Origin of the sequence: Enterobacter sp. EC_50, from assembly GCF_019584525.1 — a bacterium.
GTDB lineage: Bacteria > Pseudomonadota > Gammaproteobacteria > Enterobacterales > Enterobacteriaceae > Enterobacter > Enterobacter roggenkampii.
On the sequence record NZ_VDAF01000006.1, the window covers coordinates 1 to 57671 of the forward strand.

The 57671-nt window shown below is 56.3% G+C and carries 52 protein-coding genes, 1 other RNA gene and 2 pseudogenes (1 of these 55 running past the window's edge); 31 read left to right on the forward strand and 24 right to left on the reverse strand.

All coding sequences use genetic code 11. The annotated features are described in order from the left end of the window. Window positions 1-476, reverse strand: a pseudogene (locus FHC48_RS06570) (IS30-like element IS30 family transposase); the annotation flags it as partial. Between the two features lie 66 nt (window positions 477-542). After that, a pseudogene (locus FHC48_RS06575) lies at window positions 543-788 on the reverse strand (transposase); the annotation flags it as partial. 370 nt (window positions 789-1158) lie between these two features. Here FHC48_RS06575 and FHC48_RS06580 point away from each other — a divergent pair. Further along, on the forward strand, window positions 1159-2328 hold the full coding sequence (locus FHC48_RS06580) for a DNA repair protein (RefSeq protein WP_059363476.1): 1170 nt from the start codon (window positions 1159-1161) through the stop codon (window positions 2326-2328). Here FHC48_RS06580 and FHC48_RS06585 read toward each other — a convergent pair whose 3' ends face one another. Further along, the gene (locus FHC48_RS06585) at window positions 2329-3093 is read right to left on the reverse strand and encodes a siderophore-interacting protein (RefSeq protein WP_059363478.1); all 765 of its coding nucleotides are present in this window, start codon (window positions 3091-3093) and stop codon (window positions 2329-2331) included. 146 nt (window positions 3094-3239) lie between these two features. On the opposite strand from FHC48_RS06585, the gene FHC48_RS06590 reads away from it, so the two are divergent. Further along, complete coding sequence (locus tag FHC48_RS06590; RefSeq protein WP_008503175.1) at window positions 3240-3734, forward strand: PadR family transcriptional regulator; 495 nt, start codon at window positions 3240-3242, stop codon at window positions 3732-3734. On the opposite strand, the gene FHC48_RS06595 is transcribed toward FHC48_RS06590, so the two are convergent. Together FHC48_RS06595 and FHC48_RS06600 are read right to left on the reverse strand one after the other, a co-directional pair. Further along, the gene (locus FHC48_RS06595; protein ID WP_045415257.1) at window positions 3731-5290 is read right to left on the reverse strand and encodes a methyl-accepting chemotaxis protein; all 1560 of its coding nucleotides are present in this window, start codon (window positions 5288-5290) and stop codon (window positions 3731-3733) included. The two genes, FHC48_RS06590 and FHC48_RS06595, sit on opposite strands and share 4 nt — an antisense overlap. A 337-nt stretch (window positions 5291-5627) precedes the next feature. Beyond that, on the reverse strand, window positions 5628-7148 hold the full coding sequence (locus tag FHC48_RS06600; RefSeq protein ID WP_059363480.1) for a PAS domain-containing methyl-accepting chemotaxis protein: 1521 nt from the start codon (window positions 7146-7148) through the stop codon (window positions 5628-5630). Window positions 7149-7584: 436 nt separating this feature from the next. Between FHC48_RS06600 and ygjG the strand changes: the two genes are divergently transcribed. From ygjG to FHC48_RS06650, 10 genes are all read left to right on the forward strand, one after another. Further along, a complete protein-coding gene (ygjG, locus tag FHC48_RS06605; protein ID WP_059363482.1) occupies window positions 7585-8964 on the forward strand; it encodes a putrescine aminotransferase in 1380 nt (459 codons plus the stop codon). 511 nt (window positions 8965-9475) lie between these two features. After that, window positions 9476-10018 (forward strand): fimbrial protein BcfA, encoded by a 543-nt coding sequence (locus FHC48_RS06610; RefSeq protein ID WP_008503171.1) that lies wholly within the window; start codon window positions 9476-9478, stop codon window positions 10016-10018. Between the two features lie 72 nt (window positions 10019-10090). Beyond that, window positions 10091-10624: a fimbrial protein gene (locus tag FHC48_RS06615; RefSeq protein WP_021242352.1), complete on the forward strand. Its 534-nt coding sequence runs from the start codon at window positions 10091-10093 to the stop codon at window positions 10622-10624. Between the two features lie 45 nt (window positions 10625-10669). Beyond that, the gene (locus FHC48_RS06620) at window positions 10670-11377 is read left to right on the forward strand and encodes a fimbria/pilus periplasmic chaperone (RefSeq protein WP_119312241.1); all 708 of its coding nucleotides are present in this window, start codon (window positions 10670-10672) and stop codon (window positions 11375-11377) included. A 77-nt stretch (window positions 11378-11454) separates the two neighbouring features. Beyond that, the gene (locus tag FHC48_RS06625) at window positions 11455-14082 is read left to right on the forward strand and encodes a fimbrial biogenesis usher protein (protein WP_059363487.1); all 2628 of its coding nucleotides are present in this window, start codon (window positions 11455-11457) and stop codon (window positions 14080-14082) included. Then, window positions 14083-15090: a fimbrial protein gene (locus tag FHC48_RS06630; protein ID WP_008503167.1), complete on the forward strand. Its 1008-nt coding sequence runs from the start codon at window positions 14083-14085 to the stop codon at window positions 15088-15090. A 10-nt stretch (window positions 15091-15100) separates the two neighbouring features. Then, window positions 15101-15646 (forward strand): fimbrial protein, encoded by a 546-nt coding sequence (locus FHC48_RS06635; protein ID WP_059363490.1) that lies wholly within the window; start codon window positions 15101-15103, stop codon window positions 15644-15646. Between the two features lie 9 nt (window positions 15647-15655). Next, window positions 15656-16186: a fimbrial protein gene (locus tag FHC48_RS06640; protein ID WP_023294617.1), complete on the forward strand. Its 531-nt coding sequence runs from the start codon at window positions 15656-15658 to the stop codon at window positions 16184-16186. Window positions 16187-16196: 10 nt separating this feature from the next. Then, on the forward strand, window positions 16197-16898 hold the full coding sequence (locus FHC48_RS06645) for a fimbria/pilus periplasmic chaperone (RefSeq protein WP_259281136.1): 702 nt from the start codon (window positions 16197-16199) through the stop codon (window positions 16896-16898). Window positions 16899-16907: 9 nt separating this feature from the next. Continuing rightward, complete coding sequence (locus FHC48_RS06650; protein ID WP_021242358.1) at window positions 16908-17195, forward strand: hypothetical protein; 288 nt, start codon at window positions 16908-16910, stop codon at window positions 17193-17195. A gap of 101 nt (window positions 17196-17296) precedes the next feature. Here FHC48_RS06650 and lsrG read toward each other — a convergent pair whose 3' ends face one another. The 6 genes from lsrG to lsrA are packed head-to-tail and all read right to left on the reverse strand — an operon-like array spanning window position 17297 to window position 22982. Further along, entirely contained in the window at window positions 17297-17590 is a 294-nt protein-coding gene (gene lsrG / locus FHC48_RS06655) for a (4S)-4-hydroxy-5-phosphonooxypentane-2,3-dione isomerase (protein WP_008503162.1), read from the reverse strand. Continuing rightward, the gene (gene lsrF / locus FHC48_RS06660; RefSeq protein ID WP_039024802.1) at window positions 17587-18474 is read right to left on the reverse strand and encodes a 3-hydroxy-5-phosphonooxypentane-2,4-dione thiolase; all 888 of its coding nucleotides are present in this window, start codon (window positions 18472-18474) and stop codon (window positions 17587-17589) included. Before lsrF ends, lsrG begins: the two co-directional genes overlap by 4 nt. A gap of 11 nt (window positions 18475-18485) precedes the next feature. Continuing rightward, the gene (gene lsrB / locus FHC48_RS06665; RefSeq protein ID WP_032653517.1) at window positions 18486-19487 is read right to left on the reverse strand and encodes an autoinducer 2 ABC transporter substrate-binding protein LsrB; all 1002 of its coding nucleotides are present in this window, start codon (window positions 19485-19487) and stop codon (window positions 18486-18488) included. A gap of 1 nt (window position 19488) precedes the next feature. Next, window positions 19489-20466 (reverse strand): autoinducer 2 ABC transporter permease LsrD, encoded by a 978-nt coding sequence (gene lsrD, locus FHC48_RS06670; RefSeq protein ID WP_021242360.1) that lies wholly within the window; start codon window positions 20464-20466, stop codon window positions 19489-19491. Beyond that, window positions 20467-21498, reverse strand: a complete 1032-nt coding sequence (gene lsrC, locus FHC48_RS06675) for an autoinducer 2 ABC transporter permease LsrC (RefSeq protein ID WP_023326139.1) — start codon at window positions 21496-21498, stop codon at window positions 20467-20469. After that, entirely contained in the window at window positions 21495-22982 is a 1488-nt protein-coding gene (lsrA, locus tag FHC48_RS06680; protein WP_059363492.1) for an autoinducer 2 ABC transporter ATP-binding protein LsrA, read from the reverse strand. The genes lsrC and lsrA overlap by 4 nt, the downstream gene beginning before the upstream one ends. Before the next feature lie 215 nt (window positions 22983-23197). On the opposite strand from lsrA, the gene lsrR reads away from it, so the two are divergent. From lsrR to FHC48_RS06695, 3 genes are all read left to right on the forward strand, one after another. Further along, window positions 23198-24169, forward strand: coding sequence for a transcriptional regulator LsrR (gene lsrR / locus FHC48_RS06685; protein ID WP_008503156.1), 972 nt, complete (start codon window positions 23198-23200; stop codon window positions 24167-24169). Window positions 24170-24201: 32 nt separating this feature from the next. Continuing rightward, window positions 24202-25782, forward strand: coding sequence for an autoinducer-2 kinase (gene lsrK, locus FHC48_RS06690; RefSeq protein WP_059363495.1), 1581 nt, complete (start codon window positions 24202-24204; stop codon window positions 25780-25782). 185 nt (window positions 25783-25967) lie between these two features. Further along, on the forward strand, window positions 25968-27989 hold the full coding sequence (locus FHC48_RS06695) for an NADPH-dependent 2,4-dienoyl-CoA reductase (protein ID WP_059363497.1): 2022 nt from the start codon (window positions 25968-25970) through the stop codon (window positions 27987-27989). A 90-nt stretch (window positions 27990-28079) separates the two neighbouring features. Here the strand turns inward: FHC48_RS06695 and rlmG are convergent, their stop codons facing one another. Continuing rightward, on the reverse strand, window positions 28080-29216 hold the full coding sequence (rlmG, locus tag FHC48_RS06700; protein ID WP_008503153.1) for a 23S rRNA (guanine(1835)-N(2))-methyltransferase RlmG: 1137 nt from the start codon (window positions 29214-29216) through the stop codon (window positions 28080-28082). Between the two features lie 83 nt (window positions 29217-29299). Between rlmG and FHC48_RS06705 the strand changes: the two genes are divergently transcribed. The 4 genes from FHC48_RS06705 (at window position 29300) to sstT (ending at window position 33586) form a co-directional block, all read left to right on the forward strand. Beyond that, a complete protein-coding gene (locus tag FHC48_RS06705) occupies window positions 29300-29803 on the forward strand; it encodes a YgjP-like metallopeptidase domain-containing protein (RefSeq protein WP_059363499.1) in 504 nt (167 codons plus the stop codon). A 70-nt stretch (window positions 29804-29873) separates the two neighbouring features. Then, window positions 29874-30872 (forward strand): Gfo/Idh/MocA family protein, encoded by a 999-nt coding sequence (locus FHC48_RS06710; protein ID WP_021242366.1) that lies wholly within the window; start codon window positions 29874-29876, stop codon window positions 30870-30872. A gap of 251 nt (window positions 30873-31123) precedes the next feature. Then, window positions 31124-32089, forward strand: coding sequence for a TerC family protein (locus FHC48_RS06715; RefSeq protein WP_021242367.1), 966 nt, complete (start codon window positions 31124-31126; stop codon window positions 32087-32089). Window positions 32090-32344: 255 nt separating this feature from the next. After that, window positions 32345-33586, forward strand: a complete 1242-nt coding sequence (gene sstT / locus FHC48_RS06720) for a serine/threonine transporter SstT (RefSeq protein WP_008503149.1) — start codon at window positions 32345-32347, stop codon at window positions 33584-33586. An 86-nt stretch (window positions 33587-33672) separates the two neighbouring features. Here the strand turns inward: sstT and FHC48_RS06725 are convergent, their stop codons facing one another. Together FHC48_RS06725 and uxaC are read right to left on the reverse strand one after the other, a co-directional pair. Beyond that, complete coding sequence (locus FHC48_RS06725) at window positions 33673-35160, reverse strand: UxaA family hydrolase (protein WP_059363503.1); 1488 nt, start codon at window positions 35158-35160, stop codon at window positions 33673-33675. Between the two features lie 17 nt (window positions 35161-35177). Continuing rightward, window positions 35178-36590, reverse strand: coding sequence for a glucuronate isomerase (gene uxaC, locus FHC48_RS06730; protein ID WP_032664504.1), 1413 nt, complete (start codon window positions 36588-36590; stop codon window positions 35178-35180). A gap of 474 nt (window positions 36591-37064) precedes the next feature. Between uxaC and FHC48_RS06735 the strand changes: the two genes are divergently transcribed. The 11 genes from FHC48_RS06735 to FHC48_RS06785 all read left to right on the forward strand — a co-directional run bounded on the left by FHC48_RS06735 (window position 37065) and on the right by FHC48_RS06785 (window position 44427). Then, on the forward strand, window positions 37065-38363 hold the full coding sequence (locus FHC48_RS06735; protein ID WP_008503146.1) for an MFS transporter: 1299 nt from the start codon (window positions 37065-37067) through the stop codon (window positions 38361-38363). A gap of 180 nt (window positions 38364-38543) precedes the next feature. Beyond that, a complete protein-coding gene (exuR, locus tag FHC48_RS06740; protein WP_059363504.1) occupies window positions 38544-39320 on the forward strand; it encodes a transcriptional regulator ExuR in 777 nt (258 codons plus the stop codon). 344 nt (window positions 39321-39664) lie between these two features. After that, window positions 39665-40327: a DedA family general envelope maintenance protein YqjA gene (yqjA, locus tag FHC48_RS06745; protein WP_008503144.1), complete on the forward strand. Its 663-nt coding sequence runs from the start codon at window positions 39665-39667 to the stop codon at window positions 40325-40327. Window positions 40328-40329: 2 nt separating this feature from the next. Then, window positions 40330-40713, forward strand: a complete 384-nt coding sequence (gene mzrA / locus FHC48_RS06750) for an EnvZ/OmpR regulon moderator MzrA (protein ID WP_059363506.1) — start codon at window positions 40330-40332, stop codon at window positions 40711-40713. Window positions 40714-40856: 143 nt separating this feature from the next. Further along, window positions 40857-41225: a DUF1090 domain-containing protein gene (locus tag FHC48_RS06755; RefSeq protein ID WP_008503142.1), complete on the forward strand. Its 369-nt coding sequence runs from the start codon at window positions 40857-40859 to the stop codon at window positions 41223-41225. A 29-nt stretch (window positions 41226-41254) separates the two neighbouring features. Further along, window positions 41255-41560: a YqjD family protein gene (locus FHC48_RS06760; RefSeq protein WP_008503141.1), complete on the forward strand. Its 306-nt coding sequence runs from the start codon at window positions 41255-41257 to the stop codon at window positions 41558-41560. Window position 41561: 1 nt separating this feature from the next. Continuing rightward, window positions 41562-41960 carry a phage holin family protein gene (locus FHC48_RS06765; RefSeq protein ID WP_014885329.1) on the forward strand — a complete coding sequence of 133 codons (399 nt, stop codon included), beginning with the start codon at window positions 41562-41564 and terminating at the stop codon, window positions 41958-41960. Then, window positions 41957-42253 carry a YqjK-like family protein gene (locus FHC48_RS06770; RefSeq protein WP_008503139.1) on the forward strand — a complete coding sequence of 99 codons (297 nt, stop codon included), beginning with the start codon at window positions 41957-41959 and terminating at the stop codon, window positions 42251-42253. Before FHC48_RS06765 ends, FHC48_RS06770 begins: the two co-directional genes overlap by 4 nt. A gap of 251 nt (window positions 42254-42504) precedes the next feature. Beyond that, window positions 42505-42897, forward strand: coding sequence for a DoxX family protein (locus FHC48_RS06775; RefSeq protein WP_023309292.1), 393 nt, complete (start codon window positions 42505-42507; stop codon window positions 42895-42897). Window positions 42898-42968: 71 nt separating this feature from the next. Further along, window positions 42969-43955 carry a glutathione S-transferase family protein gene (locus FHC48_RS06780; RefSeq protein ID WP_059363508.1) on the forward strand — a complete coding sequence of 329 codons (987 nt, stop codon included), beginning with the start codon at window positions 42969-42971 and terminating at the stop codon, window positions 43953-43955. A 106-nt stretch (window positions 43956-44061) separates the two neighbouring features. Then, the gene (locus FHC48_RS06785; RefSeq protein ID WP_008503136.1) at window positions 44062-44427 is read left to right on the forward strand and encodes a DUF805 domain-containing protein; all 366 of its coding nucleotides are present in this window, start codon (window positions 44062-44064) and stop codon (window positions 44425-44427) included. Window positions 44428-44468: 41 nt separating this feature from the next. On the opposite strand, the gene yhaJ is transcribed toward FHC48_RS06785, so the two are convergent. Next, window positions 44469-45371 (reverse strand): DNA-binding transcriptional regulator YhaJ, encoded by a 903-nt coding sequence (gene yhaJ, locus FHC48_RS06790; RefSeq protein WP_008503135.1) that lies wholly within the window; start codon window positions 45369-45371, stop codon window positions 44469-44471. Between the two features lie 104 nt (window positions 45372-45475). Here yhaJ and FHC48_RS06795 point away from each other — a divergent pair, with 104 nt between their 5' ends. Continuing rightward, window positions 45476-46177 carry a pirin family protein gene (locus tag FHC48_RS06795; RefSeq protein WP_008503134.1) on the forward strand — a complete coding sequence of 234 codons (702 nt, stop codon included), beginning with the start codon at window positions 45476-45478 and terminating at the stop codon, window positions 46175-46177. 61 nt (window positions 46178-46238) lie between these two features. On the opposite strand, the gene FHC48_RS06800 is transcribed toward FHC48_RS06795, so the two are convergent. The 9 genes from FHC48_RS06800 to rnpB all read right to left on the reverse strand — a co-directional run. Next, window positions 46239-47540, reverse strand: coding sequence for a serine dehydratase subunit alpha family protein (locus FHC48_RS06800; protein ID WP_059363510.1), 1302 nt, complete (start codon window positions 47538-47540; stop codon window positions 46239-46241). Window positions 47541-47560: 20 nt separating this feature from the next. Beyond that, window positions 47561-48892, reverse strand: coding sequence for an amino acid permease (locus tag FHC48_RS06805; protein ID WP_021242373.1), 1332 nt, complete (start codon window positions 48890-48892; stop codon window positions 47561-47563). A gap of 261 nt (window positions 48893-49153) precedes the next feature. Further along, the gene (locus tag FHC48_RS06810; RefSeq protein WP_059363512.1) at window positions 49154-49564 is read right to left on the reverse strand and encodes a Spy/CpxP family protein refolding chaperone; all 411 of its coding nucleotides are present in this window, start codon (window positions 49562-49564) and stop codon (window positions 49154-49156) included. 152 nt (window positions 49565-49716) lie between these two features. Then, entirely contained in the window at window positions 49717-52011 is a 2295-nt protein-coding gene (pflB, locus tag FHC48_RS06815) for a formate C-acetyltransferase (RefSeq protein WP_023294643.1), read from the reverse strand. Window positions 52012-52026: 15 nt separating this feature from the next. Continuing rightward, entirely contained in the window at window positions 52027-53235 is a 1209-nt protein-coding gene (gene tdcD, locus FHC48_RS06820) for a propionate kinase (protein ID WP_059363514.1), read from the reverse strand. A gap of 30 nt (window positions 53236-53265) precedes the next feature. Continuing rightward, complete coding sequence (gene tdcC, locus FHC48_RS06825) at window positions 53266-54597, reverse strand: threonine/serine transporter TdcC (RefSeq protein ID WP_008501506.1); 1332 nt, start codon at window positions 54595-54597, stop codon at window positions 53266-53268. A 9-nt stretch (window positions 54598-54606) separates the two neighbouring features. Then, on the reverse strand, window positions 54607-55596 hold the full coding sequence (gene tdcB, locus FHC48_RS06830) for a bifunctional threonine ammonia-lyase/L-serine ammonia-lyase TdcB (RefSeq protein ID WP_023326154.1): 990 nt from the start codon (window positions 55594-55596) through the stop codon (window positions 54607-54609). Between the two features lie 100 nt (window positions 55597-55696). Further along, the gene (gene tdcA, locus FHC48_RS06835; RefSeq protein WP_008501504.1) at window positions 55697-56617 is read right to left on the reverse strand and encodes a transcriptional regulator TdcA; all 921 of its coding nucleotides are present in this window, start codon (window positions 56615-56617) and stop codon (window positions 55697-55699) included. A gap of 687 nt (window positions 56618-57304) precedes the next feature. Beyond that, window positions 57305-57671: RNase P RNA component class A (gene rnpB, locus FHC48_RS06840), an RNA gene on the reverse strand; it runs 10 nt beyond the window's last position.

Genomic DNA, 57671 nt, shown 5'->3' on the forward strand with positions numbered 1-57671 from the left:
TGACGTGGTTTTGTTCGCCTTAACCATCCTGATATTTGCTCTGGAGACCATTTCATCTCCAGCTTTTCCAGAACAAGCTTTCGCAATGGTAAATTTTGATCCAGTAAGCACGGTTTTGGCCTTTTCGCCATTCTGTTGGCTCGGTTATTAGCATCAACAGCTTTGTAATAGCGTCTGCCCCGATTACGCTGAACTTCACGTGAGATCGTCGAAGGACTGCGATTCAGCGCAGTAGCTATCGCACGAATGCTCATTTTGGCTGACAAACCAGCTCGTATCTCCTCGCGCTCAGACAGTGTCAGGTGAGCTACAGCCCGCTTACGCTCATGGGGTTTTATGCCGCCAGTATCCCTTAACATAGTGAAGATCGTTCCGGGTTTTGAACCCAGGATATTCGCTATTTCACTGAAGCCTGTTCCGTTCTTCCATAGTTCAAAAACAGAGGCTTTTTCCTCTGCTGTAAATGTTCGTCTCATTCAAAAAACCTCCGCAACCCCATGTTTTCACATAACTGTTGCGTTGACCAATTGAATCTACAGCGCTTTTTTTAATATGTCCCGTTCGTCCGTAACCCGCTTCAACTCTTTCTGAAGACGGCGGATCTCGGCCTGAGCATCTGACTGTTCATTATGAGTGGAAGAATCCGGGCCGTACTTCTTTATCCAGGCGTAAAGACTGTGAGTGGTGATATCGAGACGTGTTGCAACACTGGAAACAGAATGACCACGATCAACAACCTGTTTGACTGCTTCAATTTTAAACTCTTCAGGATAACGCTTACCGCTCATGGGCACCTCTCTTTAAGTCATCTTAAATGACTCTGAGGTGTCTGTTAAACCCGTGGCGATTCAATCATATGATTAAGCCACTCGATTGAGTGGCTTTTTTGTTGGCTAAATAACGGGTGCCCCCTCGTTGTCCCCTGAGTTTTCCCCCAAGCATTCGCCAGGCTGTATCCCTCCTCTGATTTTTGCTGCACCCTATGCAAGCACATACGGAATCAATCACACATAGCCCGGCCTGCCGCTCACCCTCACAAACCCTAAAAACTAAAGAAATCCCCCATCGCGCCGATCATCATCCGTGTGTATTATTTCCTGTAGCTTTTACAACAACTAACCTTAACTCAAATACTTAAGCGCCAAAGCGAAAGGCATCATGAGCACACCGATCAAACGGCTAGAAATCATTAAAAATGCCATTGAACTGGAAGATGACGACATCATCCAGAGCCAGCTGACACGCCTGAAAAATGAAGCGTTTGACGATGATCTACAGGCAATCGTCGTGGCGCTTGAGGAGAAGAACTACACCGCGGCCATGGCGGCCATTACCGCCTGGCTGCAGGGCCAGCGCGCCGTGACGCCGTGGCGCGATCCGCAGGTGGCGGCCAGCAAGCTGGAGCTGAAGGCGCTGGAAGAGCGTCTGCGCGATCTGATTGACCGCCGCAACGCGCGGGTGCAGCAGCTTGATGAGTTCAACGATCTCTATTTCTCCCGCCTGGGGCCGCTGATGCAGCAGATCCTCGCCCTGCGTAAAACGCTGGCGGAGCTGAACCTGCGTCGTCAGCAGGCGGAAGCGCGTCGTCGCGAGGAGGATTACCGTCGCTGCCAGCACTATATGGCGCAGGCGGTAGAGGTGCTGGCGACGCTGACCCAGCGCTGGCGCGATCTCCCGGCGGACTCCGTGCAGGCCGCCGAGGCGCGTAAGCATCTGGAGCAGCAAAGCAATCTGATTGCCAACCTGCTGGCCGAAGCGCTGGAGCTGGAGAGCGGCTTAACGCGCGAAGAGGAGCCTGCGCGTCAGGCGCGCGACGAGGCGAACGAAGAGTACGAGAAGTATCGCGAACAGCATCACGATGCCGAAGTGCGGCTGCACAAAGGTAAGCATCTTTCACAAGAGGACCAGAACGAACTCAAGCGTCTCTGGCGGCAGGCGAGCAAGCTCTGCCACCCGGATCTGGTGGCGGACGATTTGAAAGAAGAAGCCAACAGCATGATGGTACAGCTTAACCAGGCGAAGCAGCGCGGCGATGTGAAAGCCATTCGTTCGCTGGTGGCCCGCCTGCAGCAGGGCTTCGAGCCATTGATGGCAAGCGACAGGCTGAACGATCTGGAACGTATCCGCAAAAAAATGGCGCAGGTTCGCGAGCAAATCGACATTTTAGTGAACGAGCTGGCGGAGCTGGATAAAGAGGAGTCCTGGCTGCTGGTCTCCTCGCTGAGCAATATGGAAGCGTACTTTGCTCAGCAGGAGAAAGCGCTGCACGAGGTCCGCGCCTCGCTCGAACATCAGGTGAACGAAGCGCAGCTGGATTCGGCAGCCTGATTATTTGGCGTGCCAGTATGCGCTGGCACGCACCAGCTGTGGGTCAATCGCGTCGGTTTCAAACTGACGGCTCAGGCGTTTCACCACCTTCCCTTCCCCGGTCAGCCAGATAAAGTAATCGTCCTCCGGAACAGTCAGCGCCGCCAGATGGTCAGCGACTGCCTGCTCGCTGTGGCCCACCACCCACGTGATGTTGAACGCGCTCAGGTGCGCCAGATAGTCCTGGTACGATTCATCCCCAACCGTCACGACCGCGTGTATGTCCGGGCGAACCGGCAGTTGAGCAATGCTCTCTAAGCGTCGGCGCAGCGCGGGCATGCCGGATTCATCGCACACGTACAGCTGCCAGGCGTAATCCTCCGGCACCACCAGCGAACCGCGCGGGCCGCCAATGGTCAGCTTGTCTCCCGCTTTCGCCTCAACCGCCCAGCTGCTGGCAATGCCGCCGTCATGAATGAAGAAATCGAGCATCAGCTCATGACGGACCTCATCATAGAGCGGCGTATAGTCGCGCGCCTGCGGACGCACGCCGTCACCCCAGTCGATGCCTTCATCGGTGACCACCGGTGGCGTAAACGTTGTCCCGGGTGCCGGGAAAAAGACTTTGGTATGGTCGTCGAAACCGCGGGAGCTAAAGCCCTCCAGCGCCTCGCCGCCTAGCACAATGCGCTGAAAACCCGCGCTTACGCGCTCAACGCGGAGCACCGTCAGCTCGCGAAAACGCAGGTCATTACGAACACGCTGTGGATAACGAGTAGATGCCATTTTTAGACCCTTTTCTGGTGAATACGATATATCTAAATCAATTTTCAAATGATAATGATTACTAATAAGGAAAAATGCAAGATCTTTTAGATTGCATCTGAATATATCTTAGATATAGTTTAGATATATCAAAAAAAGGGAATACTATGCGACACGAACACGAGGGCGGCGGACGTCGGCCGCGCTTTTTCGGCCACGGCGATTTGCGGCTGGTGATTCTGGATATCCTGACCCGCAACGCGAGCCACGGCTATGAGCTGATTAAAGAGATCGAGAACCTGACCCAGGGGAACTACACCCCGAGCCCGGGCGTCATCTATCCAACCCTGGATTATTTGCAGGATCAGGCGTTTATCACCATTACAGAAGAAGAGAACGGGCGTAAGCGCATTGCGATTACCGCTGAAGGACAACGCTGGCTGGACGAAAACCGGGAACAGCTGGAACAGATCCAGGTGCGTATCAAAGCGCGCAGCGTCGGCTTTCAGCTGCGCAAAAACCCACAGATGAAGCGGGCGCTGGATAACTTTAAGGCGGTATTAGACCTGAAAGTGAATCAGGGAGAGCTCAGCGACGCGCAGCTTAAGCAGATTATCGGCGTGATTGACCGCGCGGCGCTGGAGATCTCCCAGCTGGATTAAGCCGGTGCGTGCTCGCTCACGCGGAAGACGCGTACCAGCTCTTTCAGGTGCATCGCCTGTTCGTTAAGCGATGCCGCCGCCGCGACGGATTCCTCCACCAGCGCGGAGTTTTGCTGGGTAGTGGCATCAATCAGGCCAATCGCGCTGTTGATCTGCGAGATCCCCTCCGTCTGCTCATGGCTGGCCTGACGGATCTCGCGCAGGATCGCATCCATCTCCTCCACGTTGCCAACCATGCCGTTGATCAGCCCACTCGCTTTTTCGACCAGGTTCATCCCGTCCTGGGTCTGGCTGGTGGAGCTCTCAATCAGCTCGCGGATTTCGCTGGCAGACGACGCGCTCTTCTGGGCAAGCTGGCGCACCTCTCCGGCCACTACCGCAAAGCCGCGGCCGTGCTCACCGGCGCGCGCCGCTTCCACCGCCGCGTTCAGCGCCAGAATATTGGTCTGGAACGCAATAGCGTCGATCAGGTCGATAATGTCGGACATCCGGTTGGAGGTCTCGTTAATCAGGCGCATTTTGCTGGTCACCTGCTTCATCATCTCACCGTTGTTTTTGACCACCGTGGCGGCATCGGCAGAAAGGTTGGTCGCTTCACCGGTATGCGAGGCGGTATTTTTCACCGTGGCGGTGATCTGCTCCATCGAGGCGGCAGTCTGTTCAACGGAGCTGGCCTGCTCTTCCGTGCGTGCGGCCAGATCCTGGTTACCGGCGACAATCTGCGCGGCTGCGCTGGAGATATTCTCCGAGCCGGTCTGCACCTGCTGCACAATGTCCAGCAGACGCGTCTTCATCTCCATCAGCGCATGCAGCAACAGGCCCGTTTCGTCTTTGCCGTGCGGCGTGATGCTGCCCGTCAGATCGCCCTCTGAAATCGCTTTTGCAAAATTCACCGCCTCACCGAGCGGGCGGGTGATGGCGCGCACGATAAACCAGCCAATCAGGCTGCCTGCCGCAACGCTAAAGAGCGTGAGCAGGATCAGCAGCAGACGGTTAGACCTGAAATCTCCTTCCACCTGCGTGCCCGCACGCTGCATCTCGCTGTTCTGAATGGCGATCAGCTCCTTCACCTTCGCTTTATAAGCCTGCTGCACGGCGAGGGTGGTAGTCATCATTTCCTGTATGGCGCCCGCACGGTTGTTGTTCTGCACCGCCTGCAGAATGCGGTAGCGTGAATCCAGGTACTGCTGGCGCACGCTGCGGATATCCGCCAGCACCTGCTGAGACTGTTGATCCTGCAAGGCGTTGTTCAGCTCGCCCAGGATCACCGTGATATGCTCGCTGATCTCTTTCAGGCGCTGCTGAGATTGCCCCGTGTAGGTACCCTGCTCGTCCAGCAGCATCAGCTGTTGAGTGCTAATAAATTCCTGGAAGTTATCAATTAACTGGTTCGCTTTTACCGTGGTCGGATAGTCATGGGTAACAATGGACTGCATCCCATTATTTGCCCGGTTCAGGCTCAGCAAAGACACACTTGCGCTGATCGCCATCAGGACAATAAAGAACCCAAACGCCAGAAATAATTTCGTGCCGATCTTTACGTCATGAAAGAACATATTTTCTCCATCGATGTGATTATTTCTCAGACGATCGCTGTTATCGGTAACGATTTCGCTAACTTTATGAGTTTGATCGTTTTTTTATTTCATAATCCTCACAATACATAGGTGCAGGCTATTAATATGGCCTCATCGATCGTTACCAGACCGCCAAACGGGGTATTTTCGAAATAGCATTCTGAAGAACTGACTTAGGCAGGAATAAATAACTGAGGCACTTTCTTTAGTTATTTAATATTAAATTAACAACAAACCCCATTAATAGTCACAATCAGAAAAATAAAAAACCGTTTATTCCCTACGGTATGAACGGTTTTTTTGGAACATGACTGACTCAATGGAGCACGGTCACCGCATCCTTAAGGCGTCCGGCGCGGTGCTTCACCATGGCCGAAATGTGCGCGCTCTCCTCGACCAGATCGGCGTTTTTCTGCGTGATGCTGTCGAGTTCAGCTACCGCGCGGGTTAGCTCTGATAAGCCGGTTGCCTGCTCGGAGGTCGCGTGGCTGATCTGGGCGATAAGCTGGGTCACGTTTTTCACCTGCACAACGATATCATCCATCGTACGGCCCGCGGCATGAACCTGCTCAGAACCGGACTGCACCTTGCTGGCACTGGCATCAATGAGTTTACGAATATCGTTAGCCGCACTGGCGCTGCGGCTGGCGAGATGACGGACTTCGCCCGCGACCACGGCAAACCCTTTGCCCTGCTCCCCTGCCCTTGCCGCTTCAACCGCCGCGTTTAGCGCCAGAATGTTGGTCTGGAACGCGATATCGTTAATCAGGGAGGTGATCGAGCCAATGCGCTGCGTGCTGTCGGCAATCTCATCCATCGTTTTAACGACGGTTTGCATCGCGTTGCCCCCTTTCGTCGCCGCGCTGCTGGCTGCCACGGATAGTTTGTCCACCTCGGCGGCGGTCTCGGAGTTACTCTGAACGGACGCGGCCATCTGGTTCATTGTCGCGACGGTCTGCTGCACGTTCGCCACGGTCTGACGGGTCCGATCGTTCAGATCTTCATTTCCCTGCGCCAGCCTGTCGCTCCCGTCACGGACGCTCACCACCTGGCTCGACACGTCATTGATCAACCAGCGGCACATCAGGCCAAGTTGTCCTACCGCGCGCAGCGTCAGGCCCAGCTCATCGCTGCGGTTAAGATGTTGCACGCTGTTGCGCTCGCCGGTGGCGACCTTCAGCGCCTGTCGCGCCACATTCTCTATCGGGCGGACAATCTGTTGCTCAAACAGCAGCGTTCCCATCAGCATCACCACCGCAGCGGCGGCAAGCGGTAACCAGCCTGCGGAGGTGGCGGCCAGCGTGGCGGCGAGTCCGGCAAAGAGCACCGCCATCACGCTGCGCACGCGCCAGCGCAGCGGCATGGCCGGGAGTTTACCCAGCCAGCCCTTTCCCACCACCAGCCCTTTGTGAATACGTTTTTTACAGCGCCCGTCGTTCAGCGCCCGGTAGAGCGGCTCCACGGCGGCGATCTCTTCCACTGTGGCTCTGGTGCGAATCGACATATAGCCCGTCACCTGCCCGCGGCGCACCATCGGCACCGCGTTAGCACGCACCCAGTAGTGGTCACCGTTTTTGCGCCGGTTTTTGACAATCCCGCTCCACGGCTCGCCCTGCTGCAGCGTGTACCACATATCGGCAAACGCAGCTTTTGGCATATCGGGATGGCGCACCATATTGTGCGGCTGGCCCGTCAGCTCATCGAGCTGATAGCCGCTCACCTGAACAAAGGTGTCGTTGGCGTGGGTGATGTAGCTGTGGACGTCTGTGGTAGACATTAAGGTGGTGTCATCGTCCAGAGGGTATTCATTCTGGGTGACATAGGTTGGAGAGGACATCGTGAGCATCCCTTGCAGGTTATTTGAATGTTAATTTTGTGGGTCAATGTTTTTTCGGCGGTAAACAATTTATCTTTAGTTGTTAAACTTGATGAAGATCGCAGATTTGACTTAAACCATACTTTTTGTACGATATTTTAATTCATTGATTTCAAATACTTTCGCAAAGAAATTACCGACAAAGTATGACCTGTTAATGCCCGCTTAAGTTGCAGCGTATGCACCTCTTTAGTGCAGCGACGCTCTTCCCCCCTTTCTTTATACTTGCTGCCCCGTACCGCTAAATCCCGTTTGGCTTCTTTCGGCATGATTAAATATTGTGCAACATTATTTTAACCTGGCGTTTATCCCGATTTTCGTTAAGGCCTCTGAAGTGGCGTAATCCCTGCAATACTTAAACCAGTATCATGTGATACGCGATCCCCGGGAGCACATTTTGAACAGGTTACCTTCCAGCGCCTCGGCTCTTGCCTGTGCCGCGCACGCACTGAATCTCATTGAGAAGCGAACGCTTGATCATGAGGAGATGAAACAACTTAACCGTGAGGTCATCGATTACTTTAAAGAGCACGTCAATCCAGGGTTTCTGGAGTATCGCAAATCTGTTACCGCCGGCGGGGATTACGGAGCCGTAGAGTGGCAAGCGGGAAGTCTCAACACGCTTGTCGACACCCAGGGACAGGAGTTTATCGATTGCCTGGGAGGTTTTGGAATTTTCAACGTGGGGCACCGTAATCCAGTTGTGGTTTCCGCCGTACAGAATCAACTTGCGAAACAACCTCTCCATAGCCAGGAACTGCTCGACCCGCTTCGCGCCATGCTCGCGAAAACGCTGGCGGCCTTAACGCCCGGCAAACTGAAATACAGCTTCTTCAGCAACAGCGGCACAGAATCGGTCGAAGCGGCGATTAAGCTCGCCAAAGCGTACCAGTCGCCGCGCGGGAAATTCACCTTTATCGCCACCAGCGGCGCGTTCCACGGTAAATCCCTCGGCGCACTGTCGGCGACCGCTAAATCCACTTTCCGTAAACCGTTTATGCCGCTGCTGCCGGGCTTCCGCCACGTGCCGTTCGGCGACATTAACGCCATGCGCACCGTGCTGAGTGAATGCCGTAAAACCGGCGATGACGTGGCGGCGGTGATCCTGGAGCCCATTCAGGGTGAAGGCGGCGTCATCCTCCCTCCGCAGGGCTATCTGCCTGCCGTGCGTCAGCTGTGCGACGAGTTTGGCGCGCTGCTGATCCTCGACGAAGTCCAGACCGGCATGGGGCGTACCGGCAAGATGTTCGCCTGCGAGCACGAAAACGTGCAGCCGGACATTCTGTGCCTGGCGAAAGCGCTCGGCGGCGGCGTGATGCCGATTGGCGCGACGGTCGCCACCGAAGAAGTCTTCTCGGTGCTGTTCGACAATCCGTTCCTGCATACCACCACCTTTGGCGGTAACCCGCTGGCCTGTGCGGCGGCGCTGGCGACCATCAACGTGCTGCTGGAGCAAAACCTGCCTGCGCAGGCGGAGCAAAAAGGCGACATGCTGCTGGACGGCTTCCGCCAGCTGGGCCGGGAATACCCTGACCTTGTGCAGGAGGCGCGCGGCAAAGGGATGCTGATGGCGATTGAGTTCGTTGATAACGAAATCGGCTACAGCTTCGCGAGCGAGATGTTCAGGCAGCGTGTGCTGGTGGCCGGGACGCTTAATAACGCAAAAACCATTCGTATTGAACCGCCGCTTACGCTGACCATTGAGCAGTGTGAGCAGGTGCTAAAAGCGGCACGTAAAGCGCTGGCAGCACTCAGAGTGCGCGTAGAAGAGATCTGATTAATCCCCCCTCTTAACCGAGGGGGATTTCATTTTTCTGGTATAAATATTACAAATTGAAATAAAAGTATTATATTTCAGACATACATTTATACTTTTAAAATTATAAAGTTCCTTTTCTCTTACATGATTTTTTTTGCAACCAAACCGATATCCATACACCACCTTTATCTATTTGACCGCAAACAGGCCGCCCATTGTTAAAATCCGGTAAAAACACCACTACTTACATCATTTAAAAATATTAATTAATTCTAATATTATACCTAAAAAAAACTAACGGCATATTATACCACCATACATTGAAATAATATTTCACGACTCCTAGAATACCTGCCGCGGAACATCATAAACATGATGAAAAGAGCTTTTCAATAAGCCCGTCCATTATGCGAAATGCATATTCTAAATAACGGAACTTGTTAAACGTTATTCAAGTTCACGCTGTGAAAGCATATAGCTTTTACTCAATTTCAATTTGACAGAAAGATGTTTATTTAAAAGGATTTGTATGAAAAAGCACGTTTTAGCAATGGTCATTGCAACGGCAATGGTAAGTGGCGTAGCGATGAACGCACAGGCAGACACCGTCACGGTTTCTGGCGGTACGGTTAACTTCGTTGGCCAGGTTGTTAATGCTGCATGTTCGGTCGCAGCTGACTCCGTAGATCAGACTGTAACGCTGAGCCAGGTTCGTACTGTGAAATTGACGACAAAAGGAATGCAGGCGAACCAGAAAGAAGATTTCAAAATCGTTCTGGAAGATTGTGACACCACGGTAAGCCAGAACGCCGCTGTGATTTTCAACGGTCAGCAAGACGCAGCACTGGCAGGTTCACTGGCTAACACAGCGGGAGCTGGCTCAGCAACTAACGTCGCACTGCAACTGTTCGGACCGGATGGTAACGTACTCAATATCGGTGATACCTCCTCCAACGTGAAGCTGATCAATGGCGAGAACACCATCCCGCTGAGCGTTGACTACATCGCTACCGGTGCGGCCACGCCGGGTAACGTATCCTCGACTGCAACATTCCAGATGGTTTACTCCTGATTCGTTAGCAGCAGTAACACCCTCGGAATCTGATTCGGGGGTGTTTTGCCGATCCATCGAAACGGAGTCACTATGCGACAGGTCACCAGGCAATCAGTGCTGTTTTTCAGCGTATTGCTGTGCGTTGCACTGCCCGCCTCGGCAATTGACGACGGAAGCGTGCATTTTCAGGGGCAAGTCGTCAACACCGGCTGTTCCGTCAGTGCAGAAAGTCAGGACCAGATTGTGCGTATGGGCCAAATACGCAATAACGAATTTGCCGCAACGGGCGATTGGGCAGCACCAACAGCCTTTCAGATAACGCTAGAAGACTGCGATACCAGCGTCAGTCAACGTGCGGGCGTACTGTTCAGCGGCGAGTCCGATGCAAAAGACCCGCAAATTTTTCGCGCAGGTTATGGCGCAGGCGCAGCGCAGGGGATTGGTGTGGGAATATTTGACGCAACCGGCCATCTACTTATTCCGGATACAGCCCCGCCCTGGTACGCCCCCTTGCAGAACGGCGCCAATGTTCTGCGTTTTATGGCGAAATACCGCTCCACACAACCGCACGTTCAGGCTGGTACGGCCGACGCCCAGGTATGGTTTAACGTCGTCTACCAGTAAAACACTCAGAGGCCCGAGTGCCTCGTCATGAGAATTGAGGGAACAATGCAAATGAACACATCACCTACGTCTTTGTCTCGCCTGATGATGGCTGGTACGTTGCTGCTGACAATGGGTCTGGCAACGAATGCCTCTGCAGGTGGAATTGCTTTAGGGGCTACCCGCGTCATTTATCCGCAGGGGGATAAACAGGTTTCATTACCGGTGATCAATTCGTCGGCAGACAATACGTTCTTAATACAATCATGGGTAGCCAACGTTGAGGGTATCAAGTCACCAGACTTTATCCTTACGCCACCGTTGTTTGTTATCCACCCTAAGAAAGAGAACACGCTGCGTATTATGTATATCGGCCCCGACCTTCCTGCCGATCGCGAAACTGTTTTCTATCTGAACAGCAAGGCTATTCCGTCTGTCGATAAAAATAAGCTTCAGGGCAATACGCTGCAAATAGCAACACAGAGTGTGATTAAGTTATTCATTCGCCCTAAGAAATTAACATCCCTTTCCGTGGATGCGCCCAAAACGCTGACGTGTCGGACAGAAAATGGAAAAGTCATCATAACGAATCCATCACCGTATTACGTATCGTTGGTGCAGTTCTTTGTTGGGGGAACCCGTCTTCCCAATTCAATGGTCGCACCTAAAAACACGTTGGCGGTGGATATCCCCGGCGGCGGTTCCGGCAGTGTGAAATTCCAGACAGTGAATGATTTCGGCGCAAATACCCCTACGCAGATTTGTTCCCATTAACAACCTGAAATGAAATAGCAGACCTGCATTTTGTCTTCAAGGAAGGAAGTACTTAGCATTTACTGCAGGGAAAAGAGATGAAACGTAATACGTCACTGATTTTTAGCACATTTTCTTTAACATCCCTTACGCCAGTGGCGATGGCGATAGCAGGATTGCTATCGCCATCAGATGCAAGTGCAGAATATTTTTTCAACCCGGCATTTTTGTCTAGCGATCCCTCTGCCGTTGCTGACCTGTCGCGGTTTTCCACCAATGGCCAGGCACCAGGCGTTTATCGTGTTGATCTCTGGCTTAACGGGGCGTTTGTGGCGACTCGCGATATCACCTTTACGGCAAGAAATACCGCGTCGACGGCACAACCGCAGGTGGATGATACCGGTCTGACCGCCTGTTTATCAGCAAAAGCGCTGGAAAACCTGGGCGTTAACCTTCAGGCGTTTCCTGCCCTGACGGCGGAAAAGACGGACAGCTGTATTGATATTGCGTCAATCATTCCCGCCTCATCAACCACCTTTGATTTTGAGCATCAGCGGCTGGATATCAGTATCCCGCAAGCCGCCCTGAGGAATAGCGCACGCGGATACATTCCGCCTGAACAATGGGATGAAGGCATTAATGCCCTCCTGCTGAATTATAACTTCACCGGCTCTCGTAGCCGCGATCGGGGGGAGAGCAACTCAACCAGTAAAAGCTATTTCCTCGGGCTTAACAGCGGGTTGAACCTTGGCCCGTGGCGGTTAAGGGATTACTCAAGCTGGAATTATCACAACAGCGATGACTCACGCAGCGACAACTGGCAGCACATTAATACCTATGTTGAACGCGCGGTCATTCCGCTGAAAGGAAGACTGACGCTGGGTGACAGCTACACCCCATCAGACGTATTTGACAGCCTCCCTTTTCGCGGTGCGCAAATCGCCTCTGATGACAATATGCTGCCCGATAGCCTGAAGGGTTTCGCGCCCACGATCCGTGGTATCGCAAAAAGCAATGCTCAGGTAACCATTAAGCAAAATGGCTACACCATTTATCAAAGCTATGTTCCACCGGGTGCATTTGCGATTAGCGACCTGTTTCCCACGTCCTCAAGCGGTGACCTCAGTGTTGAGGTAAAAGAATCTGACGGTAGCATCAACAGCTATTCCGTGCCTTATTCCACCGTTCCCGTACTCCAGCGTGAAGGCCGCGTAAAGTACGCATTAACAGCGGCCGAATACCGCAGCAGCAGCGATCAACAGGATGAGGTTAATTTCGTTCAGGGGTCTCTAATCTGGGGGCTTTCGCATGGCTTCACGCTGTATAGCGGATCGCAGATAACCAACAATTACCACTCGCTGGCATTCGGCACCGGCCTGAATATGGGTGAACTGGGCGCTATCTCTGCGGATGTGACTCACGCGAAGAGCACGCTGGCGGATGACAGCACGCATTCAGGGCAATCGATCCGTTTTCTGTATGCAAAATCCCTTAACGGCCTCGGCACTAACTTTCAGCTGCTGGGCTACCGGTACTCGACATCGGGATTCTATTCACTGGATGAAACAGCCTATAAGCAAATGCGCGGCTACACAGGTGACCACGAGGACAACGATACCGAACAGCAAAATCCCTGGATGGATTATTACAATCTGTACTACACCAAGCGAGGAAAGGTTCAGTTCAACATCTCTCAGCAGCTTGGTCATGCTGGTTCGCTCTTTGTCACGGGCAGCCAACAGACCTACTGGCATACCGATGAAAAAAATACGCTACTCCAGGTAGGCTTTAGCGGGACCATTAAAGATGTGTCCTACAGCCTGTCCTACAACTACAACAAATCACCGGGCATGTCGAAAAGCGACGAGATTTACGCGCTGAATTTGTCGCTGCCATTGAGCCTGTGGCTGCGTCCACAAAACGATGTCAGCCAGAAGCATAACTATGCTTATGCCACCTACAACATCAGCACCGACAAAAAGGGTGAAACCTCGCAAAATGCCGGGATCAACGGCACATTGCTTGAGGATAACAACCTGAGCTACAGCGTTCAGGAAGGGTATTCAAGCCAGGGGACAAAATCACAAGGCTCCAGCAGCCTTGAATACGATAGCGCCTATGGCAATGCGAACGTGGGCTATAACTACAGCGGAAACGGCGACTACCAGCAGGTGAACTACGGTTTGAGCGGCGGCGTCATAGCTCACCGGAATGGCATCACCCTTAGCCAGCCACTGGGTGATACCAACGTGCTGATTGCCGCTCCGGGCGCGAGTAACGTCAAGGTCGAGAACGAGCCGGGTATTCATACCGACTGGAGAGGCTATGCCGTGGTTCCCTACGCATCCTCGTATCATCTCAACCGCATGGCACTGGACATCAACTCACTGGCTGACGATATGGATATCGATGATGCCGTAACCAATGTGGTCCCAACCCGTGGCGCGGTTGTGCGTGCAACCTTCAAAGCCCGGCCTGGTACGCGTGCGTTAATGACCTTAACCCATCGGGGCAAACCCGTTCCTTTCGGTGCCATGGTGTCACGTGATGACAATGGCAGCGATACGATTGTGGGTGAAGACGGAGAGGTCTATCTCTCTGGCCTGAGCCCGGCGGGAACGCTGAAAATTCAGTGGGGTGAAGGGTCAGACAAGCAATGTAGCGTGAAGTATCAATTACCTGAAAGTAAACAGCCGCTGCTGCGGTTGAAAATGGAGTGTATATAAATGAAATTATGGATGATTTTATTTTATGTGGTCGGGCTGGCATTCTCACCTTATGGAATAGCCGATATTTGTAAAAATGCTAACGGTGGCATCTCGATTGTTAACTATGATTTGACCACCACGCTGAACACCAATCAGAACATTAAAGGTGGCTCCACAGAGCTGGAAAAAAATCAGGATGTGCAGGTTAACGCCACCTGTCCACCGGGTGAGTGGGAAAAACGCACCTATCGCTCCTATTTGAGCCCTTTTCCGGTCGTCAAAACGGATGGTGAATGGAAATATCTCCAGCTTGACCCGGATTATATTATTGGCGCCATGAAAATAAATGACGCAACCATTGGTGAGTTTTATCCCCCCATTGAGTACGTTCACATGGGCGGCCACGATGAAGTGGATACTGGCGGCGTTTTCCCGGTCAACGATAATGACCTGATCTTTAAATTACAAATTGTCAGGCCTTTTATCGGCACCGTGGTTATCCCGCCAAAATTGATGTTCAATGTGTACGTCACCACGACGAATAACGATCGCCTGACCAATATTGTCTACCAGATTACTTACAGTGGCGTTATTACCGTGCCGCAAAACTGCGTCATTAATGCAGGGCAAACCGTAACGGTAGATCTGGGTTCTCTTTATCACGGTGATTTTACGCGCGCCGGGCAGATGCCGGACAACGCTCAGCCCAAAACCTTTAATGTGCCCATTGAATGTAATGCTGACGTGAACTCGCCGGCACAATTAACCTTGCGCGTTATGGGCACATCGGACCCTCGCTACCCGGAAGCGCTGGCATCGGATAATCCTGATGTTGCCGTCGTGGTTACCAGTGAGCAAGACAACATACTGAAACCGAATGTCTTTTCAAGTAGCGCACCTTTTACGACTGATGAGGCGGGCAAGGCCAACGTGACGCTGAAAGCATATCCTATCAGCACAACGGGCAATTCCCCGGAACTGGGCGTGTTCACCGCTCTGGCCTTGTTACGCGTTGATTTCGCATAAGGATTGGGTAATGAAAAAGCGCAATTTTCTCCTGTTTCTGCTGGCAAATCTGGCGTTGTCCTTACAGACCGCCAGAGCAGATAATGACAGTTTCAATGTTCAGTTTATCGGCACCATCGTGGGGGAGTCCTGCAACGTCGACACAGGCAGCGTTGAGCAGACGGTCGAACTCGGTGACTTTACCGCGGATGATTTCCCGTCGGTTGGCACCACAACGCCGGATACAAAGTTTGATATCACGTTGAAAGGTTGCACTCGCGCCATTACCGGCACCAAAGTTTGGTTTACCGGGAATGTGGATGCGAACAACCCGACATTGCTGGCACTTTCAGATAACGGAAAGGGAACGCCTGGCAGGATGGCAACGGGCCTCGGCGTTGAGCTACTGGATTCCAATCGCACCCCAATACCGATCAATAATACGGAGTCCTCGCTTTATCCGCTGCTGCCGGGGGATAACACGCTCACGTTTTATTTGCACTATAAATCCACGCTGCCCATTGTGACGTCAGGAAATGCGACTGCCGTTATGTATTTTGACCTGCTTTATCAGTAAGGAATATGAATGAAACCGTTTCTCCGGTTATTTTTCTTCTGCATTATCCTGATGCACCTGGGCAGTGCGAGTACAATGGCGCACGACGGGACCGTTTATATTGTAGGTACCGTAAAAAGCAAAACCTGCATCATATCGCCTGATTCGGAAAATCTTATCGTTCGTATGAGCGACGTCGCCACAGGGCAATTTACGAACCAGAAAAATAATACGCCATGGGAACATTTTGCTATCAATCTTGAAAACTGCGGCGCAGGGTTGAATAACATCAGTACCCATTTTGAAGGCACACCCAATCAGGGCAATGCAGATTTGCTTTCGCTGACAGGCGGTCCGGGTTATGCCAGCGGCGTGGCTATCGGTATTTATAATCCGGACAAAACGCTTATACCGCTGGGCGATGAAAGCCAGCTGTTTACGCTGTCAAATAACCAGCTTACTGCCACCCTTGATTTTTATGCCCGTTATCTTGCTGACGGAGGCGCTGTATCGCCCGGAACAGCCAATGCTGCAGCAACCTTTATTTTGACTTATGCCTGATAACACCGTGATGAAACTGCGCATCCTGATCCCTGTTTTAGCACTCTTAACGTTCATCTCTTTTGCGCATGCAGGCGTCGTGATAGGGGGGACACGCTTCGTCTATCCTGAAAAACAGCACTCCATTACCGTTTCAGTGCGCAATAAATCCACGCTTCCCTGGCTGGTCAGCGCAAAAATTTATGCTGGCGGAAACTGGCCAGGGGCAACCTCTGCCCCCCAGGCGACCTCGGCGCTTGTTGCAACGCCCGCGCTTTTTGCACTACAGGGCGGACGCGAAAATAGCATCAGGATTTTTCGTGCCGATGAGGGTTTGCCTGCTGACCGTGAAACGCTTTTCACCCTCAGCATCTCAACCATTCCAGCCAGTAAGACCAGCAGCGACAACGTGCAAATGGCCGTACGTTCAAGCTTTAAAGTGTTCTATCGCCCTGAGGGATTAAACGGCAATCCAGAAAACGCGTATCGGGAAATCCTCTGGTCATATTCAGCAAACCAGCTCGTGGTGAAGAACCCGACCCCCTACTACGTGACGCTCTTCCAGACGCGTATTAACAACAAATCCATTGATAACGCGGGCATCATTCCCCCTTTTAGCCAGCGAACAATGGACGAGTGCCAGAAGGCGCCTCGCTGCGAAATACGCTGGCAAACCATAAACGACTATGGCCGGGTTATGCCGCCCGTGGTTAACATCCTTAATCTGAAATGAGTACCCATCATGTTTTTCATAAAGCACCCCTTCCTCGTTCTGACCGTTTTCGTCACACTGACCGCACCGGCGCTGAGCCAGGCCGCTGAGTTTACCGCTGAGCAGAAGACGGAAATCGGCAAAATCGCCGAGGATTACTTTACAGCCCATCCGGAAAAAATGGGTGAAGCGATATCTATCTACCTGGCTAATCATCCTGAGTTTCTGGTTGCCGCGAGCGAAAACCTACGCCAAAGCCAGCAAGCGGCCGCGCAAAAAATGAAAGAGATGCAGGACGCAGCCAAAAAAGCGCAGTAAAGCAAAATCAAAAGCCGGGCGGGCTACGCTCATCCGGCCTAGAAAACCATTCCACCTTTTCCCCAAAAGCCCGGTAAGCGCAGCGCCACCGGGCAAGACCATTACTCCGGCAATAACCCGACAAAGCTGCGTTTTTTGCGCGGCTCCGACATCAGCTCCTCCAGCTTATCCACGCACGCGAGATAGTGCGGGGTTTGCTTATGCGCCAGCACCGCCTCTTCGTCTTTATAGGCTTCGTAGATAAAGAACCGGGTTTTCACCCTCGGGTCCTGCAATACGTCAAAACGCAGGTTCCCCGGCTCCTGGATTGCGCCCTCGTGGTTGGCGCGAAACACCTCCAGAAACTCGTCCACCCGCTCGGGTTTAATGTTGATCTCTACCAGCGTCACGTTCATTGTGCTTCTCCCTGTTTCTCTTCCTGCCAGAACTGGAACGCATCACGGGCATTCCAGTTATCGTGCACCACTTTCTTCACCGCCTTCAGCATGGCGAGCGGCGCGCTGGACTGGAAGATGTTGCGCCCCATGTCCACGCCGGACGCGCCCTGGTCTATCGCGCGCCAGCACATCTCCAGCGCCTCGTGCTCCGGCAGCTTTTTGCCCCCCGCGATAACGATCGGCACCGGGCAGCTGGCGGTGACTTTTTCAAAACCCTCATCCACGTAGTAGGTTTTGACGAACTGCGCCCCCATTTCGGCGGCGATGCGGCTTGCCAGCGAGAAATACCGAGCGTCACGCGCCATCTCTTTCCCCACGCCCGTTACCGCCAGCGTCGGCATGCCGTAGCGCGCCCCTGCATCGACAAGCTTGATGATGTTGTTGATCGACTGATGCTCAAACTCGCTTCCGATGTACACCTGCGCCGCCACCGCGCAGACGTTCAGGCGCAGGGCGTCTTCCATCGCCACCGCCACGCACTCGTTGGAAAGTTCGCCCAGAATCGAGTTACCGCCGGAGGCGCGCAGCACCACCGGTTTGTTCGTCGCGGCGGGCACCTGGCTCCTGAGGATGCCGCGGGTACACATCAGCACGTCGGTTTCACCAAACAGCGGCGCGATAGAGAGGTCGATACGCTCAAGGCCGGTAGTCGGCCCCTGAAAGTAGCCGTGGTCAAAGGCCAGCATCACCGTACGGTTGCTCTGCGGATTGAAGATGCGCGCCAGCCGTGACTGCATGCCCCAGTCCAGCGAGCCGCAGCCCTTCAGGGTGAACGGCACATTTTGCTGCGGCGTGCCGATGCCAAAATCCTTGCCGTCTTTGATGTCGTCTAAATCAGCCATTTGCTCCCCCGTCAGAAATCGTATTTGCTGATGTTCTCTTTGGTAAACACCACGCGTTCCGGCAGCAGCACGATGCCGTTGCCCTTCGCCTCATACTGGTAGCCCTGCACGCTGTTCGGCTCGACCTTCAGCGCCCCGATATCTTTTACGTCCACGCTGTCGCCAACGTTAAGATCGCCTTTTTTCAGCAAACGATCGGCGACATTGACCGCAATTTTGCCCTGTTGCACCACGTCCCACAGGCCGAAGGCCTTCACCGTGCCGCGCTCAACGTACGGGCGCATCACGTTCGGCGTGCTGAACCCGACAATCGCCACGCCTTCCCGCTTCAGGTTTTCTGCCGCCTGCGCGGCAGCAGGAAGCGCGTTGGCGTCCGGGGCGACGATCGCATCCAGATCCGGATAGGCTTTTAAGATCCCTTCGGCGGTCTGCAACGATTTGGTGGCGTCGTTATAGCCAAACTGGGTGGTGACGATCTGCCACTGGGGATGGTCTTTCTCGATTTTGGCCTTCGCCTCTTTCACCCACTGGTTCTGATCGGTAACGGTCGGGCTGGAGTAGAAGAACGCCACTTTCGCGTTCGGTTTGGTGACCTGCTTGCCCGCCATCTCCACCAGCAGGCCGCCCAGCTGTTCCGGCGTCCCCTGATTGATGTAGATGCTGCGGCACTCCGGTTTGGTGTCGGAATCCCAGGTCAGAACCTTGACGCCGCGCTGCATCGCGCGCTTCAGCGCCGGACACAACCCATCCGGCGACACGGCGGAGACGATAATGGCGTTATAGCCCTGGTTGACGAAGTTATTGATGAGCTGCACCTGGCCGGAGACGCTCGGCTCGGTCGGGCCGTCGTAGGTCACGTCCACGCCAAGATCTTTCCCCGCCTCTTTCGCACCGTTGCCGCCGCTGGTGAAGAAGCCGACGCCCACCAGCTTCGGGATAAAGGCAATGCGGTCCGCCGCCTGCGCCGAAGCGAAGCTGAGGGCCATTGCCAGGACGAGCAGTTTTGTTTTCATCTTACGCTCCGGATAGTTTTCTAAAGAGAGATCGCACCCATTCGCGGTGCAGACTCAGCGAACGCCCCATCACCACCACAACCAGCAGCGCCCCCGACAGCGCGCTCGACACCTGGTTGGGGATGCCGACCATCTGTAAACCCTGTTGCAGGTACCCCACCAGCAGCGCCGCCAGCGCCGTACCGACAACCGAACCTGACCCGCCGTAGATATTGGCTCCGCCGAGCACGGCGGCGGTGAGCGCAGGCATTAATAGATCGCGCCCCAGATCCGAACGCGCGGAGCCGAAATAGGAGACCATCACCAGCGCGGCAATCGCCGAGGCCACGCCCACCAGGCCGTACAGCACGTAGGGCATCCCATTCACCGGCAGCGCCGCATAGCGCGCCGCGCGCGGGTTCTGCCCAATCAGGAACAGATGACGGCCAAAGCGCCCGCGGTGGGTAATGAGCCAGAAGAAGACGGTGATTACCGCGAACAAGACCAATGGGATCGGCAGACCCAACACCGTGAGGTTAGCGAACGCCGTGAAGCTGTCCGGGAAGCCGCCGATGCCCTCGTAGCCCGTCGCGCCCGCCATGCCGGAGAGCAGCAGCGCGCCGCCGCCGTAGAGGTAGAGCGTGCCGAGGGTGATCACCAGCGGGCTGATGCCGGTGTAGTGGATCAGCGCCGCGTTTACCAGCCCGCACAGCAGACCCAGCAGCAGCGTCAGCGGAACGGCGACCGCCATCGGCCACCCGGCCTGCATCATCACCCCCAGCGCAATGGCGCACAGGCCGATGGTCGAGCCGAGGGAGATGTCGATCCCGCCGCTGACGATCACCAGCGTCAGCGGCAGCGCCACAATGCCGATGCAGATGAAGTCGCTGGTGCTGAACAGCAGCATGTTGACGTCGAGCATGCGCGGGTTGATGGCGCCAAAGAGCAGGATCTCCAGCACCAGCAAAATGAGCAGCGCGCTTTCCCAGTTAAGCCTCATTTACGCCACCTCTTTTTTACGTTTGGGAAAGGGGGTGACGTGCTTTCCCCCTCTGTTGCCCGGCTGGAAACGACCGTACTTCAGCGCCCGCTGATGCCGCGCCAGCGCCTGACGCAGACGCCCGTCGAGCACCAGCACGCCCAGCAGCACCAGCCCGGCGATAAAGTCGTTCCACCAGGCCGGAAGCCTGAACAGCACCAGCACGGTGTCGATTTGCGTCAGGAAGAACGCACCGAGCAGCGCGCCGATCAGCGTGCCCGTTCCGCCCAGCAGTGAAATGCCCCCCAGTACGCAGGCGGCGATGGCCTTCATCTCCAGCCCGCTGCCGGTCTGGTTGGGCACGAAGCCAATCTGTGCGGCAAAGACAATCCCGGCGCAGGCCGCCAGCATGCCGTTGAGGGTAAAGGCGATCATGCGGGTGCGATTCACCGCCACGCCCAGCTGGCGCGCGGCAGCGAGGTTATCCCCCACCGCGTAGAAATCACGCCCGAACGCGGTGCGCGACAGCGTCCACGCGCCGGTGACCACGATAATCAACACCACCATGCCAAGGGGCGACACGCCGATGGCCGCAGGCTCAGAGAGGGATTTCAACCCCGGCGGCAGCCCTTCAATCCACTTTCCGCCCGTCCAGAGCAGCATCGCTCCACGGTACAGCCCCAGCGTGCCGAGGGTGGCGACAATCGCCGGGATGCGTAATCCCACCACCAGAAAACCGTTGAATGCCCCCGCCAGCGCGCCAACCGACAGCGCGAAGAGAATGGAAACGGGCAGGCTGTAGCCGCTGTTCAGCGCCACGCCGACGGCGATGGCGGACAGCCCAACGGTCGACCCCACGGAGACGTCGATATTGCGGGTCAGCATCACCAGCGCGGCACCGATGGCCAGCAGGATCAGGATCTGCGAGCTGGCGAAGATCATCCCCAGCGTCTGCAAACTCAGGTACGACGGATTGAGCGCCACCAGCACGGCGAACAGCGCCAGAATGGCGAGAAACGCGCTCAGCTCGCGGTTTTTCAGTAAGATCTTCATGATTGCCCTCCAAACGCCAGCGCCATCATGCGATCGAGGCTGACCGCATGGCGCGGCAGCTCGCCGCTGAGTACGCCCTGATGCATCACCAGCACGCGATCGGCAAGGCCGGGAAACTCATCGAGATCGCTTGAGATCATCAGCACCGCCACGTTCTGCGCCGCCACGCTTTTGATAAGCTGGTAGATATCGGCGCGCGCCGAGACGTCCACCCCGCGCGTCGGTTCATCGACGATCAGCAATAACGGGTTGGCTTCCAGACAGCGTGCCAGCAGCACCTTCTGCTGGTTGCCGCCGGAGAGCGTGCGCACGGTTTGATCCGCATGGTTGAGCTTGATCCCCAGCGCCCGGTGATAGCGCTCCACCACCGCGGACTCTCTTTTCCGCTGCTGCCAGAGCGACGGCTCGTTCAGCGCCACGGTGTTCCAGCGGATCGGCGCGTCGAGGAACAGGCCGGACACCTGCCTGTCTTCCGGCAGGTAGACCAGGCCTTTGTCCAGACGTGAACTTACCGGTGCGGCGGTGATGTCCTGATTCTCCAGCCAGACGCGCCCCCCGCGCACAGGCCGCAGGCCATAGAGCGTTTCGGCAAACTCGGTGCGCCCGGAGCCTACCAACCCGGCCAGGCCGACGATCTCCCCGGCGTAGATCTCAAGGCTCAGATCGATAAACCCTTCCCCGGTAAGATCCTCCACCCGGAGCACCGGAAAGTCCTGCGGCTGGGTGCGACGGTTGCCCGGCAGCGCCAGCCACAGCTTTTGCGTCTCGCTGAGGGATTTCTCGCGGCTTACCGGCGTCATGGCGGCGATCAGGGCGCTATCGTCAAACTGCGCGGTTTCACCGCTGAGCACCACCGCGCCGTCGCGCATCACCGAGACGTGGCTCGACAGCATGCGAATTTCCGGCAGCTTATGCGAGATAAACACGATCCCGACGCCGAGCGCCTGCAGGGCGCGGATCTGACGAAACAGCCGTTCGGTTTCGCCCGGCGTGAGGGAGGCCGTGGGCTCGTCGAGGATCAGGATCCTGGCGTTGCGCATTAATCCGCGCAGGATCTCTACCATCTGCTGATCCGCCACTTCCAGGGTGCTGGCGGCGGCGTCGAGGTTCAGCCGGCACTGCAGCTGCTCAAGTTTCTCCGCCAGCCGCTTTTCCAGGCCGCGCTCGCGCGGCAGGCGGAACAGGATGTTTTCCCGCACCGTCAGGTTGGGGAACAGCAGCGGCTCCTGCGGCACGAGGTAAATGCCGAGCCTGTGCGCCTGCACGGGCGTCAGCCGCGCATATGACTGCCCCTCGACGGAAAGTTCACCCTCATCCGGCGTCTCGACCCCGGCGATGATCTTCATCAGCGTCGATTTTCCCGCGCCGTTCCCGCCCATCAGCGCGTGCACCTGGCCCGCAAGCAGCGTGAAATCAATGCCTTTTAGAACCGGCACGCCTGAGAACTGCTTGCTGATACTTCGCGCGTCGAGAAGTGGGGTCATCATCGCTCCGCTATTGAACAAATGATTTTTAGATTTAATAATGTTCAAAAGCGTAGACGGTGAACTATATTTACAACCGTGCGGGGATCACAGTTTTATCGATTGAGATTCAGATAAACCAGAAACGATCGAAATGATCCGTTTTGTCGCGTGGCTCACACTTTCCCTCCGCGTCATCACGAACATATGATCTAAATTTTTATAAGAGTTCAACTATGAGCGATAAACGCACTGCGGAAGAAGGACGGTTTGCCGGACTGGCGCTGGCGGAAGAGGAGCTGGTGGCGCGCGTAGCCTGGTGCTACTACCACGACGGGCTGACCCAGAACGATATCGGCGAACGCCTCGGGCTGCCGCGATTAAAAATCTCCCGCCTGCTGGAGAAAGGCCGCCAGTCCGGGGTGATCCGCGTGCAGATTAACTCCCGGTACGAGGGCTGCCTGTCGCTGGAAACCGAGCTACAGCAGCGCTTTGGCCTGAAGCTGGTGCGCGTGATGCCTGCCCTGAATACGCCGCCGATGAACGTGCGGCTGGGCATTGGCGCGGCGCAGTCGCTGATGGGCGTGCTGGAGCCCGGCCAGCTGCTGGCGGTGGGGTTCGGTGAAACCACCATGAGCAGCCTGCAGCACCTGAGCGGCTTTATCAGCTCGCAGCAGATCCGTCTCGTGACGCTGTCCGGCGGCGTCGGGCCGTACATGACCGGTATCGGCCAGCTGGACGCGGCCTGCAGCGTCAGCATGATCCCCGCCCCGCTTCGCGTGTCTTCCGCCGAAGTGGCCGGGATCTTAAAACGCGAGACCAGCGTGCGGGACGTGATCCTCGCCGCCACCGCAGCCGACGTGGCGGTAGTTGGTATTGGTTCAGTAAACCAGCGCCGTGACGCCACGATCCTGCGCTCCGGTTATATCAGCGAAGGTGAACAGCTGATGTACGCCCGCAAAGGCGCGGTCGGCGACATTCTCGGCTATTTCCTCAATGCCGAAGGGGAGTGCGTTGAGGAGCTGGAGATCCACAAAGAATTACTCGGCGTCTCGCTTGATGAGCTGGCGCAGCTGCCCACCATCGTTGGCGTGGCCGGCGGGGAAGAGAAAGCCGATGCGATTTATGCCGCACTGAAGGGTCGCCGTATCAATGGCCTGGTGACGGAAGAGACGACAGCCCGCGCGGTGCTGGCTCTGGCCAAATAAGAGCCCGCCTGCGCTAACAGCGAGGCAAGCTCATGAGTTACCTTTTAGCGTTAGATGCAGGGACCGGCAGCGTTCGCGCCGTGATTTTCGATTTGCAGGGCAACCAGATTGCCGTCGGCCAGGCCGAGTGGAAACACCTGAGCGTGGAAAACGTGCCGGGGTCGATGGAGTTTGACCTCGAGACCAACTGGCAGCTGGCCTGCCGGTGTATTCATCAGGTGCTGACGCGCGCGAATCTGGGCGCGGCGGATATTCAGTCCGTCGCCTGCTGTTCGATGCGCGAAGGGATCGTGCTTTACGACCGTAACGGCGAGGCCATCTGGGCCTGCGCCAACGTCGACGCCCGCGCCAGCCGCGAGGTGGCCGAACTAAAAGAGATCCACGACAACCGTTTTGAATCCGAAGTGTATGAGGTCTCCGGCCAGACGCTGGCGCTGAGCGCCATGCCGCGCCTGCTGTGGCTGGCGCACCACCGTCCGGATATTTACCGCAGGGCCGCGACTATCACCATGATCAGCGACTGGCTGGCGGCGAAGCTCTCCGGCGAGCTGGCGGTCGACCCGTCGAACGCGGGCACCACCGGCATGCTGGATCTCTTCTCCCGCGACTGGCGTCCGGCGCTTCTCGACATGGCCGGGCTGCGCGCCGATATCCTCTCCCCGGTGAAAGAGACCGGCACCGTACTGGGTGCTATAACCCGGGAGGCCGCGCAGCAGAGCGGCCTGCGCGAAGGCACGCCGGTAGTGATGGGCGGCGGCGACGTGCAGCTGGGCTGTCTGGGGCTGGGCGTGGTCCGCGCTGGACAAACGGCGGTGCTGGGCGGCACCTTCTGGCAGCAGGTGGTCAATCTGCCGCAGGTACGCACCGACCCCGACATGAACATCCGCGTGAATCCGCACGTCATCCCCGGCATGGTCCAGGCGGAGTCGATCAGCTTCTTTACCGGGCTGACCATGCGCTGGTTCCGCGACGCCTTCTGCGCGGAGGAAAAGCTGATTGCCGAGCGGATGGGGATGGACACCTATTCCCTGCTGGAAGAGATGGCCAGCCGGGTGCCGGCGGGCTCCCACGGGGTAATGCCAATCTTCTCCGACGCCATGCATTTCAAGCAGTGGTACCACGCCGCGCCGTCGTTTATTAACCTCTCCATCGACCCGGAAAAATGCAATAAAGCGACGCTGTTCCGCGCCCTGGAAGAGAACGCGGCGATTGTTTCGGCCTGCAACCTGGCGCAGATTTCACGCTTTTCCGGCGTGACGTTTGAGAGCCTGGTGTTTGCGGGCGGCGGGTCAAAAGGTGCCCTGTGGAGCCAGATTTTAAGCGACGTCACGGGCCTGCCGGTGCGCGTGCCGGAAGTGAAAGAAGCCACGGCGCTGGGCTGCGCGATTGCCGCGGGTACGGGCGCGGGGCTGTTTGCGGATATGGCCTCGACGGGCGAGCGGCTGGTGAAATGGAGCCGCGAGTTCACGCCAAACCCGGCGCACCGCGAGCTGTACGACGGCATGATGCAGAAATGGCAGGCGGTATACGCGGACCAGCTCGGGCTGGTGGACAGCGGACTGACCACGTCGATGTGGCAGGCGCCGGGGCTGGTGCGGGCAGCGGCGCCGTAAATAACGCCGGATGGCGCTACGCTTATCTGTCCTGGGGTTTTGTAGCCCCGGTAAGCGCAGCGCCACCGGGGAAGTTCTTTGAGATCTATCACAATCATTCGATCCCGCTTTTACCTTTCCGCTGCCGCTGGCTAAATTAGTAACTCATCCGACCACATAACAATAATTTTACACTGGAAGAGACTATGAGCCGCTACCCGTCGTTATTCGCCCCTCTCGATCTGGGGTTCACCACACTCAAAAACCGCGTGTTGATGGGCTCGATGCACACCGGGCTCGAGGAGCATCCGGACGGGGCCGAGCGTCTGGCAGCTTTCTATGCCGAGCGCGCGCGCCACGGGGTGGCGCTGATTGTCACCGGCGGCGTGGCCCCTTCCCCTTCCGGCGTCGGCATGGAGGGCGGTGCGGTGCTGAACGATGCAGCACAGCTGCCGCATCACCGCATTGTGACCGACGCGGTACACAACGAGGGCGGTAAAATCGCCCTGCAAATTCTGCACACTGGACGCTACAGCTATCAGCCGAATCTGGTCGCGCCATCGGCCATTCAGGCGCCGATTAACCGCTTCACTCCGCATGCTCTGAGCCACGACGAGATCCTGGCGCTGATTGACGACTTCGCCCGCTGCGCCGCGCTGGCGCGTGAGGCGGGCTATGACGGCGTTGAGGTGATGGGCTCCGAAGGCTACCTGATTAACGAGTTCCTCGCCGCCCGCACCAACCAGCGCGACGACGAATGGGGCGGCGACTATGCCCGCCGGATGCGCTTTGCTGTAGAAGTCGTGCGCGCCGTGCGCGAACGCGCGGGCGCGGATTTTATTATCATCTTCCGCCTGTCGATGCTCGATCTGGTGGAGGGCGGCGGGACATTTGACGAAACCGTGCAGCTGGCGCAGGCGATAGAAGCCGCGGGCGCCACGATTATCAACACCGGCATCGGCTGGCACGAGGCGCGCATTCCCACTATTGCCACGCCGGTGCCGCGCGCGGCGTTCAGCTGGGTAACGCGCAGGCTGAAAGGAAAAGTCTCTGTTCCGCTGGTCACCACCAACCGCATTAACGATCCGCAGGTGGCGGACGATGTGATTTCACGCGGCGATGCCGATATGGTGTCGATGGCGCGGCCGTTCCTCGCCGATGCCGAGCTGCTGTCGAAAGCGCAAAGCGGACGCGCGGATGAGATCAACACCTGCATCGGCTGTAATCAGGCCTGTCTGGATCAGATCTTCGTCGGGAAGGTCACCTCCTGCCTCGTCAACCCGCGCGCCTGCCATGAAACCAAAATGCCGGTGATCCCGGCGACAGCGAAAAAACGCCTGGCGGTTGTCGGCGCAGGACCTGCGGGCCTGGCGTTTGCGGTCAATGCCGCCTCGCGCGGGCACGGCGTGACGCTGTTTGATGCGCTGGGAGAGATTGGCGGGCAGTTTAATATCGCCAAACAGATCCCCGGCAAAGAGGAGTTCTACGAAACGCTGCGCTACTACCGCCGGATGATCGAGCTGACGGGCGTCGAGCTGCGGCTTAACCAGTTTGTCCGCGCGGCGGATCTGACTGATTTTGATGAGGTGATCCTGGCGAGCGGGATCGTACCGCGCACGCCTGCGATCGAGGGTATCGATCATCCAAAAGTGCTGAGCTATCTCGACGTGCTGCGTGACAAAGCGCCGGTTGGCGAGAAGGTGGCGATTATCGGCTGCGGCGGGATCGGTTTTGACACCGCGATGTATTTAAGCCAACCGGGCGAAGCCACCAGCCAGAACATTGCCGAATTCTGCGTGGAATGGGGTATCGACACCAGCCTCAGCCAGTCCGGCGGCCTGCGACCCGAAGGGCCACAGCTGCCGAAAAGCCCGCGCCAGATCGTAATGCTGCAGCGTAAAGCCAGCAAACCGGGCGAAGGGCTGGGGAAAACCACCGGCTGGATCCACCGCGCCACCCTGCTCTCGCGCGGGGTGAAGATGATCCCGGCGGTGAGCTACCAGAAGATCGACGACGACGGGCTGCACGTCACGATCGGCGGCGAGCCGCAGCTGCTGCGCGTGGATCATGTGATTTTGTGTGCCGGGCAGGAGCCGAAGCGGGATCTGGCGGATCCGCTGCGCGAGGCCGGTAAAACGGTGCATCTGATCGGCGGGTGCGACGTGGCGATGGAGCTGGATGCGCGGCGCGCGATTGCGCAGGGGACGAAATTAGCTCTGATGATCTAGAACATTGCCGGGCGGCGCTGCGCTTGCCCGGCCTACGGGTCCGAGGCCATTGTAGGCCCGGTAAGCGCAGCGCCACCGGGCAAAACCATCTTAACGACGACGTCCCAGCTTCACCGACTTCAGCACCACAAACTTATTGTTCGTCGCAATGGTCACGCAGTTACCGAAAATCTTCTTCAGCTTGTGGAAGTAGTCCAGGTGGCGGTTCGCCACGATGTACAGCTCGCCGTTAATCTTCAGGCAGCGGCGCGCGTGGTGGAACATCTCCCAGGCGACGTTATCCGTCAGGGCGTGCTTCTGGTGGAACGGCGGGTTACAGAACACGGCGTTGAAGCGGAAAGGCTCTACCCCCGACAGCGCGTTGTTGATCATAAACTCGCAGCGGTCCAGCGCGTCCGGCATGTTCGTTTCCACGTTCAGACGGCTGGAGGCCACCGCCATCGGCGATTCGTCGCTGAACACCACGCTGGCCTCCGGGTTCTTCGCCAGCAGCGTCAGGCCAATCACGCCGTTGCCGCAGCCCAGATCGACAATTTCCCCTTCCAGATTTTCCGGCAGGTGTTCCATAAAGAAACGCGCCCCGATATCCAGACCGGTACGGGAGAAGACGTTCGCATGGTTGTGGATGGTCCAGTCGGTCCCTTCCAGTTTCCAGCTCAGCGTGTCCGGCGCGTCGGCCAGCTCGGGTGCGGCGAACGTACAGTTGATCAGGCGCGCTTTTTTCCAGGCCAGCGTTGTGGTGGTTGGGCCAAGGACCTTCTCAAACAGCTCCAGCGTCGAAGTGTGAATATCACGCGCTTTGGCACCCGCGATGATGCGGGTTTCTGGCGTGACGACCTTACGCAGCGCGCGCAGCTGTTGCTCCAGCAGCGCCATGGTTTTTGGCACTTTGATGAGCACCACGCCCGGCGCCTGCGGGTAGTCCGCGGTGCTGTCGAGGAACTTCACGCTGGATTCGTCGATGTCGTTATGGCGCAGGTTTTCACGCGTCGCCAGCTCGCTTAAGTAGGAATCGCCGATGCTGTACGGCGTGTGCTCCGCCAGGGCGCAGCCCAGCGCGCCGAAGGCGTCATTCAGGATCAAAACCGGGCCGCGGATTTCAGTCTCATCCAACTGCTGCAGCAGATATTCATCCGCCGCTTCCCACGCCTGAAGCGGGTTAACGTCGTCCGTTTCCGGGAAACGTTTAAGGTTGAGTGAACGGAAACCGTTGTCTAAGTGGCTCATCGGCCCTCCTGAATGGTAAAATTTGGCGTATCCCTGAAAAGGGTGCGTGAGTATACCCGTTTTATTGTCGATTTGGGGCGTTGATGAACCAACTTACTTATCTCCAGGGCTACCCGGAGCATTTACTTTCTCAGGTTCGCAGCCTGATTGCCGAGCAGAAGCTCGGCGCGGTGCTGGAAAAACGCTACCCCGGCCCCCACGATTTCGCGACCGATAAAGCCCTCTGGCAGTATACGCAGGATCTGAAAAACCGGTATCTGAAGAGCGCCCCGCCGATCAACAAGGTGATGTACGACAACAAGATCCACGTGCTGAAAAACGCGCTCGGCCTGCACACCGCCGTCTCCCGCGTGCAGGGCGGCAAGCTGAAGGCCAAGGCGGAGATCCGCGTCGCGACGGTTTTTCGCAACGCGCCGGAAGCCTTTCTGCGGATGATTGTGGTGCACGAACTCGCACACCTGAAAGAGAAAGAGCACGACAAAGCGTTCTATTCTCTGTGCTGCCACATGGAGCCGCAGTACCACCAGCTGGAGTTTGATACCCGGCTGTGGCTTACGCATTTATCGTTAAAAGGTAATGCGGAATAGCGCACGCGAATTGTCATGATGACGTGCTACAGTGGCTAAAGGTTCCCCGCTACGGAGTACGTAAACGTTTATGATACGTTTCGCAGTCATTGGAACGAACTGGATCACGCGCCAGTTCGTCGACGCCGCCCACGAAACCGGCAAACTGAAACTTACCGCAGTCTATTCCCGCAGCCTTGAGCAGGCGCAGAGTTTTGCCAACGATTACCTGGTCGAGCATCTCTTCACCTCGCTTGATGACATGGCGCAAAGCGACGCCATTGACGCGGTCTATATCGCCAGCCCGAACGCCCTGCACTTCCCGCAAACGAAGCTGTTCCTCAGCCATAAAAAGCATGTGATTTGCGAGAAGCCGCTGGCGTCGAACATCGAAGAAGTGGAAGCCGCCATCGCGCTTGCCCGCGAAAACCAGGTGGTGCTGTTCGAAGCGTTCAAAACCGCCAGCCTGCCGAACTTCCTGCTGCTGCAGCAGTCCCTGCCGAAGGTGGGCAAAGTGCGCAAAGCGTTTATCAACTACTGCCAGTACTCGTCGCGCTACCAGCGCTATCTCGACGGCGAGAACCCGAACACCTTTAACCCGGCCTTCTCGAACGGCTCGATTATGGATATCGGTTTCTACTGCCTGGCCTCTGCCGTGGCCCTGTGGGGCGAGCCGCACGGCGTCACGGCCACCGCCAGTCTGCTGGAGAGCGGCGTGGATGCGCACGGTGTCGCGGTGCTGGATTACGGTGATTTCAGCGTGACGCTGCAGCACTCCAAGGTGAGCGATTCTGTCCTGCCGAGCGAAATTCAGGGCGAAGCGGGCTCGCTGGTTATCGAGAAGATCTCCGAGTGCCAGAAGGTGAGCTTTGTCCCGCGCGGCGGCAAAGCGCAGGAGCTGACGCAGCCTCAGCATATTAACACTATGCTCTATGAGGCAGAGGTCTTCGCCCGTCTGGTGGAAGACAACGAAGTGAATCACCCAGGCCTTGCGGTGAGCCGCACCACGGCGAAGCTGCAAACGGAGATCCGCCGTCAGACCGGCGTGGTATTCCCGGCAGACGGCGTGAGCGCGGAAGTTATCGCGTAAAGCTGTGTAATGAAACGGCGCAGACCATTGACGAAACCGATGGTCTGACATATTTTGTTACCTGCAAAGGGGAGTAACTTCTTCGCCGGTGGATCGTCATTACGATGCGTGCAATACCGCATCCGGTCGCCGGGCAACCCTCGTGGTTGTAAGTGAGACCTTGCCGGAAGGCGAGGTCTATGCATAAAAAGCTAACGGCTATCGTCTTCTGACCATGGCCGTTTTTGTTTTTTATGTGTAAGGAAAATAGTATGCATTCTGTCGGCACTCCAATGTTGTGGGGCGGATTCGCGGTTGTCGTGCTCATCATGCTGGCGATCGACCTCTTTTTGCAGGGCCGTCGCGGCGCGCACGGTATGACCATGAAACAGGCCGCCGCCTGGTCGCTGGTCTGGGTTACTCTCTCCCTGCTCTTCTGCGCCGCCTTCTGGTGGTATCTGGCCTCGACCGAAGGCCGCGCGGTGGCCGATCCTCAGGCGCTCGCCTTCCTCACCGGCTATCTGATTGAAAAAGCCCTGGCGGTTGATAACGTCTTCGTCTGGCTGATGCTGTTCAGCTACTTCGCCGTGCCTGCGGCTCTGCAGCGTCGCGTGCTGGTGTACGGCGTGCTGGGCGCAATTATCCTGCGTACCATCATGATCTTCGCTGGCAGCTGGCTGATTACCCAGTTCGAGTGGCTGCTGTACGTCTTCGGCGCGTTCCTGCTGTTCACCGGGGTCAAAATGGCGCTGGCGAAAGAGGACGGCTCCGCGATTGGCGATCGCCCGCTGGTGAAGTGGATCCGCGGCCATCTGCGCATGACCGACAAGATCGAGAGCGAGCACTTCTTCGTGCGCAAGAACGGCCTGCTGTTTGCCACCCCGCTGCTGCTGGTGCTGATTCTGGTTGAGCTGAGCGACGTGATTTTCGCCGTGGACAGCATTCCGGCCATTTTCGCGGTGACCACCGACCCGTTCATCGTGCTGACCTCTAACCTGTTCGCCATCCTCGGCCTACGCGCGATGTACTTCCTGCTGGCGGGCGCGGCGGAGCGCTTCTCCATGCTGAAGTACGGCCTGTCGGTGATCCTGGTGTTTATCGGTATCAAGATGCTGATCGTCGATTTCTACCATATCCCGATCGCCATTTCGCTCGGCGTGGTGTTTGGCATTCTGATCGTGACGCTGATTATCAATACCTGGGTTAACCGCCAGCACGATAAGAAGCAGCAGGCTTAATGCGTTTTGCCCGGTGGCGCTGCGCTTACCGGGCCTACAACGTCACCCCGTAGGCCGGGTAAGCGCAGCGCCACCCGGCACTTTCGTTAATCAATAGTTAAAAAACATGACGCAACACGTAAAATCCAGCATTTTACGCTTCCCTCCTTTCGCGCATTCCCTATACTCGACCAGGCAAACATTTACTTACATCCGGACATAAATGTGACTAAGAGCACATTCGGAATGGAACGCAATTTCACTCAGGAATAATGTATGAGCACACAATCGACGGGTCTTTTTGCGCGCCTGGCGCAGGGAAGTCTGGTTAAACAAATTCTGGTAGGACTGGTGCTGGGTATTCTGCTGGCCATGGTGTCAAAACCTGCTGCGGAGGCCACGGGGCTGCTCGGGACGCTGTTTGTGGGCGCCCTGAAAGCCGTCGCGCCGGTACTGGTTCTGATGCTGGTCATGGCATCGATTGCCAACCACCAGCACGGACAAAAAACCAACATTCGCCCTATTCTGTTCCTGTATCTTCTGGGAACCTTCTCTGCAGCCTTAACGGCCGTGGTGTTTAGCTTCCTGTTCCCGTCCACGCTGCACCTGACCAGCGCGGCCGGTGATATCACGCCGCCGTCCGGGATTGTGGAAGTCCTTCGCGGTCTGCTGATGAGCATGGTCTCTAACCCCATCACCGCGCTGATGAGCGGAAACTACATTGGCATCCTGGTCTGGGCGATTGGTCTGGGCTTCGCGCTGCGTCACGGCAACGAGACCACGAAAAACCTGGTCAACGATTTGTCCAACGCTGTCACCTTTATGGTGAAGCTGGTGATTCGCTTTGCGCCAATCGGTATTTTCGGCCTGGTCTCCTCCACGCTGGCAACCACCGGTTTTGACGCGCTGTGGGGCTACGCGCAACTGCTGGTTGTGCTGGTCGGCTGTATGCTGCTGGTGGCGCTGGTGATCAACCCGCTGCTGGTGTTCTGGCAGATCCGCCGCAACCCGTATCCGCTGGTGCTGACCTGCCTGCGCGAGAGCGGCGTGTATGCCTTCTTCACCCGCAGCTCTGCGGCGAACATACCGGTGAACATGGCGCTGGCGGAGAAGCTGAACCTGGATCGCGATACCTATTCCGTGTCGATCCCACTGGGTGCGACCGTGAACATGGCGGGCGCGGCGATTACGATCACTGTACTGACCCTGGCGGCGGTGCATACGCTGGGTATTCCGGTGGATCTGCCAACCGCGCTGCTGCTGAGCGTGGTGGCATCGCTGTGCGCCTGCGGCGCATCCGGCGTGGCGGGCGGTTCGCTGCTGCTGATCCCGCTGGCGTGTAATATGTTCGGTATCCCGAACGAAATCGCCATGCAGGTGGTTGCCGTCGGCTTTATCATCGGCGTGCTGCAGGACTCCTGCGAAACCGCGCTGAACTCCTCTACCGACGTGCTGTTTACCGCGGCGGCCTGTCAGGCGGAAGACGCGCGTTTAGCGAAGAACGCCCTCCGCAGTTAAAAAGAAAAGCCCGGTGGCGGCTACGCCTTACCGGGCCTACAGGGTTTAGTAAGTCGGGTAAGCGCTAGCGCCACCCGACAAAGTACTTACAGCGTCACACCGCTCTTAAAGATTGCCAGCTCGCGGAAATCGTTCTTCTCGTTGCAGGTCTGCTTGCCGCTGGCAATTTCCACAATCGCGTCCACGAATTCCGTCAGCAGCTGCGGCATCGCCTTGCCGTGGATAAGCTGCCCGGCATCAAAGTCAATCCAGTGTTTTTTCTTCGCCGCCAGCTCGCTGTTGGTGGCGATTTTCACCGTCGGCACAAAACCGCCGTACGGCGTACCGCGACCGGTGCTGAACAGCACCATATGGCAGCCGGCTCCCGCCAGCGCGCTGGTGGCAACCGCATCGTTACCCGGTGCGCTCAGCAGGTTCAGACCGTGCGTTTTCAGGCGCTCGCCGTAGCGCAGAACGTCAACCACCTGGCTCGCGCCCGCTTTCTGGGTGCAGCCGAGGGATTTCTCTTCCAGCGTGGTGATCCCCCCCGCTTTGTTACCCGGCGACGGGTTCTCGTAAATCGGCTGATTGTGGGCGATGAAATACTGTTTGAAGTCGTTCACCATGGTGACGGTCTTCTCAAAGGTCTCTTCGTCGCGGCAGTGGCTCATCAGAATACGCTCCGCGCCGAACATTTCCGGCACTTCGGTCAACACCGTCGTGCCGCCGTTGGCAATCACGTAATCCGAGAAGCGGCCCAGCATCGGATTGGCAGTAATACCGGAAAGGCCATCAGACCCGCCGCACTCCAGACCAAACTTCAGCTCGCTCAGCTTGCCCGGCTCGCGCTTGTCGTGGCGCATCACCTCATACAGCTGATGAAGCTGTTCGACGCCCGCTTCCACTTCGTCGTCCTGATGCTGGCACACCATAAAGTGCACGCGCTCAGGGTCAAACTCACCGAGCGTCTCGCGGAAGGCGTCCACCTGATTGTTCTCACAGCCCAGGCCAATCACCAGCACCGCGCCCGCGTTCGGGTGGCGCGCCATGTTTTGCAGCATGGTTCGGGTGTTGATGTGGTCGTCACCCAGCTGGGAGCAGCCGTAGGTGTGGCTGAACAGATGCACGCCGTCGGTGCCTTCGGCATCGTTGGTCTCTTTCAGGAAGCGCGTCTGGATCTGACGCGCAATCCCGTTCACGCAGCCGACGGTCGGGAGGATCCACAGCTCGTTGCGGATCCCCACGTCGCCGTTTGCGCGGCGGTAGATCTGCACCTCACGATCCGCCGCCTGCTCTTGTGCCGCAGGTAAATCAGGTTGATAGCTGTACTCGTCCAGATCGCTCAGATTTGTGCGGGCGTTGTGGGAATGGATGTATTCACCCGGCGCGATATCCGCCAGCGCATGACCGATGGGCAGACCGTACTTCACCACGTTCTCCCCTTTGGCAATGGGGATCAGGGCAAACTTGTGTCCACGTCCAACGGACTGGCGTAACGTCACCGACTGGTTGTCGAAGGTGACTTCCGTCCCTTCGGTTAAATCTGCCAGCGCGACGGCCACGTTATCCAGCGAATGGATTTTGATGTATTGCATATCAACCTCAAACGGCCCTAGTTCAGTTCAATGGCGAAGTAGTCACGCGCATTGTTAAAGCAGATGTTTTTCACCATGTCGCCCAGCAGCTGGATATCCGCCGGCGCTTCGCCTGCGTGCACCCAGCGGCCAATCATCTGGCACAGAATGCGGCGGAAGTATTCATGACGGGTATAGGACAGGAAGCTGCGGCTGTCGGTCAGCATGCCGACAAAACGGCTCAGCAGGCCAAGCTGCGCCAGCTGCGTCATCTGACGCTCCATGCCGTCTTTCTGATCGTTGAACCACCAGCCGGAGCCGAACTGCATCTTGCCCGGCATCCCTTCGCCCTGGAAGTTGCCGATCATCGTGCCCAGCACTTCGTTATCGCGCGGGTTCAGGCAGTAGAGAATGGTTTTCGGCAGCAGGTTTTGTTCGTTCTGTTTGCTCAGCAGTTTTGACAGCTCTTCCGCCAGCGGACGGTCGTTGATGGAGTCAAAGCCCACGTCCGCACCCAGCAGTTTAAACTGGCGCTGGTTGTTATTGCGCAGTGCACCGATGTGGTACTGCTGTACCCAGCCGCGACGCGCGTATTCGGCACCGAGGAACACCAGTACCGCCGTTTTGAACTGCGCCACTTCGTGCTCGCTAAGCGATTCACCGGAGAGGCGACGCGCCAGAATGCTGTCCAGCTCGGCCTCGTTTGATTCCGCAAACAGCACCACGTCCAGCGCGTGGTCAGAGACTTTACAGCCGTGCGCCGCGAAGTGATCCAGACGTTTGGTCAGCGCGGTTTGCAGATCGGCGAAACGACGGATGTCGGTATCGGACACTTCCGCCAGCTTCGCCATGTAGTCGTTGAACGTGGCCTGCTCAATATTGAAGGCTTTGTCCGGGCGCCAGCTTGGCAGCACTTTGATATCAAAAGAGGTGTCTTTGGCGACAACGGCATGATGCTCCAGGGAGTCAATCGGATCGTCGGTGGTGCCGACCATCTTCACGTTCATCTGCTTCATGATGCCGCGCGCGGAGAAGTTCTCCTGCGCCAGGAGCGCATTGCACTGGTCCCAGATTTCATCGGCGGTCGCTGGGGAGAGCAGTTTGCCGGTGATGCCAAACGGGCGACGCAGCTCAAGGTGCGTCCAGTGATAGAGCGGGTTACCGATGGTGTGCGGGACGGTCGCCGCCCAGGCGTCAAACTTCTCGCGATCGGTCGCATCGCCGGTGCACAGGCGCTCAGCCACGCCGTTGGTGCGCATCGCACGCCATTTGTAATGGTCACCCTTCAGCCAGATGTCATACAGGTTTTTGAAACGGTAATTTTCGGCAACCTGCTGCGGCGGCAAATGGCAGTGGTAGTCGAAAATCGGCTGATCTTTTGCATAGTCGTGGTACAGGCGGCGAGCAAATTCGGTATCTAACAGAAAATCGTCGGTCATAAACGGCGTCATTATCGTCTTCCTCATTACGGGAGCGTCAGAAAGCGTATGTTCATATGCTGCAAAGTTATCACACCAATTTCCACCATCCGACGTTTTTTTCGTGAGTGAGATCAATAAACGCAGACAAATACATTACCCAAATTGGAGTAAATCCTTCTACAAGCCGCGCCAGTACTGGCTTGAAGCGACACGAATAATGTCCCCACAAAGAATCATACATTTGTGATGTCACTCACCTTTTAAAGCTGTATGACAAGTTATCTTTTCGCCGTCGCAAACTATAAGCCGACGGAATGCATTCCTGGTGTCAGTTACACCAGATTTAACGGTACGGAAACCGACTTATGCAGATGACTTTTGGCAAGGTTCGGGCCGTTCCGGGACATTTCCCGGTTACGCCCCTCCCGTTACTGAACGGCTCCCGGCAACGGTCGAGCGGTTACCGTGTCCCGGCACGGCAATACTATAACGATGAGGTTTTACATGCGTAAAATTAAAGGGTTACGTTGGTACATGATCGCACTGGTGACGTTAGGCACCGTGCTGGGCTACCTGACGCGTAACACCGTCGCAGCCGCAGCGCCGACGTTAATGGAAGAGCTGCATATCTCCACGCAGCAATACTCCTACATCATTGCTGCCTATTCCGCGGCGTACACCATCATGCAGCCTGTTGCAGGCTACGTGCTGGATATCCTCGGTACCAAAATCGGCTATGCCTTCTTCGCCATCGCCTGGGCGGTGTTCTGCGGAGCCACCGCGCTGGCGGGCAGCTGGGGCGGCCTGGCGCTGGCGCGCGGTGCGGTCGGTGCGGCAGAAGCCGCGATGATCCCGGCGGGACTGAAGGCCAGTTCCGAGTGGTTCCCGGCAAAAGAGCGCTCTATTGCTGTCGGCTACTTCAACGTGGGTTCGTCCATCGGGGCGATGATTGCGCCGCCGCTGGTGGTGTGGGCTATCGTGATGCACAGCTGGCAGATGGCTTTCATCATTTCCGGCGTGCTGAGCTTCGCCTGGGCAATCGCGTGGCTGGTTTTCTATAAGCACCCGCGCGATCAGAAAAAACTCTCCGAAGAAGAACGCGAGTACATCATTGGTGGTCAGGAAGCGCAGCATCAGACCAACAACGGCAAAAAAATGACCGTCTGGCAGATCCTGGGCACCCGTCAGTTCTGGGGTATCGCCCTGCCGCGTTTCCTGGCGGAACCGGCCTGGGGGACCTTCAACGCGTGGATCCCACTGTTCATGTTTAAAGTCTACGGCTTTAACCTGAAAGAGATCGCGATGTTCGCCTGGATGCCGATGCTGTTCGCTGACCTGGGCTGTATCGTGGGCGGCTACCTGCCACCGCTGTTCCAGCGCTGGTTTGGAGTGAACCTGATCGTTTCCCGTAAGATGGTGGTCACCATGGGCGCACTGCTGATGATTGGCCCGGGTATGATCGGCCTGTTCACCAGCCCGTACGTGGCCATCGCCCTGCTGTGCATCGGTGGTTTTGCGCACCAGTCCCTGTCCGGCGCGCTGATTACGCTCTCGTCTGACGTCTTCGGTCGCAACGAAGTGGCCACCGCCAACGGCCTGACCGGGATGGCCGCCTGGACCGCGAGTACGATGTTCGCGCTGGTCGTCGGCGCGCTGGCGGATACCATCGGCTTCAGCCCGCTGTTTGCGGTACTGGCGGTCTTCGACCTGCTGGGCGCGGTGGTGATCTGGACGGTGCTGAAAAGCAAATCGGCAGAGGAGCTGGCAAAAGAGTCACTCGGGAAACCGGCCACGCAGAGTTAGCCTTGCTGTGCCGGGTGGCGCTACGCTTACCCGGCCTACAAAACCCGTAGGCCCGTGCGAGCGAAGCGCCGCCGGGCATTTAAAGGCCGCTCAGTAGTGGCTTTTTTAATGGCAAAATCTGGAGAGTGGCACGCAAAAGTGGTATAACAAATCATCTGCCGTACCCTGTCTGGAGCGCATATGGAAATCACCGAACCACGTCGTTTATATCAACAACTTGCTGCGGAGCTGAAAGATCGCATCGAGCAAGGTGTCTATCTTGTCGGTGATAAACTGCCCGCCGAGCGCTTTATCGCGGATGAAAAAAGCGTCAGCCGCACTGTGGTGCGTGAAGCGATCATCATGCTGGAAGTCGAAGGCTACGTTGAGGTACGCAAAGGCTCCGGCATTCACGTCATTTCCAATCTGCCGAAACACTCTCCCGTCGCGGACGAGAGTCTGGAATTCGCCAGCTACGGTCCGTTTGAGCTGCTCCAGGCTCGCCAGCTGATTGAAAGCAACATTGCCGAATTTGCGGCGACGCAGGTGACCAAGCAGGACATCATGAAGCTGATGGAAATCCAGGAGAATGCCCGCAAGGAAAAATGTTTCCGCGATTCAGAGTGGGATCTGCAGTTCCACGTCCAGGTCGCCCTGGCAACCCAGAATACGGCACTGGCGGCAATCGTTGAGAAAATGTGGACTCAGCGCGTTCACAACCCGTACTGGAAAAAACTGCACGACCATATCGATTCCCGTACCGTCGACAACTGGTGTGACGATCACGATCAAATCCTTAAAGCGCTGATTCGTAAAGATCCGCACGCCGCTAAGCTGGCGATGTGGCAGCACCTGGAAAACACTAAGCAGATGCTGTTCAATGAAACCAGCGACGACTTCGAATTTAACGCTGACCGCTATCTTTTCGCCGATAATCCCGTTGTTCATCTCGATACGGTCCCCAGTACCGCAAAATAGATGACCTTCCCGCTGGCAGGCGCTTCGCTGCGCCTTCCGGCGAACGTGGGTAAGCAAAACATATATAGTGTCAGCCTTTGTAAATCCCCTCGCTCACTTTCTGGGCTTACGCCAAAATCAACTCACGCCTGCAAATTCTGTGACGCAGAACGTTGGGCTTTGTTACAATTGGATTCACTTCGTTATTTTGTAAGTTAGTGCTTGCTAACCAGCCAATTAACAGGGAACAGTGTTGGCCACACCGCAATGTGTCCGCGAGCGACCATAATGAAATCACAACCATGTCGCCGTGCTGTTTGTCCCGGATAACAGGCATGACGTTAACCGATTTCCAGGAACACTGAATGGAACTTTTGACCCAACTACTGCATGCCCTCTGGGCGCAGGATTTTGAAACGCTGGCCAACCCTTCCATGATTGGCATGCTCTATTTCGTCTTGTTTATGATCCTGTTCCTTGAGAACGGCTTGCTGCCTGCTGCTTTCCTGCCCGGTGACAGTTTACTGGTGCTTGTCGGCGTGCTGTGCGCCAAAGGGGCGATGGCATTCCCGCAAACTATTTTGTTACTGACCGTCGCCGCGAGTCTCGGCTGCTGGGTCAGCTACATCCAGGGAAGATGGCTGGGCAATACCCGGATCGTCCAGAACTGGCTCTCGCACCTGCCTGCACATTATCACCAGCGGGCGCACCACCTTTTCCATAAGCACGGGCTTTCTGCGCTGCTGATTGGCCGCTTTATCGCCTTTGTACGCACCCTGTTGCCGACCATTGCCGGTCTGTCGGGGCTGAGCAGCGCGCGCTTCCAGTTCTTTAACTGGATGAGCGGCCTGCTGTGGGTACTGATTCTGACGACGCTCGGCTATGCGTTGGGGAAAACGCCAGTCTTTATGAAATATGAAGACCAGCTGATGTCCTGCCTGATGCTGCTGCCTGTGGTGCTGCTGGTCTTCGGTCTGATCGGCTCGCTGGTCGTCCTGTGGAAAAAGAAATACGGAGCCAGAGGCTAACGATGGCTATCTCACCGCTCGCCCTGCGCCGTTTTGCCTGCGCCGTGATGACACTGGTGGTGCTCAGCGCCATGCTGCTGGCATGGAGCGCGCTTTCGCACCAGGAATCCACGCTGGCCATTCGCCCGGTGAACCAGGGTGCCAGCGTGCCTGACGGTTTTTCTGTCTGGCACCATCTGGACGCGAACGGGATCCGCTTTAAAAGCATCACCCCGCAGGACGATGTTTTACTGATCAAGTTTGATTCCCGAGCGCAAAGTGCCGCCGCAAAAGTGGTTCTCGACCGTACGCTGCCGCACGGGTATATCATCGCTCAGCAGGAAGATGACAGCCAGCATGCTGCCTGGCTGTCGCTGATTCGCGATACGTCGCATCGGTTTGGATAATTACCAGGATTCCGAATCTTTTCACTCACTTTGGTGAATCCCCCGTTTACTTACTATGCTTAAGTACGCGGAGCACCCCTCGAATGTACTCCGCATAACTTTGGATAGCGGCTTACGCCGCAACACAATGGAAGGTTTCGATAATGAAATTCCGCATGACTCTGGCTCTGGCCCTTTTTTCTTTAAGCACAGCATCCTTCGCAAATTCTCTCTGTCAGGAGAAAGAACAGGATATTCAGCGTGAGATCGGTTATGCCGAAAAGCATAACAATCAGCACCGTGTTGATGGTCTTAAAAAAGCGCTGAGCGAAGTGAAAGCGAACTGTTCAGACAGCAAGCTGCGTGCCGACCACCAGAAGAAAATCGCTGAACAGAAGGACGAGATAGCCGAGCGCCGTCGCGACCTGCAGGAAGCGAAAGAGAAAGGGGATGCGGAAAAAATTGCTAAGCGCGAGAAGAAGTTGAAAGAAGCGCAGGACGACCTGAAAGCGCTGGAAGCTCGCGATTATTGAGTTAACGGAAATCTCAACAGGAGAGAATCATGTCAAAAGATACGACGTCTGAACATCTGCGCGCTGAACTGAAATCCCTGGCCGATACCCTGGAAGAGGTGCTGAACTCCTCTGCTGACAAGTCAAAAGAAGAGGTCAGCAAGCTACGCAGCAAGGCGGAGCAGGCGCTGAAAGAGAGCCGCTATCGCCTGGGTGAAACCGGCGATGCCCTGGCAAAACAGACCCGCGAAGCGGCCGCGCGTGCGGACGAATACGTGCGTGATAATCCATGGACGGGTGTCGGAATTGGTGCCGCAGTCGGTGTGGTACTGGGTGTCCTGCTGACGCGTCGTTGATATGGAAGATCCTCGTCACGCACAAGGGCCTGCTAACAACGTCCTCGGCATCGGCCAGCGTATTTTGACGACGCTGGTCGGGATTGCCGAAACGCGCGTCCGGCTGGCAGTGGTCGAACTGGAGGAGGAGAAAGCGAACCTCTTCCAGATGCTGCTGATGCTTGGACTGACCATGCTCTTCGCCGCGTTTGGTCTGATGAGCCTGATGGTGTTAATCATCTGGGCCATTGACCCGCAGTATCGTCTTAACGCCATGATTGCCACGACCGTCGTTCTGCTGGTCGCGGCGCTGATTGGCGGCATATGGACGCTGCGTAAAGCGCGTAAGTCCACGTTCCTGCGCCATACGCGTCAGGAGCTGGCTAACGATCGCGCCCTGCTGGAGGATGACAAGCCGTGAGCGGTAAAGCCGAACGTCAAAAGCGAAAAGCGTACCTGCTAAGCCAGATCCAGCAGCAACGGCTGGATCTGTCGGCCAGCCGTCGCGACTGGATTGACGCGACGCGACGGTTTGACCGGGGCTGGAACACCTTCCTGAGCCTGCGTTCATGGGCGCTGGTCGGCAGCAGCGTGATGGCTATCTGGACGGTTCGTCATCCAAATATGCTCATCCGCTGGGCGCGCCGGGGTTTTGGTGCCTGGAGCGCCTGGCGTCTGGTGAAAGCCACGATCCGTCAGCAGCAATTACGCTAGCCTTCTCGCCGGGTGGCGGCTACGCCTTACCCGGCCTACTTGCACGCGTAGGCCGGGTAAGCGCAGCGCCACCCGGCAAAATCCTCCCCCTCCCTTACTCAATATCTTTGAAGAAGATTGACAGTTTTCCTTGCTAACAATCGCCCACCGTCACGTTTATGATGCTCTCCATCGACAGCAACGACGCGGTATCTACCCGGAATTGCAGACAAATAACGTTCAGCCGCTGATGTGGTTTCCTGGAGAGTAAAATGAAAAAATTAGAAGATGTTGGTGTACTGGTCGCGCGTATTCTGATGCCAATTCTGTTCATCGTGGCAGGTTGGGGAAAAATCACCGGTTATGCGGGTACCCAGCAGTATATGGAAGCCATGGGCGTTCCGGGGTTCCTGTTGCCACTGACCATTCTTCTTGAGTTCGGCGGCGGCCTGGCAGTGCTGTTCGGCTTCCTGACCCGCACCACCGCGCTGTTTACCGCAGGCTTCACCGTGCTGACAGCGTTCATCTTCCACAGCAACTTTGCGGAAGGCGTGAACTCTCTGATGTTCATGAAAAACCTGACCATCGCGGGTGGCTTCCTGCTGCTGGCCGTTACTGGCCCGGGCGCATACAGCATCGACCGCGTTCTGAATAAGAAATGGTAAGCACGCTATACTGAATAAACACAAAGCGAGGAGACATCTCCTCGCTTTTGCTATCTGACGGAGGAGAAAAAATGGGACAACTCGTAGACGGCGTCTGGCAGGATGTCTGGTATGACACCAAATCCACCGGAGGTCGCTTTAAGCGCTCTGTTTCGGCCTTCCGTAACTGGCTGACCGCCGACGGCGCACCAGGCCCGAGCGGCGAAGGCGGCTTCGCGGCTGAGAAAGATCGTTATCATCTTTATGTTTCCCTCGCCTGCCCGTGGGCCCACCGCACGCTGATCGTGCGCAAGCTTAAAGGTCTCGAATCCTTCATTCCGGTTTCCGTGGTCAACCCGCTGATGATGGAAAATGGCTGGACGTTTGACAGTGATTTTCCTGCGGCAACCGGCGACGATCTTTATCACCACGATTTCCTGTACCAGCTCTATCTGCGCGCCGATCCGCACTACACCGGGCGCGTGACCGTGCCGGTACTGTGGGACAAGAAAAACCAGACGATTGTCAGCAATGAGTCTGCGGAAATCATCCGCATGTTCAATACCGCGTTTGACGCGCACGGCGCCCGTGCCGGAGATTACTATCCGGTGGAGCTGCGCGAGAAAATTGACGAACTGAACGGCTGGATTTACGACAACGTCAATAACGGTGTCTATAAGGCCGGTTTCGCCACCAGCCAGGAAGCGTATGACGAAGCGGTCGGAAAGGTGTTTGAATCGCTGGAACGCCTGGAACAGATCCTGGGCCAGCATCGCTACCTGACGGGCGATCGCCTGACGGAAGCGGACATTCGCCTGTGGACCACGCTGGTTCGCTTTGATCCGGTCTATGTCACCCACTTTAAGTGCGACAAGCACCGCATCAGCGACTACCTGAACCTGCATGGTTTCCTGCGCGACATCTACCAGATGCCGGGCATCGCGGAGACGGTCGACTTCGACCATATTCGCACCCACTATTTCCGCAGCCACAAGACCATCAACCCGACGGGTATTATCTCCATTGGGCCCTGGCAGGATCTGGATGAACCGCACGGGCGCGACGTCCGTTTTGGATAAATATTAAGGGCATCACCAGATGCCCTTTTTTAATTCACAATCTCCATCTATTCTTACCTCGATCGCTTAGAAAACAAGTGATTGACTGACTAATGAGGCAAGGAAAATGGACTGGTATTTAAAAGTACTGCGCAACTACATTGGATTTGGTGGCCGCGCCCGCCGCAAAGAGTACTGGATGTTCGTTCTGGTGAACTTCATCCTCATCATGGTGCTGGGTATTGTGGATAAAATTCTTGGCTGGGAGCGGGCTGGCGGTGAAGGCGTGCTGACCACCATTTATGGCCTGTTAGTCCTGCTGCCATCGTGGGCGGTATTGTTCCGTCGGCTGCACGATACCGATCGTTCGGCGTGGTGGCTATTGCTGCTGTTGATCCCGATCGTGGGCTGGATCGTGATTCTTATCTTCAACTGCCAGAGCGGCACCCCAGGTGAAAACCGCTTTGGTCCGGATCCTAAGATCGTCGCGTAAATTACTGCCCGGTGGCGCTTACGCTTACCGGGCCTACTCGTTTATTTATTGTGGTGGGCGAAGAGTTTGGGTATTTCGCGCAGGCACCATGATTTGGCTTCGCCCATGCTGTCGCGACGCCACGCCATAATGATATCCACTTCGCTGGTGTACTCCGGACTCACGACCCGCAGCCGCCCTTCCGCAATATCTTTCTCCACAAACGGGTACGGCATCGTCGCCACGCCCAGACCGGCCAGCAGCGCCTGCCGTTTGTCTTCCAGTGAGGTCACCGTCAGACGTGGCTGTTTATCCAGCAGCTGCACCGTCAGTACCGGACGCTCGCGCGCGGTATCCGCGACCGCGACGCCGCGATATTTCACGCGCGTCACTTCAGAGAGCGGCTCCGGCTCCTGGTGAATCGGATGGTTGGGGGCGGCAACGTAGACGTTCATGACGCTGTAGAGCTTGCGCGAGTTGATTTCCGATGAGGAACGGAAGTGCATGTCCGGCGCAATAACGATATCTGCCCTGCCCGTCTCCAGACGTTCCCACGCCCCTGCCAGCACCTCGGTGATGATCGACAGCTGCGTATTGGCCTTCGCCGCCAGGCGGTCCACCAGCGGGAACAGCGCTTCGGTTGGCACCAGCGCTTCGGTCACGAGCGTCAGATGGGTTTCCCAACCGCGCGCCAGCGCTTCGGCGTCGGTCGTCAGCTTATCCGCCGCTTCCAGCAGCACGCGGCCGCGCTCCAGCAGCATTCGACCGACGTTGGTGAATTTTGTTCGATGACCGGAGCGGTCAAAAAGCACCACGTCCAGCTCTTCCTCCAGCTTCTGCATGGTGTAGCTCAGCGCAGACGGAACGCGTCCCAGTTCATCGGCCGCCGCCGCAAAACTGCCGCGTCGGTCAATCGCGTCCATGACGCGAAGCGCCTCAAGCGTCAATGCTCTCTCTTTAGCCATCTCGTTCTCATTCAGGAAATTTGAACATACCAGGCAGAATATCTGGCTAACAATGAAGCGTCCATACCTTTACCATTGTTTTAGTGTAAAGAGAGGTCAAGTTTATGATTACGACAAGAACAGCTAAACAGTGCGGACAAGCCGATTTCGGTTGGCTGCAGGCCCGCTACACCTTTTCCTTTGGACACTACTTTGACCCTAAACTCCTCGGTTACGCTTCACTGCGCGTGTTGAACCAGGAAGTGCTCGCCCCGGGCGCCTCCTTCCAGCCGCGTACGTACCCGAAAGTCGATATCCTGAACCTGATCCTGGAAGGCGAGGCAGAATACCGCGATAGCGAGGGCAATCATGTCCAGGCAAAGGCTGGCGAAGCGCTGTTAATTTCCACGCAGCCGGGCATCAGCTATAGCGAGCATAACCTCAGCAAAGACAAAACGCTGACCCGCATGCAGCTGTGGCTCGACGCCTGCCCTGAGCGGGAAAATCCGCTGGTACAGAAGTTAGATTTAACGGGCGATAAGCAACAGCTGATTGCATCCCCTGATGGCAGTAAAGAGAGCCTGCAGCTGCGTCAGCAGGTGTGGCTGCACCATATCGAGCTGAAGAAAGGTGAGCAGGCAAGCTTCCAGCTTCACGGCCCGCGCGCCTATCTGCAGTCGATTCACGGTACGGTGCATGCGGTGACGCACGCGGAAGAGAAAGAGGCGCTCACCTGCGGCGACGGCGCGTTTATTCGTGATGAAGCGAATATTACCCTGGTGGCGGATACGCCGCTGCGCGCGCTGCTGATTGATTTGCCGGTTTAAAGAACGCCCTCACCCTAACCCTCTCCCACTGGGAGAGGGAACCGATAGAGCCCTGAACTCGCTACACCTTACTCGCCATGATCTCAATAATCTGCCGGTCCGTTGCCTGCATCGAGCGGCACGCCAGTGCGCACAGGTTCGCGATCGACTGCTCCACATCGTGCGCGACAATCCCCTCGTTGCCCGTCACGCCCGACTCATCCAGCGCCATCATCACCGCTTTCCAGGCGCTACTGACGCTGGTGGAGACCTTCATGGCGCAGCTGTTTGACGCCCCGTCGCAGATCATCCCGCTGACGTCACCGATCATACTGCCGATCGCCATTGCGATGGTCTGGTAACGGCCACCCATCAGCCACGCCATTCCTGCCGCAGCGCCCATTGCCGCGGTTGTCGCCGCGCACAGTGCGGACAGGCGCGGAAGCTGATAATGGATATAGATCGCCGACAGATGCGACAGCATCAGCGCCCGCGCCAGCCGTTCGTCACCGGCCTGAAGGTGCTCAGCCACAACAACGACGGGCATGGTGGCGGTGATCCCCTGGTTACCGGAGCCCGAATTGCTCATCGCCGGCAGCGTCGCGCCCCCCATCCGGGCATCCGAGGCGGCGCTGGTGCGAATAACAATGTCTGAACCCAGATCCTGCGCCAGCCATCCGCGCGAGCGCTGCTTCTCAAGCGTTGCGCCAATATGCAGCCCCCACTTCCCGCTGAGCCCTTCGCGGGAGAGCGCATCGTTCAGTTGCCCTGCTTCCAGGATGAAGCGAATGGCCTCAAACGGCACCTGCTCGACAAATTCCAGGATCTGCGACAGCGTAGCGTGCGACAGTACCGCCAGCGGGTTGTCATCCACCTCGGTCACGGGCTTATCCAGCGTAAAGCGCGTTTCCCCCTGGCAAACCACTTCCACCACCCGGGTATGCCCGCCCGCGATGGTCACCATTGCCGAGAGATCCCCGGCATAAACGCAGGCGCGGGAATAGAGGATCTCATCGCAGGGCTCCTGCAGTTTTACCTGCACTTGCCCTGCCTCAAGCAGGGCTTTGGCGCGGACCAGTGCATCGGCTGTGGCATTTTTCAACACCTCCAGTCCGGCGTGAGCGTTACCGCCAATCGCGCCCAGCGCCGCCGCAATCGGTAATCCGACCATGCCGGTACCCGGTACCGTCACGCCCAGCCCGTTTTTCATCAGGTTCGGCGAGACCCACGCCTCAATCCGAGTGACCTCCCCCGGCAGGAGGTCTGCGGCCATCGCACAGGCCAGTGCCAGAGAGACGGGTTCGGTGCACCCAAGGGCAGGCTTCACTTCTTCCTGCACCGCGCGAATAAATTGATTCCATAAAGGATGAATTTGCTCAGACATCGTTACGACCTTAATTACCCTCAGGAGAATGCGAGGAAAGGAGAAACACAAAGCAGCAGTCCGGTGATGATGATTATCACCAGCGATACGCCTTTGTATTTATGCAGCGCCGGTACCTTGTAGACCAGCCATGCCGGGATCAGACAGCCCACCATGCCGAAGATGGGGCTGCAAATGGAGGTGAAGCTCAACACCGGCGCGTTCAGGACTATCGCGCTCCAGGCCAGCAGAATGGCGAACAGCATAATCCCGCGCTGGACGGCGTTTTCATTGATTCTTTCTGCCGGCATTTTACGGCGCAGGATGTTCATGACGATACCCTGCGTGGCCTCGCGGAAGCCGAGGTAGACGCCGAAGAACGCGGTCATCACGGCGAAGATATTGAGGATCACGCTGACGATTTTGACCCAGCCCGCGCCGTCGCCACTGATAAACTGCGCCGCAATCGCCAGGGCAGAGATATTCTGCTCGTAGGCTTTGACCGCCTCATCGTGCCCCATCGCCAGGGTGAAAGAGACGGCATAGAAGAAGACCGTCACAAACAGGACGCCAAAAGCAATGTTCATCGCCCGCAGCGCCTTATGACGCGCCACCTCCACCGATTTTTCACGCGAGCGGTAAGAGATCACCATCGGGCTCAGGGTCTGAATAAAGAGAATGGAGGTTAAGGTAAAGGGCAGCGTAATGATGGCGTTTTTAATCAGCAGCCCCAGCGGCGGCAGCATGCCCACGTTGGCTAAATGCCAGAGGCCGATCATCGACAGGCCCAGCGCGGCAACTACGAATAATTTGGTCAGCACCATCAGGCTGGACACTTTAAAAAGCAGCTTTTCACCGCGTGAAGAAATCGCGACCAGAATGCAAATCAGGAATAAACCGTAGAACGGATTTTCCGAGAGCAAACCGTCGGTCACGCCGAAGGTGTGCAAATACGAGGCGCTGTCGTTGGTAATGGCCGTGGAATAGACAAACATCCAGATCACCAGCATCACGAAATAGAGCGCACCTAATAAAATTCCCCAGTTCTTACCCAAATACCCGCTAATTACGCTCGGGTAGTCTTTGCATTCCGGGGATTCTGCCAGCGTGTTAATAAACAACCGTTGGAATAAATACATGGCGGGATAACCAATAATGGACGAGAGCAAAAAGACCCACAGCCCCATTAATCCGACTTGTACCGGGAGAAAAACAATCCCCGCGCCGATAGCCATCCCAATACTCATGATGACCCAACCCGTGTCGGTGCTGTCAAATTTGATCGCCTCTCGCCACTCGCTTTCACTCATTCCCGCCCGCCTTGCCGCGGGGGAATCATTCACAATGACACTGCTGTTTGTTGCCGTATCCATGGGGCACTCGCTTATTTTGTAGGGTAAACAGTTGTTTTTATAAGGTTCCGATCGCCAGCGATGGCGATTCAGATGGCAGCAGGTGCTTGTTATTGATGTGAGAAAATATTAACCGGAGCGAGGGAGAAAAAAGCCACAATTTTTATGAGTATTTTCGAATGATAGAGGAAAATTTGCTTTGTTAATGGGTTGATAGACGGTATTTTTCTAAAAGTGACGACGATCAAGAAATAAAAACCCGCGCGATGCGCGGGTGAGAGATCACTCTGCCAGCGCGTTAGCCATATCCGTTCTGATTTGTTTGCGCTGTTCCGGCGTTAACACCTGGCTGACGTCGAAGTAATATTTCACGCGGTAATAGCGGGTCTGCTCTTCAATTTTGCTGAATGCACTAAGCTGGCTTTTCACCGTGCTTTCGTCCCATTTGCCCGCCTGGAACATGTCGATCAGCGCACCGTCCTTCACGCCCGTCATCGGGATCCTGCTGACATTTTGTTCCAGCTGCTTATGCAGATCTTCAATCTTTTTCACCTGCTCATTGCTGAGCTTCAGGTGCTGTACCAGAGGATCCTGGGACGGTGACGGGGCAGCCTCAACGTTCGCGGCCTGCACCGTAAAACTGCACACCACCAGTGAAGCAGCAGCCAACGCAATGCGGGTCATTTTCATCATCTTACAGTCCTTACATGCTGTTATAGGAAAAAGCAGGAGCATTGTTTTTCAAGAGCGGATGAATATGTGTGAGTAATTATATAAACAATTTTGTATGTTTAGCGGGCAAAAAAATGCCCCCTGCAGTGAGGGGGCATGAGAGTAGGTTTTCGTCAAATCGCCTGCGTAAACGTTCTCGAAATCACGTCCTGCTGCTGCTCGCGTGTCAGCGCATTAAAGCGCACCGCATAGCCCGAAACGCGGATCGTCAGGTTCGGGTAATTCTCCGGATGCGCAATGGCATCGAGGAGCATCTCCCGGTTCATCACGTTAACGTTCAGGTGCTGCCCACCCTCAATAGACGCTTCGTGATGGAAGTACCCGTCCAGCAGCCCTACCAGGTTGGTTTTGCGCACCAGCTCGTCTTTGCCCAGCGCCTGCGGCACGATGGAGAAGGTGTAAGAGATCCCGTCTTTGGCATAGGTGAACGGCAGCTTGGCGACCGACGTTAACGAGGCCACCGCCCCTTTTCTGTCACGGCCGTGCATGGGGTTCGCGCCTGGGGCAAACGGCGTGCCGCCGCGTCGTCCGTCCGGCGTGTTCCCGGTCTTCTGCCCGTAAACCACGTTGGAGGTAATGGTCAGGATCGACTGGGTCGGCACCGCGTTGCGGTAGGTTGGCAGCGCCTGAATTTTCTTCATAAAGCGTTCCACCAGGTCGCAGGCGATGCTGTCCACGCGGTCATCGTTGTTGCCGTACTGCGGGTAATCCCCTTCTATCACGAAATCGACCGCCAGACCGGTATGGTCGCGCACCGGCTTCACCGTGGCGTATTTAATGGCGGACAGGGAATCCGCCGCTACCGACAACCCGGCAATGCCGCAGGCCATAGTGCGGTAGACATCCCGATCGTGCAGCGCCATCAGCGAGGCTTCGTAGCTGTACTTATCATGCATGTAGTGAATGAGATTCAGCGCGCTGATGTACTGCACCGCCAGCCAGTCCATAAAGTGATCGAGACTCGCCATAACGGTGTCGTAATCCAGCACGTCGTCCAGCAGCGGCTCGGTTTTCGGGCCGACCTGGATCTTCAGCTTCTCGTCCACCCCGCCGTTGATCGCGTACAGCAGCGTTTTCGCCAGGTTGGCGCGCGCGCCGAAGAACTGCATCTGCTTGCCGATCACCATCGGGCTGACGCAGCAGGCAATGGCGTAGTCGTCGCTGTTGAAGTCCGCACGCATCAGATCGTCGTTCTCATACTGCAGCGACGAGGTAACGATCGACACCTGCGCGGCGTATTTCTTGAACGCGATCGGCAGCTGTTCAGACCAGAGGATCGTCAGGTTCGGCTCCGGCGCGGGCCCCATGGTGTGCAGGGTGTGCAGATAGCGGAAGCTGTTTTTGGTCACCAGCGTGCGGCCGTCCAGCCCCATGCCGCCGATCACTTCCGTGGCCCAGATCGGATCGCCGGAGAAGAGCGTGTCGAATTCCGGCGTGCGCAGGAAGCGCACCATGCGGATCTTCATGATGAAGTGGTCGATCAGTTCCTGCGCCTGCACCTCGTTCAGCCGCCCCGCCTGCATGTCGCGTTCGATGTAGATATCGAGGAACGAGGCCGTGCGCCCCAGCGACATCGCTCCGCCATTCTGGGATTTCACTGCGGCCAGGTAGGCAAAATAGAGCCACTGCACCGCTTCCTGGGCGTTCATCGCCGGGCGTGAGATATCAAAGCCATAGTTCGCCGCCATCTGCTGGATCTGCAGCAGCGCGCGCTTGTGCTCCGCCAGCTCTTCGCGCAGGCGGATCGTCGCCTCCAGATCTTCGCCGCGCTCCAGCCGGCCCTGCAGATCGGCGAACTGAAGCTCACGCTCGCGCACCAGATAGCGGATACCGTAGAGCGCCACGCGGCGGTAATCACCGATAATGCGCCCGCGCCCGTAGCCGTCCGGCAGACCGGTCAGCACGCCGGATTTGCGGCAGCGCATCATCTCCGGCGAATAGACGTCAAACACGCCCTGGTTGTGGGTTTTGCGCAGGTCGGTAAACAGGTATTCAAACTGCGGATCCATCTCCCGGCCATAGGCTTCGAACGAGCTGCGGATCATGTTTATCCCGCCGTACGGATGCAGGGCGCGCTTGAGCGGCTTGTCGGTTTGCAGGCCGACGATCGTCTCCAGATCCTGGTCGATGTAGCCCGGCCCGTGGGCCGTAATGGTGGTGGCAATGTTGGTGTCAAAATCCACCGGGGCGTGGGTGGCATTCTCCTGACGAATGCCGACCATCACCTTCTGCCACAGCGCCGTCGTTGCTGGCGTCGCCTGCGCGAGGAAAGCTTCATCGCCTTCATAAGGGGTGTAGTTATGCTGAATAAAATCGCGGACGTTGACGGCGTTTTTCCATTCTTCACCGCGAAACCCGGCCCATGCGTCGCTGTAGGGCGCGACGCCCGTTTCGATTGTTACTTTCATCAGATTCTCGCTTTATCAGGCGTAAGCCGCAGCCGGGGTAACCTTCCCAAGACGGAGGGCGTCCAGCGCGATCATTTTTTCTTCGTTGGTAGGGATCACCGCGCAGATCACGCGGGAGGTATCAGTGGAGATGACGCGCTCACCCGCGCTACCCGGCAGGGCATTTTTGGCGTCGTCGAGGCGGATCCCGAACACTTTCAGATGTTCCGCCACCAGCGCGCGGACAAGCGTTGAGTTTTCGCCGATGCCGCCGGTAAAGACCACCCCATCGAGGCGGTGCAGCGACGCCGCATGCCCGGCGATATGTCGCGCTATACGGTGAACGAAGGTCTGGATAGCCAGCTGCGCCCGCTCATTGCCAGCGTGCCAGGCTTTCTCCAGCGCCCGTAGGTCTGAAGAGATGCCGGAGATCCCCAGCAACCCGGACTCTTTGTTGACCACGCGCTCAAGATCCTCAAACGACTGGCCGGTCTGCTGGGCAATCCACGCCATCGCGCCAAAATCCACATCGCCGCAGCGCGTGCCCATCATCAGTCCTTCCAGGGGGGTCATCCCCATCGAGGTATCCACGCTTTGGCCGTTGCGCACCGCGCAGATGGACGCTCCGTTGCCGAGGTGGGCAACCACCAGGCCGCTGTCATCGGGGGGCAGCCTGAGGAGCGCGTGCGCCTGCGCGGCCACGTAGCGGTGAGAGGTGCCGTGGAAGCCGTAGCGGCGCACGCCCAGCGCTTCAAAATAGCGGTACGGCAAACCGTACAGGTACGCCTGCGGCGGCAGCGTCTGGTGGAAGCTGGTATCAAATACCGCGACCTGCTGCACGCCCGGAAACAGGCGCTCTGCGGCTTCCACGCCGCTCAGGTTGGCGTAGTTATGCAGCGGCGCCAGCGGGGAGACCTGGCGGATCTGCTCAATCACCTCTTCCGTAATCAGGGTCGACTCGCTGAAGAGGTCACCACCGTGCGCAATGCGGTGGCCAATTAAGGCCACGCTGCTCATCAGGTCACGCTTCTTCAGCTCCAGGGCGATGGCAGCCAGCGCCCCTTCGTAGTCCTGGTGAGCCAGTCTGGCTGGCTCACCCCCGTTCACGGAAATAAAGGCTTTATCCGTGTTGATGCCGTCTGCAATGCCCGTCATCAGGGCGTCGCAGCTGCTGGCATCGAGCACCGAAAACTTAACAGAGGACGAACCGCAGTTAATTACCAGTACAACCGGAAACTCAATCATCATGTGACTCCGCTCTTCCTGAGCAATGGGTTAGAACAGTTTGTAAACGATATTCAGAATGGTCAGCAGGCCCACAACCGTGACGAAGATGTTCTCGGGTTTGCCCTTATATTTCGCCATGGCCGGTGCTTTGCGGATGGCGTACATCGGCAGCAGGCACAGCAGAGAGGCGATGATTGGCGCACCCATGGCTTCGATAAGGTCGAGAATGTTCGGGTTGGCGTACGCGACAACCCAGGTGGAGCCCATGATGAACACCATGCTGATGGTGTTCAGTTTGCCGACAGAGACCTTCTTCTTATCGCCTTTGTAGCCGAACTTGAGGATCAGACCATTCAGCCCTTCCAGCGTGCCCAGGTAATGACCGAAGAAAGATTTGAAGATAGCGACCAGGGCAATAATGGAAGCGCCATATTCCAGTACCGTCGCGAACGTCGATTTAGTGCCGGACATGGAAGCAAAGTGGTTCGCCAGGTAAGAGAGCACCGGAATGTTCTGCGCTTTGGCGTCCGCCATGTTCTGCGGAGAGAGCGTAAACAGGCAGCTAAAGGCGAAGAACATCACCACGGCGACCATCAGCATGCTGGCGCGACCGATGATTTTGGAACATTTCTGCTCGGTGAATTCTTTACCGAACTCCGGCTCGTACTCTTCGCGCTTGGAGACCACAAACGAGGAGACGATAGGCGAGAAGTTGAAGGAGAAGACCATGATGGAGATCCCCAGCCACACCGTGACCAGAATGCCGTCATGGCCGGTGAAGGCGATATCGCTCAGGTTGACCTGGTCGATCACCGCGGAGTTCCAGTAAGGGATCAGCGACAGGGAAATCAGCACCAGACTGGCAATAAACGGGAACACCAGGAAGCTCATCACCTTCACCATCAGGTCTTTACCAAACCAGATAACAAAAGCCATCAGCAGCAGCAGGAACAGCGCCACCACGCCGCGGTTTAGCGCAGGCAGCTGGAGCTGGTTTTCCCAGAAGGTCATGAAGGTGTTAGTAATAGTGACGCCGTAAATCCACAGCAGCGGGCAAATGGCAAAGAAGTAGAGGAACGTAATCACCACCCCACCGGTTTTACCGAAATGCTCTTCCACCGTTTCGGTGATGTTGCCGGAGACGTTGCTGCCGGACAGGCAGAGGCGCGCCAGCGCGCGGTGGCAGTAAAACGCTATCGGGAACGCGAGAACCAGCATCAGCAGGATAGGGATTAAGCCCCCAAAGCCTGCGCGAATGGGGAAGAACAGCACGCCTGCGCCAATGGCGGTACCAAACAGGCCAAGCGTCCAGGTGGTATCAGACTTACGCCAGGAGGACGTTTTTGTCTGGCCAACGATAATGCTTTCTGTGTTGCTCATAGGTCACCTTTATGCGTCAACGAAGCCGGTAATTTGGGAAACACGGGAGAGATCGATATTGCCGCCGGAAATAATGCAGACGGTTTTGCGGCCCTGAATATAGTGGTCAAGCTTGCCGCTTAATAACGCGGCACAGGCCAGCGCGCCGGCGCCTTCCGTCACCACTTTATTTCGCTGAATAAGGGCAATCATGCTGTTGCGAATATCGTCTTCGCTCACCAGCACAATGTCATCGACCAGTTCACGAACGATTTCGAAGGTTAATTTACCCGGACGAGAGACGTCGCAGCCGTCGGCTAACGTGCCGGTAACGCGATGGTTGGTTATTTCTCCTGCCTGCCAGGAAGCTGCCATTCCGTGTACGTTTTCAGACTGTACGCCGATAATATTAATGGTCGGGTTGATGGATTTAATCGCCGTTGCAATCCCGGCAATTAATCCGCCGCCGCCGATAGGGACAATGACGTTATCCACGTCGTATAAATCTTCGAGAATTTCGAGGCCGATGGTGCCCTGCCCGGCGATCACTTTGGCGTCATCGTAAGGCGGAATAAAAATGCGCCCTTCCATCTCGACGATTTCGCTCACTTTAGCGATGGTGTCGTTGAAGTTCTCACCGTGGAGCACCACTTCCGCCGAGTAGTCGCGGGTTGCGGCCACTTTAGATTTTGGTGCGCCCATCGGCATCACCACTTTACCGTCGATGCCGAGCATGGCGCAGGAGAGCGACACTCCCTGCGCGTGGTTTCCCGCAGAGCAGGCGACCACGCCTTTGCGCTTTTCAGCATCGGTCAGCGAGCTTAATTTATTAAACGCGCCGCGAATTTTGAACGAACCGGTACGCTGCATGTTCTCAAACTTAAGGAATATTTCGCCCTTACACCGTTCGCTGAGATAATTCGAGCGCGGCATACCGGTTTTATATATCTTGCCTGCCAGTCGTTTTCTGGCGTCCTGAATATCTTCAATGGTTACCGGGAGATCGTAGGTAATATGCATAATATCCTCGTTATAATAATTCATTCTTTTCAGGCAAAGTCAGGGTATCAGAGCGTTCATACGTTAAGCTCTGGGTATTTTTAAAATTAAAACTTATTATTCATCGTCGTCTTTCGATATTCATCGACGAATATTGTTTAGCCAGCTCAACTAATACTGACGCCGATTTTTTAATCCTGTAATTTTTAGACCACACGGCAGCATAACGCGCCACGGGTAATTCGTCTTCCACGGGCAGCACAATAAATTGATCCGAACCGAATGGGGCAATCATGTCGCGGGGAATCACCGTCAGATAATCGGCATTCAGGACAAGGTTATAAATGGTGACGACGGAATCGGTCTGGACGATGTTTTCGATGCTGATGTGGTTGTCTTGCAGAGTGGTCAGAAGTTCTTTGTAGTAGCCCATATCGGTTTGCGGCATCACCCACTGCTCGTGCGTAAGCGATGCCAGTGTCGTCGGGCCGGTGCACGTTCGCGTTTTGCTGGCGACCAGCACAAACTCAGACTCAAACAGCGGTTCGACGTGCAGATCCTGAAGCAGCATTTCATCGCTCAGCGTGCCGATAGCGAAATCCAGACGACCATCGCGAATGGCCGGGAGGAAGGAGGAGAGCTGAGCTTCATACATTGAGACGCGCGCTTTTGGGAATACTTCCTTGAATTTTTTGATCATCTCAGACAGGAAGGTAAAGCCGATCAGCGACGGATAGCCAAAGGAGACATCCATAACGGTGCTAAAACTCAGGCTATTAATCTCACTCACCATGTTTTTCATTTCACGGGTGATCGACTCGGAGTACGAGAGCAGAACCTGGCCTGCAGCCGTCAGTTTTACGCCCGTATTTTTACGTACCATCACTTCCACACCGAAGTAAGATTCGATATCGCTGATGATTTTGCTGACGGCGGGTTGCGTCAGGCCCAGTTGTCTTGCAGCAGAACCTATGGAGCCACTTTTAATGACTTCCTGAAATACCACGAGGTGCTGTGTTTTCGGTAGAATAATAGTGTTCATAATATTCTGCGCTTATTTCCCTATGACGGGGTGAATTCTACTCAATAATGTTTCAGGGGGTATGTGCTGTTACTCACAATTTGCTTTGAGCAACCCTTAGCTCACGCTTCAAAAACCCAACAAAACCCTTGCAAATCAATACACTGAAGGCAATTGAATACGCTATAACGCTGATATTGATCAACAAAAATAGCGCTAATAAATTTATTTTATGGCGATAACCCGGATTTATTTCACCGTTCTTAAAAAAACAATAAAGACGATATTTCAGGCAATTAAAGGCCAATAAATAACCGTCATTTGTTTGAAACATACTTTCATTTAAGCCATTTTTTACGACGTAAATTTTCAAATTTCAGGAAAAGAGTGGAATACGTCACATATTCACGGAGGAAATGTATTTGATTTCAATAAGCGCACATCAAACGAGAAAAGATTTACGAACATTAAGCTAACAATCATAACAAATTATCAATACTACAGATCGCCGGTTTTTTAGATTTAAATTTTGTGATGGCGATCGTCTGCAGATGCCGAGGCGGAACCGGCGAGTGAAAAACAGTGAAATGTGCTTAATGTCGCAAATATGAGAATTGATGTCGTTTGTGTGGTGCCGGGTGGCGCTGCGCTTACCCGGCCTACAACAACCAGAAAGCAAAAACCCCGCCGAAGCGGGGTTCCCTAAGAAGTTGAAGCTGACCGATAAGCCGGGTTCTGTCGTGGACAGTCATTCATCTAGGCCAGCAATCGCTCACTGGCTCAAGCAGCCTACCCGGGTTCAGTACGGGCCGTACCATGTGAACCCCTATTTGGCCTTGCTCCGGGTGGAGTTTACCGTGCCACGGACTGTTACCAGCCGCGCGGTGCGCTCTTACCGCACCCTTTCACCCTTACCTGATCCCGCTTGCGCGGGCCATCGGCGGTTTGCTCTCTGTTGCACTGGTCGTGGGTTTCCCCCCCAGGCGTTACCTGGCACCCTGCCCTATGGAGCCCGGACTTTCCTCCCCTCCGCCCGTCTCCCCCGAAAGGGACGACGACGAAGCGGCGACTGTCT

Bases quoted from the DNA above. Each gene is read 5' to 3' on its own strand.
- FHC48_RS06580 (WP_059363476.1), top strand. From the start codon at position 1,159: ATGAGCACACCGATCAAACGGCTAGAAATCATTAAAAATGCCATTGAA.
- FHC48_RS06585 (WP_059363478.1), bottom strand. From the start codon at position 3,093: ATGGCATCTACTCGTTATCCACAGCGTGTTCGTAATGACCTGCGTTTT.
- FHC48_RS06590 (WP_008503175.1), top strand. From the start codon at position 3,240: ATGCGACACGAACACGAGGGCGGCGGACGTCGGCCGCGCTTTTTCGGC.
- FHC48_RS06595 (WP_045415257.1), bottom strand. From the start codon at position 5,290: ATGTTCTTTCATGACGTAAAGATCGGCACGAAATTATTTCTGGCGTTT.
- FHC48_RS06600 (WP_059363480.1), bottom strand. From the start codon at position 7,148: ATGTCCTCTCCAACCTATGTCACCCAGAATGAATACCCTCTGGACGAT.
- FHC48_RS06610 (WP_008503171.1), top strand. From the start codon at position 9,476: ATGAAAAAGCACGTTTTAGCAATGGTCATTGCAACGGCAATGGTAAGT.
- FHC48_RS06615 (WP_021242352.1), top strand. From the start codon at position 10,091: ATGCGACAGGTCACCAGGCAATCAGTGCTGTTTTTCAGCGTATTGCTG.
- FHC48_RS06620 (WP_119312241.1), top strand. From the start codon at position 10,670: ATGCAAATGAACACATCACCTACGTCTTTGTCTCGCCTGATGATGGCT.
- FHC48_RS06625 (WP_059363487.1), top strand. From the start codon at position 11,455: ATGAAACGTAATACGTCACTGATTTTTAGCACATTTTCTTTAACATCC.
- FHC48_RS06630 (WP_008503167.1), top strand. From the start codon at position 14,083: ATGAAATTATGGATGATTTTATTTTATGTGGTCGGGCTGGCATTCTCA.
- FHC48_RS06635 (WP_059363490.1), top strand. From the start codon at position 15,101: ATGAAAAAGCGCAATTTTCTCCTGTTTCTGCTGGCAAATCTGGCGTTG.
- FHC48_RS06640 (WP_023294617.1), top strand. From the start codon at position 15,656: ATGAAACCGTTTCTCCGGTTATTTTTCTTCTGCATTATCCTGATGCAC.
- FHC48_RS06645 (WP_259281136.1), top strand. From the start codon at position 16,197: ATGAAACTGCGCATCCTGATCCCTGTTTTAGCACTCTTAACGTTCATC.
- FHC48_RS06650 (WP_021242358.1), top strand. From the start codon at position 16,908: ATGTTTTTCATAAAGCACCCCTTCCTCGTTCTGACCGTTTTCGTCACA.
- lsrG (WP_008503162.1), bottom strand. From the start codon at position 17,590: ATGAACGTGACGCTGGTAGAGATCAACATTAAACCCGAGCGGGTGGAC.
- lsrF (WP_039024802.1), bottom strand. From the start codon at position 18,474: ATGGCTGATTTAGACGACATCAAAGACGGCAAGGATTTTGGCATCGGC.
- lsrB (WP_032653517.1), bottom strand. From the start codon at position 19,487: ATGAAAACAAAACTGCTCGTCCTGGCAATGGCCCTCAGCTTCGCTTCG.
- lsrD (WP_021242360.1), bottom strand. From the start codon at position 20,466: ATGAGGCTTAACTGGGAAAGCGCGCTGCTCATTTTGCTGGTGCTGGAG.
- lsrC (WP_023326139.1), bottom strand. From the start codon at position 21,498: ATGAAGATCTTACTGAAAAACCGCGAGCTGAGCGCGTTTCTCGCCATT.
- lsrA (WP_059363492.1), bottom strand. From the start codon at position 22,982: ATGACCCCACTTCTCGACGCGCGAAGTATCAGCAAGCAGTTCTCAGGC.
- lsrR (WP_008503156.1), top strand. From the start codon at position 23,198: ATGAGCGATAAACGCACTGCGGAAGAAGGACGGTTTGCCGGACTGGCG.
- lsrK (WP_059363495.1), top strand. From the start codon at position 24,202: ATGAGTTACCTTTTAGCGTTAGATGCAGGGACCGGCAGCGTTCGCGCC.
- FHC48_RS06695 (WP_059363497.1), top strand. From the start codon at position 25,968: ATGAGCCGCTACCCGTCGTTATTCGCCCCTCTCGATCTGGGGTTCACC.
- rlmG (WP_008503153.1), bottom strand. From the start codon at position 29,216: ATGAGCCACTTAGACAACGGTTTCCGTTCACTCAACCTTAAACGTTTC.
- FHC48_RS06705 (WP_059363499.1), top strand. From the start codon at position 29,300: ATGAACCAACTTACTTATCTCCAGGGCTACCCGGAGCATTTACTTTCT.
- FHC48_RS06710 (WP_021242366.1), top strand. From the start codon at position 29,874: ATGATACGTTTCGCAGTCATTGGAACGAACTGGATCACGCGCCAGTTC.
- FHC48_RS06715 (WP_021242367.1), top strand. From the start codon at position 31,124: ATGCATTCTGTCGGCACTCCAATGTTGTGGGGCGGATTCGCGGTTGTC.
- sstT (WP_008503149.1), top strand. From the start codon at position 32,345: ATGAGCACACAATCGACGGGTCTTTTTGCGCGCCTGGCGCAGGGAAGT.
- FHC48_RS06725 (WP_059363503.1), bottom strand. From the start codon at position 35,160: ATGCAATACATCAAAATCCATTCGCTGGATAACGTGGCCGTCGCGCTG.
- uxaC (WP_032664504.1), bottom strand. From the start codon at position 36,590: ATGACGCCGTTTATGACCGACGATTTTCTGTTAGATACCGAATTTGCT.
- FHC48_RS06735 (WP_008503146.1), top strand. From the start codon at position 37,065: ATGCGTAAAATTAAAGGGTTACGTTGGTACATGATCGCACTGGTGACG.
- exuR (WP_059363504.1), top strand. From the start codon at position 38,544: ATGGAAATCACCGAACCACGTCGTTTATATCAACAACTTGCTGCGGAG.
- yqjA (WP_008503144.1), top strand. From the start codon at position 39,665: ATGGAACTTTTGACCCAACTACTGCATGCCCTCTGGGCGCAGGATTTT.
- mzrA (WP_059363506.1), top strand. From the start codon at position 40,330: ATGGCTATCTCACCGCTCGCCCTGCGCCGTTTTGCCTGCGCCGTGATG.
- FHC48_RS06755 (WP_008503142.1), top strand. From the start codon at position 40,857: ATGAAATTCCGCATGACTCTGGCTCTGGCCCTTTTTTCTTTAAGCACA.
- FHC48_RS06760 (WP_008503141.1), top strand. From the start codon at position 41,255: ATGTCAAAAGATACGACGTCTGAACATCTGCGCGCTGAACTGAAATCC.
- FHC48_RS06765 (WP_014885329.1), top strand. From the start codon at position 41,562: ATGGAAGATCCTCGTCACGCACAAGGGCCTGCTAACAACGTCCTCGGC.
- FHC48_RS06775 (WP_023309292.1), top strand. From the start codon at position 42,505: ATGAAAAAATTAGAAGATGTTGGTGTACTGGTCGCGCGTATTCTGATG.
- FHC48_RS06780 (WP_059363508.1), top strand. From the start codon at position 42,969: ATGGGACAACTCGTAGACGGCGTCTGGCAGGATGTCTGGTATGACACC.
- FHC48_RS06785 (WP_008503136.1), top strand. From the start codon at position 44,062: ATGGACTGGTATTTAAAAGTACTGCGCAACTACATTGGATTTGGTGGC.
- yhaJ (WP_008503135.1), bottom strand. From the start codon at position 45,371: ATGGCTAAAGAGAGAGCATTGACGCTTGAGGCGCTTCGCGTCATGGAC.
- FHC48_RS06795 (WP_008503134.1), top strand. From the start codon at position 45,476: ATGATTACGACAAGAACAGCTAAACAGTGCGGACAAGCCGATTTCGGT.
- FHC48_RS06800 (WP_059363510.1), bottom strand. From the start codon at position 47,540: ATGTCTGAGCAAATTCATCCTTTATGGAATCAATTTATTCGCGCGGTG.
- FHC48_RS06805 (WP_021242373.1), bottom strand. From the start codon at position 48,892: ATGGATACGGCAACAAACAGCAGTGTCATTGTGAATGATTCCCCCGCG.
- FHC48_RS06810 (WP_059363512.1), bottom strand. From the start codon at position 49,564: ATGATGAAAATGACCCGCATTGCGTTGGCTGCTGCTTCACTGGTGGTG.
- pflB (WP_023294643.1), bottom strand. From the start codon at position 52,011: ATGAAAGTAACAATCGAAACGGGCGTCGCGCCCTACAGCGACGCATGG.
- tdcD (WP_059363514.1), bottom strand. From the start codon at position 53,235: ATGATTGAGTTTCCGGTTGTACTGGTAATTAACTGCGGTTCGTCCTCT.
- tdcC (WP_008501506.1), bottom strand. From the start codon at position 54,597: ATGAGCAACACAGAAAGCATTATCGTTGGCCAGACAAAAACGTCCTCC.
- tdcB (WP_023326154.1), bottom strand. From the start codon at position 55,596: ATGCATATTACCTACGATCTCCCGGTAACCATTGAAGATATTCAGGAC.
- tdcA (WP_008501504.1), bottom strand. From the start codon at position 56,617: ATGAACACTATTATTCTACCGAAAACACAGCACCTCGTGGTATTTCAG.